Source organism: Mycobacterium timonense (genome assembly GCF_025821985.1).
GTDB lineage: Bacteria > Actinomycetota > Actinomycetes > Mycobacteriales > Mycobacteriaceae > Mycobacterium > Mycobacterium avium.
This window is the reverse complement of the sequence record NZ_JACKSY010000004.1, coordinates 1-45,488: the sequence shown is the minus strand read 5'-3', so window position 1 is coordinate 45,488 and position 45,488 is coordinate 1. Positions and strand designations below refer to the sequence as shown.

The following is a 45,488-nucleotide window of genomic DNA, read 5'->3' as shown; positions in this document are numbered from 1 at the left end:
TGAAACGCCCTGGAAATCCCGGAGGCTCCTGACCTTGGAAACGAGGATGCAGGTATGCCGAAGGAACAGTCGCCCGGGAAACCCACGACGCGTCGATACAGTGCCGAGGAGAAGGCCGCCGCGGTACGGATGGTCCGCACGCTCCGGGCGGAGCTGGGCACCGAGCAGGGCACGGTGCAGCGCGTTGCTCGCCAGCTCGGCTACGGAGTGGAATCGGTGCGCACCTGGGTCCGTCAGGCCGACATCGACGAAGGCCTGGCACCCGGGGTGACGACCGCGGAGTCGAAAAGGGTGCAGGAGCTCGAGCAGGAGAATCGAGAACTCAAGCGCGCCAACGAGATTCTGAAACGTGCAGCGAGTTTCTTCGGGGCGGAGCTCGACCGCCAACACAAGAAATAGTCGAGTTCATCGACGCCAATCGCGAGGAGTTCGGGGTCGAGCCCATCTGCACCGTCCTGCGCAGCGCAGGCCTGCAGGTGGCCCTGAGCACCTACTACGACACCAAAGCCCGGGTCCCGTCGGCGCGGGCCCTGCGGGACGCCGTCCTGGGGCCGGCGTTGTGTCAGCTCTGGAAAGACAACTACTGCGTCTATGGGGCCCGCAAGCTCTGGAAAACCGCCCGCCGCGAGGGTCATGACGTCGGCCGGGATCAGGTGGCCCGGCTGATGCGGGCCGCCGGCATCGAGGGAGTCCGGCGCGGCAAACGGGTCCGCACCACCAAACCCGACCCGGCCGCGGCCCGGCATCCGGATTTGGTGAAGCGCAACTTCACCGCGACCGCCCCGAACCAGCTCTGGGTGACCGACCTGACGTTCGTGCCGACCTGGGCCGGGGTGGCGTATGTGTGCTTCATCATCGACGCGTATTCGCGGATGATCGTGGGCTGGCGGGTAGCCTCGCATATGCGGACCTCGATGGTGCTCGACGCGTTGGAGATGGCGCGGTGGTCACGTGGAAATATGTTGCCAGGCTTGAGATGTCACTCGGATGCCGGGTCGCAATTCACCTCCATTCGCTACGGGGAAAGGCTCGCTGAGATCGGCGCAGTCCCGTCAATCGGGACCGTCGGGGACAGTTTCGATAACGCTCTCGCGGAGACGGTCAACGGCTACTACAAGGCCGAACTGATCTACGGCCCCGCCCGCACCGGGCCATGGAAAACCGTCGAAGACGTCGAGTTGGCGACGCTCAGCTGGGTCTACTGGCACAACACCAGCCGACTACACAGCTACCTCGGCGACATCCCACCTGCCGAGTTCGAAGCTGCGTTCTACGATGCATACCGGACCGACCAACCCTTGATCGGAATCCAATAGCCCGAGCCTCCGGGAAACCCAGGGCGTTTCAACACAGCTACCTCGGCGACATCCCACCTGCCGAGTTCGAAGCTGCGTTCTACGATGCATACCGGACCGACCAACCCTTGATCGGAATCCAATAGCCCGAGCCTCCGGGAAACCCAGGGCGTTTCACCGGGCCCCTTGAACTCCGATACCCTTCTGGTTATGCCACAGATCGGCCAGCTCGTCCGCTGCACCACCGGCGGCTGGATCACTTACCCACCGCAGCGCTGCCCCAACAATCACCCACTGGGACCTCGACAAGTCACTGTGGGCCACGCCGGCTGCAGCTGCGCCGGCGGGCACACCACCTGGTCATGCACCGCTTGCGGCGAAATCATATACGCGCCACCACTTTCCGTGCACTGCCGAATCCTCGACGGCCCATACCACCGCTAATAATGCCGGTTCCCCGCTCCGCCGCCGTCTCCACGTGGCTCTACTTGGTAACCGTCCGCCCATGAACCGCGAGCCGACGAGAACCCCGTAGCTGATCAACCAGTGAGGAGCCGAGGATTACTGAAGCAGACGCTGAACAGCTGGGTCGCGCCGCGTTCCTGGCCGGTCGGCCAGCATCACCACTCGCCGACGAGCGGATGTATGCCGAACTCAAAGACGCCGAGGTCGGCGAGAAAACACACCTGATGGCAGCCTTCAGTAAGGGCTGGCACGCGGAAAACATCTCCAAGCACGAGCGATAGCACACGCTATCCCACGAGGTTGACTCCATCGTGGGCGCGAGAGTGGATGTCCTCGTCGAAGGCGTCCAGTACGCGCACCGCGAAAGCTGGGGTCATCGAGGCTTTGACTTGCTCTGTAGTCATCCAACGAACTTCACGCGCTTCGGCGGTAGGGTGAGGGTCGCCGGCGGCCGGACGGCATCGGAAGACAAGGGCGGCGACGCCATGGGTGAGGTTCTTGTAGACACCGCTGAGGTGTTCCACCGTTACACGTAAACCGGTTTCCTCCAAGACTTCGCGTCGAACACCGTCTTCGAAGGATTCGTCTAGTTCTAAGACACCGCCGGGCGGCTCCCATTGGCCGTTGTCGGCTCGCTTGATCACGAGGACCCGGCCATCGGTCTTTATGACGATGCCGGCGACACTGACTGAGTGTTTCGGTGGGGTTGCCAATTCGGGGGCCTTCCGTCTCGGTTCAGCTGCGGAGTCGGCACTCGCCGGTTTGGTCAGCAGACTGCACGACTTCGGCGCGGTTGGTTGCTCATACCCCAGCAATCCTCCGGGCTCCGTGGATCCTCCGCGATACGCCGCCGCCATGCCCTCATAGAACGAGCACTTGTTGTCGTCGCTGAAGCCACGCAACGCCCGGTCGGTGATCTCCACAGTTCGGCCGTCGGGCTGGTTAAACTCCATCACCACATGATCACATCCCAATCCGAAATCTCTGGGCGATGTTAAGGGTCCTCTACTGTGCTGCGACGACGCTGTTAGCTGCCTGGGTTTACACCACCCGCACGCAAAACGTCGAGCCCTGAACGTCGCCGTGACGTTCCGTACGCTCGACCGCCCAGTCGCTCACCGTGTCAACGGACTGCAGCGCATCTTCTAGCTCCGCGCGGAGCTCACCGTCGTCGAGGCCGGCAGGTTCGCAGTAACTGAGCTGCTCCTCCACCTCGGCCCTGTCCACGTCCACCACATACATGATGGTTTCGGTCCTTATGATACGAAACGCCATCAGAGGCTCCCCCTTGTTGTTTTCCACGGGGCCAACGACTTTGACCCCAGCTTCCAAGTAGCCCAGCAACTGGCCCTACACTGGCGGCGTCGTCACAACACGTCGCCTCCTTCTCAGATCAGCGACTTAATCGCTATTTCGCCTTCCCTATAGACAGATATCGCCCGCCCCATTTCCGGACTATGCGGCCGGGCCCTGTCACGCAGTCTCGCTTGCGCGCGGCGGCCCGCAGAGCTGCAACACGCGCAGCCAGGCGCTATTCAGCTACTGCCGCACCGAGCGGACGCGATTGCTGCCCGGACGCCGTCATGACGACTTCGCGAACGCCGGCAGCGACAGGTCCGCGGGTGGCACTTGCTCACGGGGCCGATCGTGACCGAAACATCGACGTCGTCCTATCATCGCGGCCCTAATCAGCGTCCTTTGGCCCGAACCACAAACCCGGCCAGGTAGCCGTGTCACTGCCCCATTCCCGACACGGCCAGGTATCACACTCATAACTGTCATCCGAAGCAGCCACATGCTGCTGGCGATGGCCAACGCGCGCGGTGAGAACGGTACGCACTCAAGGGTTTTCCAGAGTACGCATGGGGGGAATAGGGATGACAATCAATGCCGCTGACCGCACTTCTGGCAGAGCCAGGGTCCCTGCTATCGCTGACTTTCGACACGATGGAGAGGTCTTGCTTTCATTTCAGGACTTGGGCCCAGACCAGTTTGGGCGACGTACGTTCTTTGCGTTTTGGATCGACGACAACGTGGGGCCACATCTGAACGAGCACGGTGTACGCGGCCAAGTGTTCGTCACTTGTCCAGCGGAGTTCATTGCTCGCCAGGAGACGCTGGGCGGAGCTGTTCGAATCATCGGCGGGAACACCCGATCACATGCGTCGTAACTTCTTGCACGCCCGCCTCGAGTCGCTCGGCCATTTCGATCCACAAGAGCCAATCCGATGAACCCCACACCTGGGCCGCGGTGCAACAGCAGACCTGCGCCGTCCTGAAGCCCTGCACGACACCGGCTACCACAACGAACACAGAGGGGGATGCATGGATAAATCCGAGATCGAAATGATCGAAACGGCACTAGCAAATTGGTATAAGTACGGCGACTCGGACAACGCCGACACAGCGATCGATCTTCTCGCAGAATTAGCCGGCTTCGCCATCACATACGATGATGTCCACGAGGCTGTCACATTGCACCGCAAGTGAACGATTCCTGCCGACAACAGTGAAGGCAGGCCGAACGGGACTGTCGCAATAACGGTGTAAGTGGCCTGACGGCCCCCGGTGTGTCGGGGGCGGAAAGGTCGCTTGATGACCGAGACTGTCGTGGCTGTGACGCCATCGCAGAACGCTAAGGAGCAGGCCGCTTCGGCGGCGATCGAGGTCCCCGAAGGTCGCGAGGTCGACGAGTTGGAAGTCGCCCGCGAATCGGTGCGCCAGGCCCGTGATGCTGGGGTGGCGCTGACCGGCCCCGATGGGCTGCTTAAAGCGATCACCAAGACGGTGATCGAAACCGCGCTCGACGAAGAGCTCTCCGAGCACCTGTTCGCGGGCATTCAGGGTGAGCACGTGGGGGTAGTGGCCCGGCGCTGAGGGTGAGCAGGGGGTGGGCTTGCCGTGCCCTGGTTTGTTGTTCGTGGTGCCGGGGCGGCACGGTGATCAGGTTATTGGTAGGCGACGGCCCTCCCGTCGTCTCTTGCCGGAGTGCTACGGGAGGGCCGTCTGTGCGCGCTTGGAGGCGCAGTGGTCACCGTAGAAGCAGATGTCGATCAAGTCGAGCGCAGGCTGGCGGCCGGTGAGCTGAGCTGCCCGTCCTGTGGTGGGGTGCTGGCGGGCTGGGGCCGGGCGCGGGTGCGGCAGTTGCGCGGCCCGGATGGGCCGGTGGAGCTGTGTCCGCGTCGGTCGCGGTGCACTGGTTGTCGGGTGACGCATGTGTTGTTGCCGGTAACGGCGTTGCTGCGTCGCGCCGACGCGGCAGCGGTGATCGTGTCCGCGCTGGCGACGAAGGCCACGCGCCGGGTGGGGTTTCGCCGGATCGCCGCGGATTTGGCTCGTCCGGCCGAGACGGTGCGCGGCTGGTTGCGGCGTTTCGCCGAGCGGGCCGAGGCGGTGCGCTCGGTGTTCACCGTGTGGCTGCGAGGAATCGATTTTGACCCGGTGATGCCGGATGCCGCCGGCGGCGTGTTCGCTGACGCGGTAGTGGTGATCGGCGCACTCGCGGCGGCCATCGGGCGCCGGTTTTCGCTGCCCGTGGTGTCGCTGGTCGAGACCGCGGTGGCGGTGTCGGGTGGGCGGTTGTTGGCGCCGGACTGGCCCGGCGAGCGGGTGCAACACGAGTCGACCCTGCCGTAACGGTCGATTGGGCCGTAAATCTGTGCGCTGTCGTGTGTTTCACGGACAGCAAAGGAGGCGGCCGGTGGCGGTCGGCGATGACGAGGAGAAGGTGCGGGCCGAGCGGGCCCGGGCGATCGGGCTGTTTCGGTACCAGTTGATCCGGGAGGCCGCTGATCCGGTGCACTCCACCAAGGAGCGGGGGAAGATGGTGCGCGAGCTGGCGTCACGCGAGCACACTGACCCGTTCGGGCGGCGGGTGCGCATCAGCCGGCAGACCATCGACCGCTGGATTAGGGACTGGCGGGCCGGCGGGTTTGATGTGCTGGTGCCCAGCTCGCGCCAGTGCACGCCGCGCACCCCGGCCGAGGTGCTAGAGCTGGCGGTGGCCCTGCGACGAGAGAACCCGGATCGCACCGCCGCGGCGATCCAGCGGATCTTGCGCACCCAGCTGGGCTGGGCACCCGACGAACGCACCCTGCAGCGCAACTTCCACCGACTCGGGCTCGCCGGCCCCACCGCGAAGGAATCACCGACGGTGTTCGGACGGTTCGAGGCCGCCGCGCCGAACGACCTGTGGACTGGGGATGTGTTGCACGGCATACGTATTCAGCTCCGCAAGACCTACTTGTTCGCGTTCTTAGATGATCATTCCCGGCTGTTGGCCGGCTACCGCTGGGGCCATGCCGAGGACACCGTGCGGCTGGCCGTAGCGCTGCGACCAGCACTCGCGTCACGCGGGGTGCCGCGCGCGGCGTATGTCGATAACGGATCACCGTTCGTCGATCGATGGTTGCTGCGGGCATGCGCGAAACTCGGTGTGCGCCTGATCCATTCCACCCCAAGCCGACCCGAAGGACGCGGGAAAATCGAGCGCTTCTTCCGCACCGTGCGCGATCAGTTCCTGGTCGAGATCACCGGCGAACCCGACGTCGCCGGCCGCCACCACGTCGCCGACCTCGCCGAGTTGAACCGGCTGTTCACCGCCTGGGTCGAAACCGTCTATCACCGAACCGTGCATTCGGAGACCGGGCAGACACCGCTGGACCGCTGGTGCGCCGGCGGCCCGTTTCCGTTGCCCAGCACCGAGACGCTGACCGAGGCGTTCCTATGGGAGGAGCACCGCCGTGTGACCAAGACCGCGACCGTGGCGCTGCACGGCAACTCCTATGAGGTCGACCCGTGCCTGGTCGGGCGGAAAGTGGAGCTGGTGTTCGACCCGTTCGATTTGACCCGCATCGAGGTCCGGGTCGCCGGCGCGCCGATGGGCCTGGCCATCCCGCACCACATCGGACGGCACTCACACCCGAAGGCCAAACCCGAAACCCCCACTGCGCCACCGCAACCGTCCGGCATCGACTACGCCAAGGTGATCGAGACGGCGCACGCCGCCGAACTCGCCCGCGGTGTCAACTACGCCGCCCTCACCGGGGCTGCCGACCAGATCCCCGGCCAACTCGACCTACTCACCGGCCAGGAGGCCCAACCGAAATGATGGACAAACTGATCTCCTACTACGGCTTTTCGCGCATGCCATTCGGCCGCGACCTGGCACCGAGCATGCTGCACCGCCACACCGCGCACAACGAAGCCATCGCCCGCATCAGCTGGTGTGTCGCCGACCGCCGCATCGGCGTGATCACCGGCGAGGTCGGCGCCGGTAAAACCGTCGCGGTGCGCGCCGCGCTGGCCGCCCTGGATGCCAGCCGCCACACCGTCATCTACCTGCCCGACCCCACCGTCGGCGTCCGGGGAATCCACCACCGCATCGTCGCCTCGCTCGGCGGGCAACCCCTGACCCACCACGCCACCCTCGCCCCGCAGGCCGCCGACGCGCTAGCCGCCGAACAAGCCGAGCGCGGACGCACCCCCGTCGTGGTCGTCGAGGAGGCACACCTGCTGGGCTATGACCAGTTGGAAGCGTTGCGGCTCTTGACAAATCACGACCTGGACTCCTCCAGCCCATTCGCCTGCCTGCTCATCGGCCAACCCACCCTGCGGCGGCGAATGAAACTCGGCGTGCTCGCCGCGCTCGACCAACGCATCGGGCTGCGCTACACGATGGCGCCCATGACCGACACCGAGACCGGCACCTACCTGCGTCATCACCTAAAGCTGGCCGGACGCGACGACGCCCTGTTCTCCGACGACGCCATCGGGTTGATCCACCAGACCAGCCGCGGTTATCCGCGCGCGGTCAACAACCTCGCCCTGCAAGCCCTCGTCGCCGCGTTCGCCGCCGACAAGGCCATCGTGGATGAATCCTCCACCCGCACCGCCGTTACCGAAGTCACGGCAGACTGAACACCACTCCGACACCCCGAACACCACCAACCCCGCCGGACGCCTGCCGGCGGGGTCATTTCAAGCCCACACATCCTCAACTTCAACGCCGCCAACATGCTCATCCTGAGTGCCGGTCAACAGCACCTGGGCTATGACAAGCATGACCGTGAAGGGCATGGAAGTGGCAACTCCCGCAACGGGACTCGTCCGAAGACGGTGTTGACCGATGCGTGCGGTGCCGTCGAGATCGACGTACCGCGCGATCGTGGCGGCAGCTTTGAGCCCCAGATCGTCAAGAAGCGCCAACGCCGGCTGACCGATGTCGATGAGGTGGTGTTGTCGCTGTATGCGCGCGGGTTGACCACCGGGGAGATCAGCGCCCATTTCGCCCACATCTACGGCGCCCAGGTGTCCAAGGACACCATCAGCCGGATCACCGATCGGGTGGTCGAGGAGATGACGGCTTGGCACACCCGGCCCTTGGAACGCGTTTACGCGGCGGTGTTCATCGACGCACTGCACGTCAAGATCCGCGACGGCCAGGTCGGGCCTCGGCCGATCTACGCGGCGATCGGGGTCGATCTCGCGGGCCATCGTGACGTGCTGGGCATGTGGGCCGGCGAGGGCGACGGGGAGTCAAGTATTGGCTGGCTGTCCTGACCGAGCTGCGCAACCGCGGGGTGGTCGACATCTTCTTCCTGGTCTGCGATGGGTTGAAGGGACTGCCGGCGTCGGTGAACGCGGTGTTCGCCGACACGATCGTGCAGACCTGCATCATCCATTTGATCCGGGGCACCTTCCGCTACGCCGGGCGCCAGCATCGGGATGCGATCGCCAAGGCGATCAAGCCGATCTACACCGCGGTCAACGCCGCCGCGGCCAAGGAGGCCCTGGATGCATTCGACGCCGAGTGGGGGCATCGCTACCCGGCGGCAATTGCGTTGTGGCGCAACGCCTGGGAGGAGTTCATTCCGTTTCTGGACTACGACACCGAGATAAGGAAGGTGATTTGTTCGACCAATGCGATCGAATCATTGAACGCCCGCTACCGTCGCGCCGTGCGGGTCCGCGGCCATTTCCCCACCGAGCAGGCAGCCCTCAAATGCCTATACTTGGTCACCCGGTCGCTGGACCCAACCGGGACCGGCCAAAGGCGGTGGGTTATGCGCTGGAAGCCAGCACTGAACGCCTTCGCGATCACCTTCGCCGACCGCATACCAGCCAGCGAGAACAACTAACCGAAGATGCCACTTACACCGTTAATCTGACGGACCCGGCCGAACCCGCGACGCCCCGATAGCTGGGGCGCGGGGGGTGTTCTGGTCAGACGACGTACACGTCGGGGTCTTTGTTGAGTGCCTCGGCGATCGTGTGGGCCCATGACTCGGCTTCGGTATCCGCGATGTGAACGCGGCCGGTCGCGGTGATCCCATACACTGCAGTTCCGTCAGCGATGAAACATGTGCGCATTCGTGGCTTTCCCCCTTGGTGTTAAAGAAAGGCAGGCATATCGGGTGGTGCTACACGAACCGCGATCATTGTGCTTCCTGCGCTATGGCCCCTCTGTGCCGCCGGCTATTTCAACCAAACGGTCTTGGAGCTCGCCGCGTAGCCAGTGTTTGAACGAGCACGGTTGTACGTCCGGCAGCTCGGCTTCCAGCTCTGCGACGTAGGCGTGGTACTGGTCATCGAGGTCGGCATCGTCTAGCTCTTCGCCTGTGCCGCGGTCACGGAACAACGCCACTGCCTTCCCCTTCTTGTTACGGTCCAGGCCTGGATGCGTCAGCGGTGCAGCGCACCCAGATCATCGACCCACCGCAGCGGGTAGCGGTCGGCGAGCTGGGCGATCGCCGCGTTCACGTTGGCTTCGATGCCCCCTCCGTAGCTGTAGACGAGGCGGGCGAGGTGTGTCGCTCCGAACATCGCTTCGCGAATCAGCTGCGATCCGTCATAGTCGGCTAGTACCTGCGCGCGGTAGCTCTCGTCGAGCACGCCTACCCGCAGCCACACTGGCAAGCCCTGCGATGGGACGTACCCGTGATAGTCGGTCCCCGCGGGGATCTTGAACTCCGGCGATTCTGTTGCGGCGGTGTGGAATTCAGCAGTTGCTATCCGAGCCGTTGGCGTCCCTAGCAGTGCCAGCATCTCCTCGGCCAGCTCTCGCGCCGTTATCGTCGGCGCGGAAACAAACACGCTATTGCTCGCCGTCATGTCATCCCCCGGTTCGATGGCGATCTGTTATCGGCTGTCTTTCGTTCTGGCGCTTTGCTTTCGGCGATTTCAGCCGATTTCCCACTCTGGTCGGCCGGGGAAGGCGATGCGGGTGCAGCCGAGGCCCCCGGCGCCGTAGTCGCGCAGCGGGCCAAACAAGACGCTCTCATCAGGCTCGGCATCACCGTCCCAAAACAGGGTGCCGGTGACATACAGCTCGCCGTCGTCGTCGTACATGCGGAACTCGTGGCGATGAGGGTAGCCGGTGGGCTTCCCGTCACCGTCCAGCCGCGCATCGCGCGGGCCGACCACGCCCACGCAGCTTTCCAACCCGATCCCCCACTCATCCACGCCGCTGCCCAGATGATCGCGATCGATACGCCACGCGTAAACACTCAATTGTCTTCCCCCCTTGGGGGAGCCTAAGCCGTGGTCTGGCCGTCTGAGATCCATCGACACGCCCGCCAGCCATAAACCATCAGCCAGTTTGGATTCGCCCTGCCCGAGAGCGGGCCGGTTACCGCGCTCCGTCGCCGATTGCGCTCACAACAGCGTTGTCTGCGTAGATGACGCGCATTACCAGCGCAGCCTCCGGCCCGATCACCGCCTCGAGCAGCGTCAAGTAGGTGTCAACGAACCGTGGGCCATGGTGAGCGCCGCCGCTCGTGTCGAGGTGATGGGCAATCTCGTGCAGCACAACGGTTTCCCGCAGCGCCCACAGGCTGCCGTGATCAGGTATCGCCATCACCGCCCCGCAGGGCTCGTAGTGGGCCTGGGTAGTGCCGCGCCGGGCCCGCACTGTAACGGGCCCGGGCGGGCCGAACCGCGCCACAACGGCGGGATGCGCTAACACTCGATCGATGTAGTCCTGCACGGATTGAAGTGATCCGAACCGGGCTTCCGGCGGTAGGGTCACCGTGATCCCGTTCACGGTGACTACGGGGTTGCCGCTCTCGGCGCAGTTCCGCAGCATGTTGCGCATGATTTCCTCGGCGTGGTAGACCCTGCTCTTCTGGACATCACGCTCAGCCATGGTCAGCTCGCTGCCCGTTCGATAGCCGCTGCGCGGCCGCCAATTGACGATGGGGCCGATAGTCGTGCGGCACGGCCGGCGCGGTCGCCGGCGTCACGACCCAACCGGGAGTTCACTCTCGATCGGTGCCCGCGATATGAGCCTCGCGCGGGCGAGCTGCCCTTGTAGTAGGAGTCAACGGTGGCGCGTTTCTCCGCGAGCACGATCGCGGTGCCGGCTGGCCGGTAGCAGCCGTGTCGTCGTTGTTGACCGCTTCGGCTTCGGCGGTGCGGCGAGCGGCGTGGAGGCGGCGAGCGACCTGAGACGCGAAGGCTGACTGGAATTCCAGTCGCGCGGTGACTTTGGTGACTGGTACCCGCCGCCACTCGTAGCAGTAGTAGCCGAGCACCTCATCGAAGGCCCGCACCTTGCGCCGAACTGTTTCGTTCTTGTACTCGCCGGTCGCCAGGAATGCGGTGCAGGCCATCACCATCTGGGTGAGCAAGCTGACGTAGAGAGTTTCGGTGATATCGATGTCCTCGGGGTAGCCGTAGGCGTACACCTTGGTGGCGGTGGTCTCGATGTCGACGCGCACGTCGTTGGCGGCCGCGATGCCCAGGAAAAGGTCGACGTAGGTACGCAGGCCGCGTTGGCGGCTCCTACCGATGGTGATGGTGCGTTGAACCGGGGTGGCCACGGGGTTGCGCGCGGCGGTGAAGGCGCGGGCCTTGGCCAGGTCGATCGCGTTCAGTGTCGCCAGTTGTTGTGCGCGTTCCATGTATGCGTCGCGTTCGTGTGGATTGTCAGTGTGTTCCGCCTTGTTAAGTAGGCCGGCGATGCGTTGCAGGTTCTTGTTCTCCGCGCACGTCATTTTCGACGTCTCTCCCCTTGTTGGTGTCTGGCAGCTTCCCCGCGGCTCGGGGGCGACATCGACCTTAGCATTTTTGTAGCGATACTCGCTACGTTATTGCCTCTTATTTTTGTGTCACTCTGCGCTACGATTCATCCGTGGCCTCACCCGACGAAACCAACCGCGAACTAGCCGACCAAATACAGGAAGCCGAGAAGGCGCGGCGACGCGCTCGCGCTGAAACTCACCGCGGCAACGCCGCCGGCCCGCACAGCAACGACGCCCGCGCACTGAAGCGGCCGGGCAAGGGCCATCGCCACGACTGGAAGCGAGAACTATGACCAAACACCGGCCTCCAACGCGGAAGGTGGGCAGGTGAGCCCCCGCCCCCGCGGTCGACCACCGGGCAGCATTCCCGAACCGGAGCGCTCCCGCCTGCTGTCTGCGCTACGTGCCGCTGATAAGGCCAACACCGCACTGCGCCACGCGGTCCGCGATGCACGGGCCGCTCACGGATCTGTCCGTGAAATCGCCGATCTATTAGGCAAATCGACGAACACCATCCAGCGCTGGACGCGTGATGACTACGAGAGGTGATGGCCTTACCAGGCCACCTTGGGCTGTTTGCGGCACTGTAATCATTCGTAGTCCAGCAGGCACGATATGTGCGCTCCCACAGCGCATCACGCGGCCTTTTCTAGAGCGTGCCGGCTATCTCGGTAAGGTAGTAGAACTCTGATCTGTTGGCGACGATGTCCCAATCGACTTGCAGCGCATCGCACAAATGCCGCAGGTCTCCGAGTAGGTCGCCCACGACCGTCTCTAATTCTTCGGTAAGGCTGGCTTCGTTGAGTTGCTTGGCGTACGCGATTAGCGCCCGCGCCGCCCAGCCCGCTCGAGTGTCGTTGTCCCGCTGGGCATCTTTACCTTCTCCGGTCAATGCCAGGGACCGCTTCGGTAGATCTTCGAGCAAGGAAGCCAGCTCCTTCACGCTCTCGCCCTGCAGTCCGTTAGCGAAAAATGGCTCCTGCCCCATGTAATCCCCCAATTCGACCGCCCCGGCGGCCAGCCGGGGCCGGTCACCGATACCGCGGCGAGAAATTCTGTCCCGACAAGCAGGACGCTAGCGCTCACCACCGACACTCTGGTTTGACGTGACTCCGCCATGGCCCGACCTACCGCGGTGAGCGTGTCGCACCCGACGAGCGGATGGGGAGCGTCTCTAACCTGGACTAGAGAGGCTGCACGCCCGTTGCGCCATAGACCCGTGCAGCCGCCGTGGGCATCTCTAATGCATCAGCCCTGTTCGCGGGGTAAGGAAGGGGAGGGTCGTTGAGGTTGCGACAACTCACGCTGTTGCTAGGGCTGGCCGACACGTCAGTCATCGGATTGATGCACTCGCGGCTGGAGGTAGTTCAGTGAGCGAGATGATCAGGGAGTTCGGCATCGAGTTCGTTGTTCCGGGCCGCGGCCGCGGCGTCTACGCGTCAAACTTCCGTTGCGCAACTGAGGCACAGGACTACATCGACAGCCGCATCGACAACGCGCTAGATCCGCAACTCGTTGTCCGTATGGCTACCCCTCGAACGTATGGCCACCAACCGCCTGAAGCCGCGACCGAGTGGCAGCCCTACAGGCTCGCGTTCTGCGACCTATCCGCCCCACCATGCAAAACGGTTGGTTATTGCTTCGGACACGAGCCGGTGATCGCATGACCGGCGTTACCCGGCGCGATCACCGGTGGCGGCGCGGTAGCGCAGCCCGGGCAAGGGTGGGGTGGGAGTGATGTCGGTTCCCCTTCGCTCCGCCGACGGCCGGCGGGTGCAGACAACGCCTGCCTGTGGTCGTACGGTATATCGGGTGAATCCATGGGATCCTGTGCCGTTGTCGCAGGCTGAGTTACCTGATCGAGTGACCCCGGCCTGGGTCGCCGAACAGTTCACGGGCTCCCCAGAGCGTTTCGGGCGTATCTTGCGGGCTCATCTAGTGTCATCGAAGAAAGGGGATCGCCGCTACACCCAGCAGGTGCGGATGCTGTGGCGATCGGTGGCGTTCCTGGATCGCCGGATGCGCAGCCGTGTACTCGAGATGCTCCAGAATTGGCGCGACCTCGCCGCCGCAGCGCTGGCCAACGAGGACCTCGACGACGCGACCCGCCGAACGCTCAAGCACTTCGGCAACGACGTCGGTGCTGCGATTCAACGTGTTCACCGCGAAGGCCGCGAAGCGATGGCCTGGGGCGGTAATGAGTTCATCAACTACCCGCTCAACGCGCGGATCGCGATTGAGGCCCTGGCGGTGGGAATCGACGAGCATCGCGCCGGCCGACTCGACAACGACGACTTGTACCGGCTCCTAGATGTCCTGCGCATAGATCCAGACACCGTTCCCACCGACACTGACGTTCCCGAGGACACACGCGAGCGCGTACGCGCCGCGGCGCGGTCAGGACAGGCGCTGGAAATCCCGCGCCTGCGCAACCAAGCAGACCGCTAATACATCAGGTCGTGCCGTGGCACAGCGGGCAGTGTCCGTGCCAGTAGCCGTGAGCGCAGGGGCGCGCCGACGCCGACGATGTGGCGTGCACGTTGATCGTCAATTCGGCGGCTCGGCGAGCGTTGTCAATGACCGCATACGCGGCCGCATCGGCGGGAGTCTCGAAGTGCTGCGGCATCATGGCTCCTTATGCCAGTAACTTGGGCGCGGATTGCGCGCGTCGTAATTGGGGATGCACGCCACAGGCGTTGCCTGCTGTCATGGTCGTAACCGCCTCATATCGTCGTCGTACTGGGCGTAGCGATGGGCTTCATCGACCGTGGCGAATTCCATGTACAGTCGGGCCCTTTCGCGGTTGATTGGGCATAGCGGCTCATCGGGATTCATGAAGTAGAGCTGCACCAGCTTTCCAGTGTTTAGAGTCAAGTAGATACCAGCGGTGCCATCGGCCCGCTCGCCGCCTGGCCCCTCGAACCTTCGCCATTGGAGGATCACTCATCCTCCTCGGGGATCGTGCAGTTCGTCACGCGCGGACGCGGACATTGACATTGTTGCCCCTGCTCCGTTGCCTCCCAGTGATAAGGCTCTTCTTAGTCGTCGTCGGGTCTCGTCTCGAACACAGTGCGGTCCACAACTTCGGGTTGCTTTAATGCGTCCCACTCGTCGACTGTGTCTCCGATTGACGCTTTTGCTTCTGCGTCCGCGATCGAGTCGGCCTCGACGATGTAGGTGCGCGACACCCGTTGCAGCTCCGCGGCATCCACAGTGAACCTCACGTTTGCGTCCTCCTCCATTGTTGTTCTAGCGGCTCGGCTTGAGCGGGATCCGCTGGCGCGGCCTGCCGTTACTCACCCTGGTCGCGCCAAAAGGTTATGCGCGCGAACATTTCGCCGTTATCGACCCGGTGAAAACTGCCCGTCGGGTAGGTCAGCGTATGGGTGACGTGAACGCCGTAGCGACCCCGGATAGAGCGCACTGCCTGATCAACCAACTGCTGGCTGGCGATCTTCGGGCCCCTATGGGATATGCCAGTCTCGTAGCCATCGACATCCAGCACTCGCAAGATGACGTTGTAGTTATCCGGTTTCATCGCCGGATGCCGTTGCCGCGCTCGATGTCGACTGAGATTTCGGCGTCGATCACACCGTCGAGGTCGTCGCGGTCTGTCCCGCCGTGCTCGGCCCACAGTTCCCACACTGTGTGGGCGTCCGACAAGTCGACGTCGTCAGGGACCTCGATACCGCGTTTGACATAGACCGCAGTTTCCTCAACCACGATCGTCACTAAGCGCATAACATCCTCATTTCCTCAGCGATCGCACGTTGCTGTATTCGCGGCCTTACCCTGGCCACGCCAGCGGATTGTCGACGGCTGCCACGATGCCGAACCATTCCGATGTCGACACACCCAGAGCCCCGGCCGCCGGGTTCGTGCTACCACGGCGTGGCTTCCACAAGCGCTTTCACGAACAACCATTCACCGCGAGCGGCGTCTTCACGGGTCCTGAACGTCGGCTGCTCACCGAACGGGCGAGGGTCACAAGCGATCCGCCACTTGCCGTCGGCGTAGTTGCGCGACACACAGCCGCACCCGCCGTTGGGCCACACGGTCTCTGCGACGTACCAGCCTCCGTGCCTCCACGCCTCGTATGTAAACGCTTGCGGCGGTTCGCCGGTCATGCGGTGCTTCGCCACGACAAGCGGACTTATGTACACGCCGCTGGGATGCTGATACCAGCCGCTGCGCGGCTCGCCCTTGTGTTCGACAGGAACCTGGCTCAGATCGATCTGGTAACCCACTTTCACTCCCCCTTGCCGACATCACCTGCTAACGGTCAGCGCACACTCGACGTCCTAGGCATCGACGATGGCTTCGTTCGCGATTGTTTCGATCGCGTCGGGAATCGACGAATGCGGAATACATTTGGCGATCGAATCGACCTCGGCATCGGTCAATGGCCTACGGGCCCAGCTCTCAAGCTGATCACGCGACAACGTGATTCCGTTGCGATCCATGCTGTCCCCCTTGGTGTTTCGCTCATTGCGGTGGAATTCACCCGCTGCTGTTCTACAGGCCTGCTATAAGCTGCTCGAACTCCGCTTTGTCCGCAAGAACGAGCGTCTCTAACTCTCCCGGATCCAGCCACGGCAACTGTTGGCACGCGATTGAACGGCGCGAGATATCCCTCATTAGGACGCTGGCAGCCCATTCCTCACCACGCTCTGCGAGCAACTTTCTCACGTCGGCGACAGCATCGGGATCAACAAAACGAGACCGCGAGGCAGCCATCCGCCCCTCGGTGTTTAGCCGAGCCAGTAACTCAGCCGGCAATATCGTTCGCGCCATCGTCTCCTCCGTCGCCATCGTGTCCTCCGTTTGGGTTTTATGAGCGGCTATGCAAGCCGTTGCTGATGCTGTTCTGCGGCAGGGTTTCTCTCATACGCACGGTCGCCATCGCCGGCGTCCACGCCGCCGAATTCAGGATCGTTACGTGTCTCAACCTCGCCGGAAGCCGCTGCGATGGCCTGTTGGTAGTCGTCGACCTGAACGTCGAATTTGCCGGAGCAGCACGGCGCGACATGAGACATGAACATGCTCATACCCGGGCGGTGGCACGAGCACTGGCATCCGCTAGGGGTGCATCCTTCTGTGATCATGGTTTCTCTGAGCTGAAATAGGCGTTTGTTTCCGCGGGGCGTGGCCTGCAATGCCGCCAGTCCGCCGATGCCATCAATCACAGCCTCCAAATCATCGCCGGACTCTGGAACCTTCAAACGCACAAGTAATTACGGGTCAACTCCTAGCGCGATTGGACTACCGCTTGCCAGAATTCCAACGCGGCCTCGTCTTGATCGGTGACCGTCGGCAGTCCAGTCGGAAAAGCTCGTAGCAGATCCTGGGTGACCCACTCGATTGTTTCTGAGTCCCATTCGGCAAGACTGCCCAACGTCGAAAACGCGCTCGCGACTGCCAGCTGGGCGGCCGCAGGATCGATCATTCGAGCGACAGCATGGATCGTTGCCTCCGTCATGACACACCCCCAGTTTGCCGGCGCGCCAGCCCGCGGCGCGGTCCACGACCTAGTGTGACCGGACAGCGGCGCCGCTTTATGGGAGCGACACGTCGCTCACCGACGTTCTTGCCCATCAGCCGCTGTCGGCCCCCAGCAGCGGCCTTAAGCGACGCTGGGGTGATCGGGCGCTAACGCTTACCTGCTTGCAACGGATGACCAGGAGCGGTCCGCCGGGTTGAAGAATGGCCGGTCACTGTCGAAGCGTGTGACGAGCGCCCAACCGCGGGCCGCATTGTCGGAATCTGTGGACACGACGCGGAAACCTATGCGGGCCGCTGCTTGCTCTATCACGCGTCATTGGTGATCGCTTCAGCGGTGAAGGTCTGCGCGATAACGGTGTTGGGGTCGTCGTCGTCCCAGTGCACTACCAGCTGGTGGCCGCTACGCTCGCGGTCTCGACAAACCGTCAGTATGTAATACATTCCCGGCCCCTGCATTCCGGTTGTTCTCATGAAACTGACCCGACAGTGTTCGTGCTCCGGCAACGAACCCTGGTAGTCGGTCACTTCCAGATTGCCCGATATCAGCAGCGGAATCGTGGTAGAGACACGCGATCACGCACGGAAATCGGCGGACAAAATTCGGTCGGCTTCGGGCACGGCATCTCCCCTTCCGCGCCGGCGACGCGGAAAAGCTGCCGGCACGCTCAGTTCCCCGCCCAGACCACGTCCGTCAACGTTTCGTCGGCCCCGATCCGGTCGCCTGGTCTAGCTGCCCACCATGGCTAGTTGGCGCCCACGGGCCGCCTCCACCAGGCGCCCGATTGCGTCGCTGATCAGACGTGGCCGTTCCAGCTCGAGCATGTGGCCAGCGCCGGGCACACATAGCACTTCGGCGTGAGGGAGAGCTTGAGCGATCCGCACCGAGTGACATATCGGCGTGATGTGATCGGCGTCGCCGCAGGCGACAAGTGCGGGCAGCGCCGCCAACGCAGCCAGACCGGCTGTTTCATCGTGACAGCGAAACGCCGACAGCAGGGCGGTGATCGTGACTATCGACGTCTCGGTGATCATCCGGGCACATCGCTGATTAGCCAGCGCCGCCGGACAATTCGCGACTGGAATGCCGATCAGCGGAGCCACTGAGCGGCGCGCGACCCTCCAGGCATGACCGGCGACTGTGGGCGCGCAACTCGCGGCCAAATGCAGCAATGGGACGGCCGGGGTTCGTAACGCTCGCCCGAGCCCACAGGTGTCTAGTCCGGCCGCCACGGTTGAAATCAGTCCGACCCCGCCGACGCGCTGCAAGGTCTGCGGGTAGCGGGCGGCGAACGCGAGGATTGTCATGCCTCCCATGGAGTGCCCGACGAGCACGCTGCGTTCGTGCGGCGACGTAGTTTCGGTGACCACTGAGTTCAGGTCCCCGGCCAGGGTGGGCAGCGTGTAGGTGGCTGGGTTGGCCGCGGCTGACGCTCCGTGGCCGCGGTGGTCATAGAACACGAGTTTGACGTCACTGCCGAGATCACGCACGAGGTGGCGCTGTTGCGGCGCCCAGGCATTCATGTTGAGGCAGAACCCGTGTGAGAACACGACTTTGACGGGCGCATCGTCGGGGCCGACTTCACGCACGGCGATCGCGGTGCCATCATTGGCGTGAACGATGCGCAATTTGGCTGCGCCCATGTCTATCTTCCCCCCGGCAAGACTGGTCGCGGCCGCGGTCTACGGCCTGTGTTTTCGGTGGTGAAGCGCGCCGCGCTCCCGAGCGTTATGGCGGGGACCGATGTGTGCAGCGCGACTGGTCTCGGCGCGTCCTCCGCAAGTCGACTGGCGTCGTGTGTGCACTGGAACGAATCCCCCTCCCCTATTCCTGATAGTGGCACTGCGAACACTCTGGAATGGGCCACCTGTGGGCGTGTCCCCTACTTTCTGGCCCGCCATATCGAGCTGGGCGCCCGCGATCGAGTGCTACTACAAGCAACGCGGGCAAGCGGTGTGCGCTGGCGCGCGCGTGACCACCCGGCGTAGGTCAACAGGGCCCGGGTCACAGAAATGCCGGCCCGGCGACACCGCAGAGGGGGATCAACGGTGCGACCGGGCCGGCAGCGTGCCATGAAACACGCTCTGCGCTACGAAGGTCGCGGCCCAGGGGGGAGAGGGCCGTTCCTCGAGCGCTGCTGTCAGCGTAGTCCGGACCGCACCGATTGGTGGGAGGTCCGCCGCGACGCACCGGAAATCCCGCCAAGCCGCCCCAGCCGATCAGACCATCGGGGCTGCAGAGGAAGCCCCGATGACGACGTGTCGCCGCCAATGACGGCCAGCCTCCGGGCGGTACCCTGCTCAGAGAACCAACCAGGGGGGACACTGGGGTGGCTGGACAGGCTCGAATCTACCCAAACACAGGTCATTACGACCTCGACCTCGCCAACTCTGGGGACGGCTGGTCCGGGACGTTCGCCGCCCTGGTGCGCGCTGCTGCTGACGATATCCTCGACGACGGCCCATTCGGGCCCGTTGAGGTCACGACCGGCAGCCACACGTTTACTGGCGTGTTGCTGCGCAGCGAGCCAAGCCGCCTGGTGTTGGGCCCCTTGGATGGCGGCGGTCACCACTGGTTGATCCCTACCGACAGCATTCTGCGCTTGCGGGCATGACGACTGCGCGACGACCGGCTCACCACTGCCCTCAACGGTCCTGTTCTCTGTCCCTCGCCGTCAGTCACCCATCCGCACCGACACCCGCGCCCGATAAGGAATTCTATGAGCACCCACACCAACACCGTTGTGCTGCAGTGCGAGCCCGCCAGCTCGGCAACACTCGTCACCGCCGTCCGCAACGGCGGCAGCAGTGTGGTCCTCGGGACGCCTGCGACCTGCATGACCGATGCGGACCGCGTTGCGATCGCCCGCGAATATGGCTTCCCGACGCGCGCTGAGCGCGAATACGCGAAACAGTTGTCGTTGGACTTCTTCCCTCAGTCGAGCGGCGCCGCCTTTTCGCCCTGTTGGACAGTCACATTCGACATGTCCGACTATTTCGCCGCCCTCGACGAGCTGTGACAGCAACCGCCGTGACGCGGGTTAGCGCAACCCAGGGGGACTATCGAAGATGAGGCACATTTCACCATCCACCACGATGTGTGAGCTTGCCGGGCAGCAGATCACACCGGAGCAATGGGGCGGCCAGGCCTGCGCGCAGTTCTTCACCGTTGACGTCGCGGACGCTCACGGCGCGGCTGCCGTCTGGATCGCCGATCCGCTGCGCTACCACGCCGATTTCCTTGGCGCCCACACGTGGTCTGTCATCGCCGGCGCTGACGGCTGCCTGCACCCTCAGGCGGCCAAGCTCGCTGTCGAGGTCCTCGCTGAGCGTCTCGCCGCAGAGGCTGGGATCATCACGACCGTTGTCCATGCGGTCGGATTGGAGACCTCGCCGGCCGGGCCAGCGTTCGCCGTGATCGTCCACGCACCCTACACCGCTGGCGAGTCTTTCGATCAGTGGCTGCAGCGATGTGGCTGGCCGATCATGGCTACGGTCGTCAATATCACCGACCCCGGCACCTACAACAGCCCATATCTGTACCGTGAAGTCGCACAACGCATTTCCGTGCACCAGCCAGGCTGAAACCGCGGGAGGCCACAGTCCTGCCAGTGTTCTTCAGCGCCATAAGCGCCACCCGCCACGGCATAACACCCAGATGGGCAGTGGCAAGACACGCCCGGGACAGCCGCGCAGCGATCACGATAGACTGCTGCTATTCACTGGCGTCGTTGTTTGGCCGCCTATGTTCACATCCGTTGTCAGAACCGAAACATGTTTCTCCACTGCTGATGTCACCTTCTAACGAGGCCACCGTGTTAACCACGTATCAGGGTCACTGCCCGCCATGACCAACCTCATCGCAGCGCGAGATCTCCGTCGGCTGTTGCTGGGCATGTTGGGTGATACCGCAGCGGTGTCGTCGACGGCCGATCTTCGGCGCGCTTTAGCAGATACGTTAGGTACCAACGTGGTTCATGAAGTTGTCTACCGCAACCTCAAGATCCTGGAGAAGCGGGGCCAGGTGACCCGCCACGGTGCAGTAGGCCGACACTGCTACTGGCAATTACGCGTCGACCAACCCCGTCGTGCATCAATAGCGTGACGTCCTGTCGCGGTGTGTCCACTACCGACACGCGCTCGGTTGCTGGCGCGAGCAATTGCGATCAGCAGCCGCGCGACCAATATCGGACGCCGGAGCTTTCGTAGAGCGCCTTCAGCTGGTTGTCGGACGGCAATTCGTCTGTCGCGTAGGCGAAGGTTGCGCTTTCGTCGTATAGCACTATCGATCTGCGGACGTCGAGATGTGCCCGATGAAGGAGCCCGGCGTTAATGAACGCGACCATCAGGCCGCGGTTCACCTCACGTTGCATCGGGCTCAGTTCGCTGGGATCGATTTCTATTACAGTGTCGGCCATCGCGAATCCCCCCTTTTGTCCTGCGATGGTGATGTTGGTTGCCGGCTACTGCGATCCGGGTCTGGGCTCAAGCGACGGCAATGATCTGCTCGGCCTTCAAGACAACCTGCTCCCAGCCCACACTTGCGACAGCCCAGGCGGTCTCGCCGAGAACCACAACGTCGCCGACGCTGAGACTGCGGTGCCGGTCTTCGCGGTAGCGCACTGCCCACCACGCGGTGGGATCGTCGATGTTGAGTTCGCGGAAGATCGTGTGCAGGGCCGACGCCACACCGTCTGCGGATTGGCTTAGCACCACGGCGTCGAAGTCGAACGATGCGGCTTTGGTCAATAGGTGCCCGTCTTTGTAGCCGAAGAAGTGATCTGGCGACTCATTCAGATAGACATCGGCGCGAACACTCATTCTTCATTTCCCCCTTGGTTGTGTGATCTGACAACATGTTTCGGACTGCACGCTGCTCTACCGGGCTGTCCGGGGATGGCCGCAGTCGTGCCACGGCAGCCCCTTGGTGGTGAGCCAGTTCTTGACCAGCTCGAGCCGATCGGCCGCATCGGCCACACCGTCGGTGCTCGTCATGACCACACCGTGCCAGCATTCGACGTGCGCCCATTGCACATCGCCGGCGGTGTAGTCGATGTGCACACTGGTGTCGCCGTGGCGCCAGATGTGCATGCGCCCCGGCGAGAAACCGTCGTAGTCGAGTTGCCAGCCGTGCCCGCTGACAACGCCGACTACTTGTTGGATCCCCGGCATGTCCCCCCTTGGTGCCTCAGCGCACCGATCTGGACATTAACGACCTGCAGGCTGGGTTTCTGGCTTCGCCACGGCCGCGGTGCGGATTCTTCGGGAGCCCGGGGCGGCCCGGCGTGTCCCGCGCCTGGAGAACACACCTGTCTGGGCCGCGGGCCTGGGAATACCGGGCGCCGATGTGCCCGAAGTGGCCCAATTCGAGTGGACTGACCGCCCGGCATCAGCATTGCCAGCCGTCCTGGCTTTCCTGCCAAGCCGCTATTGCGCCAGTTCGCCGCGGATCGCATCGACGAGCCTCGCGCCGGCCGCGGTCAGGCTGTCGCCGTGTCCGAGCCCGCGCACGTGCTCAATGGCGCAGCTGAGCTCGGCGCACTTCTGTTGTAGTTGTTCAACCTGTACATCGCGGATTTCGCGGAACTCGTGCAGCACAACGCTATCCACGAGCTGCAGTAGAGCAAGCGCTTCGTGCAGGACTGCACTGTGCAGTCGCTGGCGTTGCCACCGGCCGGTCACACTGCTCAGCCATGCCCGCGCATCAAGGAGCTCTCGGCGAGACGCAATGCCATCTCCTCTCGGGGGTGTGGTCATATTCGCAGGGGCTCCTCGTATTCGGCGCGCACCGCGGCGATGGCTTCGTCGACGGTACGGCCTTGCCCGCTGGCCGCGAACAGACCCTCCTCCCAGTAGCCAGTGTCGATGCGTGGATCCTGGTAGGCGCCCTCTACGACGTACTCGACTTGGATCTCACCGTTTTCCCAATGCCCGACCACGGTCCAGGTCTGCAGATCACCATTCATGAACTACCCCTTCGGTTTATCGGCTGGCACGCTATGCGGCTTCGGCGAGCAGGATTTGGCCTCCCGGGTTCTGACCGGCCTGGATCATTGCAGGTGCCCAGGAGCCGAACCAGTGTGTGTGATCTCTGCGCGGGCACGGCGCGCACTGTCGCATTGGCACGGTTCTGCGCTTCCGACGACTTCCTCACGGCTCCACACCCCCCATTCATCCCCGTTCGAGGTTTCTTCGTGGTAGGCCACCATCAGATTCCCGAAGTGGTTGTAGCTCATGAAATGACCGGTGAGCGGTGCGGATCCTGATCGAGGCACGACGAGCACGCGTTCAAGTGGTTTCAGCATCACAGGTTCCTCCAATCCACACGAAAGACGACTGTGGCCCGCGGGCATTCGGCGCCAACCGGGGCCGCTGCGGCGGGCGCGATAGTCAGGTGCGTCATCACTTGGCAACAGGCTCACGCATATCGTGGGCGCCGTCGGCGAAAAACCATCCCTGATCGGAGCTGTGCGCCGACTCGCCGCGGTAATCCATCGGCGACCCGGCCACGCGCCAGCACGCCTCATGCCACACCGTGTTATCGACTCCGACTGCGTACTCATAGCAGTCCAGACGCCCATATCCGTCGTAGCGCCCCTTGAGGATCGACCCATCTGGGGTGATCGCGACACCCCAGTTCATCCACGCGTTGACCTTGTTAGTGGCCTGAATCGACAACAACGGATGTCCACAACCAATGCAGTCAGCGCTAAAGAACCCCATCTCCCCCTCACTTCCTGGAATTTGCAACCGAACTCAGATCACGTCGACCACGGTTGGCTCGATATATTCACCCCGAGGCGTGAAGCCCACCGCAGCGGCTTCGTGCAGGGCACGCTGCACCAGGGCGACGACACCGGCCGGTGTTTCAGTCACGCGCCCGGCCACGTAACTGACCGGTTCGTAGCCGGTCGGCACATCGGCGTAGACGCCCACCAGGTAGCCGTAGCAGATGCCGTCTGCCTTGGCCGCAGCGCGCTGAGCCCACGTCGACAGGGTGTCTTGCGCGTCAGTGATCATGATCTGCGCCCCGCCCTCGAGCTCGGCGCCTAACGCCACGCATCCTCCACCCGTGCTCAACAAGTCGACGCTAACGCCGAGCAGCGACTCGACCGCGTCGATAATCGGCTGGTAGCCGCCGTATCCCGCGATGTTGGTCCGCGAGGAATCCTTCATCGCCGGGTCCTTGTTCGCACCGCGCCGATGCCGTGCAGGCCACCGCTATCCGGAGTTGCCTTGCGGCAGTGTGCATGCGTGCGCGCCCCCTGCGGCAGCGCGCGCACGCGGATCAGTCCACCCGAATGGTGGCGCGGGCGGGGCGCGTCGACTCCGTGATTATTGGACGGGTTCACGATGCGCCGGCTTGGCTGTGAGTGCGCTCGATCGCGCGGGCACGTAACCGCTCGGTGAAGGTGGCGGCATAAGAGCCTCCGAGATGCGAGACGAGGCGAGCTTCGTAGCGCTGCCACGCGTCGGTGTCGTCGACCATCCAGGCCCCGCCCAGTTCAGGATCGATGTCGCGATAGCAGCCGCGGCAGACAACGCCGGTCGCCGAGTTCGCGGATCCTTTCGCGCTCGCACCGCAGCAGCGCGTGAGGTAGTGCACCATGGCGTCGGTGACCGTGATCAATCCGCCGATGGGATCATCGGCGAGAGCGTTCGTCGACACAAGGTTGGCCATCGAGTTATCTCCTTTCACGCCACCATGTTCCGCAGGTGTACGCCTTGGCCTTACCGGAGCGTTCTTACTGCCTGGATGCGGGCTTGCAGCTGTTCGGTGGTGGCCACGGCGACGGGTGGGCCTCCGCAGATCCGGCGCAGTTCGTTGTGGATTGCTCCGTGTGAGCGCCCTGTGCGGTGGTGGGCAACCGATACCAGCGCGTTGAGCTCTTTACGCAGCGCGCGCAGTTGCCCATGTTTGGTATTCGCCGCCGCCGGGCGGGGTAGCGGGTTCGGCGTCGAGCTGGTCGGCCCGACGCCGACTCAGCAAATCGCGGATCTGGCTGTGGTCGAGCAGCCCTGGGATTCCCAGGTAGTCAGCCTCCTCGTCGCTGCCCGACGGCGAAGGCGTGCCGAACGACAACCCGTCGAAGATCACCTGGTCGAGTTCGGCTTGTGCACTGAGTGATTCGAAACCGCTGTCCAGTTCGCGGTGTTCGTCGTGGCGCTGCGATGGCAGGCCGGCATCCAGCGGGTCGCACTCACGGTGCGGCTTGCCTAGCACGTGGTCGCGCTGCGCCTCGAGCTCGCTGGCCAGCTGCAGCAGATTCGGCACCGAGGGCAAGAAGATGCTGGCTGTTTCGCCCGGGCGCCGGGAGCGCACGAACCGGCCGATCGCCTGCGCGAAGAACAGCGGGGTTGACGCGCTGGTGGCGTAGACCCCGACCGCCAACCTTGGCACGTCGACGCCCTCAGAGACCATGCGCACCGCAACCAGCCAGCGAGAATCTGATCCGGCGAACTCGGTGATGCGATCCGACGAGCCCGGGTCATCGGAGAGCACCACCGCCGGTGTTTCGCCGGTGATCGCAGCCACCAGATCGGCGTAGGCGCGCGCGGCGGTCTGATCAGACGCGATGATCATGCCGCCGGCGTCGGGCACGTGCTCGCGTAGTTGGCGCAGCCGGGTGTCGGCCGCGGCGATCACCGCGGGCATCCATTCGCCGGCTGGATTCAGTGCGGTGCGCCATGCCCGGGCTGTGCGCTCGGCAGACAGCGGCTCACCCAGCCGTGCCGCGTGTTCTTCCCCGGCGTTGTCGCGCCAGCGGGCCTCCCCCGAGTAGGCCAGAAACACCACCGGCCGCACCACGCCGTCGGCCAGCGCCTCGGCATAGCCGTAGGCGTGGTCGGCCTGCGAACGCAGGACCCCCGCGTTGTCGGGGGCGTAGGTGACGAACGGGATCGGGCACTCGTCGCTGCGAAACGGAGTCCCTGTCAAGGCCAGGCGGCGCGTCGCATCGTCGAACGCCTCCCGGATCGCCTCACCCCAGCTTTTGGCGTCACCACCGTGGTGGATTTCGTCGAAGATCACCAGCGTCCGTTGGCTTTCGGTGCGCACCCGGTGCCGGGTTGGGTGACTGGCCACCTGGGCATAGGTGACGACGACGCCGTGGTACTCCGACGACGTGTGCGCCGCGGAGTTGCTGAACCGCGGGTCCAGGGCGATGCCGGCGTGCGCTGCGGCCTGGGCCCACTGCAGCTTGAGGTGTTCGGTTGGCACGACAACGGTGACGGCGGCGACGGTGCGGTCGGCCAGCAGCTGCGCGGCGACGTGGAGTGCGAACGTCGTCTTGCCCGATCCCGGCGTCGCGACGGCGAGGAAGTCGCGCGGTTTTGTGGCCAGATACTTGACGAGCGCTCGCCGCTGCCACTGGCGCAACGTGCCACTGTGCGCGGGCGCTGACGGTGTAATGGTCTGTGTCACAGAGTATTTCCTATATTCGAGCGTCGCTGCGGCGAGGGCGCTGTCTAGCAGCCGTCGCACAACGGGTTCCTTTGTTGATGTCGGCGGCGATCGCTTCTCAGCGAGCGTCGCCGCGGTAGACGTCACCTTCGATGTAGGTCAACAGGTCGCCGGCGGGATCCTTGGCGACGAAGTAGTAAACGGCTTCGGCCCACACAATCGCCCAGCCGGCTTCCCGCAGCGCCGACATGAGCTGCCGGTCTCCTCCGGAGCCGCCGAAGAACGCAGCGCCGGAGGACGGCTCGAAGTGGCGGTTGAGGATTGAGATGACTTCCTCGACGGTGCGGGCCGTGGTGATGGCGTCGACGCATTCGTCTACGTTGGCCCAAAAGGTGTCCACTGGTGCTGTTCCCCCCTTGTGCTGCACTGGTTTTCAGTGGTGGTGGTTTACGGTTGGAGCCGGGCGCGGTGAGTGCACACGCCAAGAGCGTCCGAGATCACTAGCACACGCAGTCATGATTCCCCCCGGTTTCGTTCGTCGGGACCCAGACGGCCCTGACTGCGACGATAGGCTGCGAGCTCACGGCCGCCGCGGCAGCGACACGTCGGCGCCCCGGAATTCTGAGCCCGCGCGCCGTTGCAGCACCCGCCATGTCATGGCCTGGGCTCACCGCAGCTCGGCAGGCAGCTCGAAACCAGATGCCCCGGTGTGTCCGACCGCAATTACGGCACACATGTCCGCAATGCTGGCCAGTAGACAAGCGTCAGCGGCATCGCAACACGTGAGTGCGGGCCTGAAAGGGGAAGGGGTCGGCTACCACATGAGTGGCGAGTTGTTCTACACCGTGCCAGCGGAATTCGTCGTCGCGGGTGTATCAACTGCCGACGGGCTCGACGTCGGTGCCGTGCATTGGTGGGGCGGCCATGTAGCGATGACACTGACACTTCGTAACGGCGAGCCTTTCTTACATCCCGCTCGCCGGGGCGAATCGGAGACTCGCGTCTACCTGCCCGGCCAGCCGGTGGAACTGTGCGTCTTCGATGACACCAGCGTCGACCTTTCCGGACACCCACGGGCCGCGAACTGGCGGCGTTGGGACGGACAGGCGCGCGGCTGGAAGGACGCATCGCAAAGCGCCGACCATCTCACCAACGGGAGAACAAGTGGAAGCTAAAGCGTCTCGGCCCAGTAGTGTTCGGCGCCCCCACCTTGATCGTCGTGACCGCAGCGCTCACTACGGTTGATTGGCGGGCTGCCAACGGCGGCAAGCGCGACATGAACTCCCGGGCCCCGCGACAGCTGCCGACCATTCACGACGCACCCATATGCTGATGCCGTGCCCGATGATTCCCAATGGGAACGGTGGCTTTACGAGACCCATCGCCCGGCTGAACTACACGCGTGGGCGCGCCGTCTGCGCTACTTTCGCTTCTGCCGCGCGGTGGGCGGACACGCCAATGATGGCGATCGCCTGCTCGTCGCACTGCGCGCGGAAACCGAGCCGGCGTTGCGCGCGCTCTTAACATGCCTTGGCGTTGCCGCCAGCGCAGTCACAGCGGATGCACCGACCCGACAACGCGGCGTTGCCTACAGCAGCGCCGACTACGCTGCCCTGCCCTCCCCCATCGACCGCTTCCCCCACCTTTGTCAACCAGGCCACATCGAAATCGACGGCCACAAAGCCTTCATGTGGGTGTACGCGGACCGCGTCACCGTCTCGTTGTCCGACCCCGATGACCCATTCAGCGTCACCGCCGCCGCGATTGAGTCGGCTCTATTTCTCGAGGCGCGGATATCGCCAATTGCTGCGCAGCTGATCGACCCCCCGATTGACAGCCGCCACTGCATCTGCCCGAAGTACTACCCCGAGCTTTGGGCATGAACGTGCAAAGCAAACGTTCTGGTGCCCGCCGACGACGAAGCTTGGCATCCCTGTGTCTATTTGATGCGGTCGGTGATTGTCTGAACGATAGTGGCGGCGGGCTGGTTTGGTTGTTCAATACCGAGCACAGCGACATCGATGAGCACTGACGACTTGATGCGATAGATGACTGTCCATCCGTTGTTATTGAGGGTCACGGCCGACGGATCGCTTTTGTCCATTGCGAATTCGTAGCGTGGCAGGTGCAGTGCTGAACAAGCCGTTAGTTGTGAGACGACGCGGTCGAACGCGGTGTGGGCCGAGGCCTCGTCGGGATAGACCGCCACCGCTTGGCCAATGTCAGCCATCCCACGAACCTTCGTTGGACCATCGCCTGTGTAGGTATCTGCGAAGTACGTGGCCGTATCAAATTGCTTCCAGCCGTCGCCGAAGGCAGTTTGCTGGTCGAACACCGACTGGCACGCGAACGGAAGATCTGACTTGAAGTGCCGGGGCTGGTGCACCTCCGAATCTGGCGGGGACGCGAGGGTGTCAACCCCGGTAATGCGACGCACCTCGCCGAGGGTGACGATGAGCGAGTCGGCGGTAATCGCTGGTGTTGGTTTGCTGCTCGAGCTGACCGGTGTATTCGGGTGGCTGCACGCCGCTACCACCATTGCGGCGCTGCCGGTGATCGCGGCCGCCCTGGCGGCGGCAATCAAGGTTCTTGGAAGTTTCGACACGCGCTGTGCCTTCGATTGCTTGTTCGCCTGGGCCGACCCCACCGGTTCACCTTACGACGTCGGGAGCCAGCATCGGCAGCATTGTTCGGCCGTCGGGAAGTGTGTCTCCCCGATAACAGGAACGGTCGGATCCGTCGGGATTAGGTCTGCAGATAACGGTATTCGGCGCGGATGCCTGGCCTTGTATGTGCGTGCGCGCTGGTGGACACCGTGATCGCCGCCCTACTGCCCTGTTGCGTCGCAGACCTTCAGGGCCTCGCGTCCAGGCCGTTGGCGTCCGGCGGGATCACCCTCCGCGCCGCCTTGGATGAGGGTGAATTTGGGCTGTGGCGGGGTTGGTGGGTTGTCCTCGGGGAGTAGCGTGCGCGATGGATCAGCCGCCCATTCGTACAGTACGTCCCAATCAGTCGCGAAGTGGCGCGCCAGGACACCTCCGGTGTTGGGCGGCGGGCTTGGGCGGCCGTTGTCCTCCCACGCCTGTCGCCGCTTGTGACGCCACTCGTCCAGCGACGGGTGGGAGTGGTTGCGGCAGTATGCGATCCATCGGGTTTGCCCGGTATCGGGGTCGTAGTCGATCACCGGGTGACCGACCCCGGGCTTGCCGCACGGCTTGCCTGCGTCCGGGCCGCGTGATTTCGGGGTTTGACACTGGATCGATTCGACGGGAACTCGCGCCAATTCGTAGCGTGGAATGTCCGCGGCGATGACGCGCCGGCAGACGCCGACGGCACCGTAGCGCTTGCGTTCGAACGAATCAGGCGGGTACATCATTTCGCCGACTGCGGTCGCCCAGCTGTCGCGGTTAACGCCGCCCCGATGACCGGCTTGGCGCAGTGCGGTGAGGTGGGCAAGCAGGCAGAACGCGAACAGTTTCGCGCTGGCGTCCAGGGCCGGATCTGCGGCGATAGCGAGCATGTCGCGGCGCGCGTTGAGTGCGCCGGGCAGATCCTGGGCATGCTGAGCCATTGTTCACCTTCCTAACTTGCGCCTAAGACCCGTGCACATGAGTCCGGACGCCACCTCCTGTGGGTGTCGGGTACTTTCGCGCGGGTTCGTTACCGATGCACGGGCGGGTTTCTGCGAGCACGTCGACGCCTGACGCCGACAGGTGTCTGGGCGCCAGGTAGGACAGCTCGCGGGCTCACGCACTGAGGCTTAGGGCCGGCTCAGCGCAAACCACTGCGCTGTCGAGGCCGCCCCATTTGTCGCCGGCGATCCACTCGCCTGACGTTATCTGGTTTTCCTGTAACCAGGTCCGTAGCCACTCGGTTAGGTCAGCTGTGGCAATCTCGATCGTCGAGCGATATTCCCAGCGGCGGCCGCCGACTGGGCGTGTGAAGATTTCGACTTCTGCGGGCTCGCGCTCATCTAGTGAATTTGCAGGCATTTGTCGCACTCCCATCCTCGTTCTTGTTGTGTGCAGGTACGGCGTTGCTCACACAGCCAACAGAGTTGGTTGGCTCGGCGCACCGGAACGTTTTGTGTTGCAGCTATTTCCACCGCAATCTGCTGCGCATGTGCGCGTTGCAGGGTGGCCTGTGCAGCGGCGAGTTCTGTTTCGGTGGCTCTGCGGCCGTCGGGGTTGTGCACCATGTAGCCCTCGAAGAGCTCCTGGCAGTCTGCGCAGACGTCGCCGACCGTGGCGACGGGGTTCTTGCAGCCCTGCACGATGCACACCGGCGTGGGGTCGGTCATGTTCACGGCCCGCCTTCGGGTGCGCGACGGATGAGGTCAAGCACACGCGCTCCGTGTACATAGGCGACCTGGGCTGTGCCGAACCGTGTCTGGGGCGGCCGCGGATAGGTGTGGCCGTGCACGATCAGGCTCGGCCGATGGCGATGCACCCAATCGCGCAGTGCAGCAATGCCGACGTGAGCCGGATCGCGGTGATCGTTGACGCCCAGCGGTGGGCAGTGAGTGACCAGCACATCAGCGCCGGGCAAGTCCGCGACGATGTCGCGGTATTCGTCCTGGGTGTAGAGAATGTCGTACGGATCGTCTTTGTAGCGCACGCAGCCTTCCAGGCCCACGAACGAGATGCCCGCCACCTGCGTCCGGCGCCGGTGCAGGTTGATCATTCCTAGCTCATCGAGGTAGGTCCCGTTGCAGTGATTGCCGTAGACGCCCATGGCCAGCGGCTGTTCGCTGATCCCCTTGAGCAGACCAGCATGGAGGTCACCGACGGTGATGACGATGTCGACGTGGCGGGCTTGCACGTAGCCTGTCAGGCCGGCGGGTAGTTGCGGATCGGTGTCGGCGATCAGCAGAACACGCAGCGCCCCAACAGGTTTAGCTGCTGGGCTAGTGTTGCTGTTCATCAGCGGTGCGAGCTGCTAGCCATTCATCGAGCTGGGTGAGCGGCACGTGGTAGTCGAGGGTGCCGCCGCCCCAGGGGATGACTTTCAGCGGTAGGTTGCCGATCACGTCGTTGAGGTCGTCGTCGTCGATATCTAGCGCGAAGCTGCGTTCCAAGTCCACACGTAGAACGTCAATGTCGTTGTCGCGCATGTATTTAGCCACCAGTTGGGCGGCGCGGCGTTCGATGGCGGCGCGGTTGGCCTCGCGCGCTTTCAATAGCTCGGTGAGCTGCGTGTCTACGGTCATTTCAGTGCTGCCCGTTGTGACTGCGCGGACTCAGATGACCAGCGCGCCGGCGAGTTGGCGCAGATAGTCAGTAACGTCGCCGTTGCAAAAGTCCAGCTGCTGCAGGCGTTTTAGGATCGCTGCCTGCTCTAGTGGCGGAGAGATTTTGATGGTGTCGACAACAACGCCGAGCGGGATCACGTTAAGTCCGCTGGGGCCTTCGACTTCGAAAAGGTGCTCGCGGTCGAGTTCTTTTTCCTCAACGAAAGTGTCAAGCCAGTTACCGATATTGGCCATGCCGATGTGCCCTCCCCCTTGCTTTCGCTTATCCGAGATTACGGCCGGGCACTGACAGCTTTGAGCGGCAACACGCGCACCGGCCCACCGGCGCGCTTAGCTGCTGCGCAGCTGTGAGAGGTAGGCCACGATGCCCCGCACGACGGCGTCGGCGAGGCGCTGGCGCCCGTCAACTGTTTCCATGGCGGCGGCCTCGGTGGGGTTGCGCATGTTTCCCAGTTCCACCAGCACCGCGGGGTATTGGGCTAGGTTGAGGCCGGCCAGGTCAGCTCGGCCGTACAAGCCGCTCGAGCCAACGTAGGTCGACGGGGATAATCCCGCCGCTACCAGTTGATCACGCATGGTCGTCGCCAGTTGCAGCGCGGGACCTTTTTGGACGGCGTTAAGCGGCGGATCGGAGTAGTTGACGTGGAATCCGCTGCCTGCTGGGGGGCCGCCGTCGGCGTGGATGCTCACGATCGCGGCGGGCTGCACGGCATTGGCCATTTGGGCTCGCGCGTCGACGCATGGGCCCGCGCTGGTGTCGTCGCCGCGTGACATGGCGCTGCGCACGCCCAGTGCGGTCAGGGCCGCGCGGATCCGCAAGGTGGTGTCCCAGTTGAAGGTGTGTTCGGGGTAACCGCTGGGAGTTGAGGTGCCTGCGGTCTGGCAGTCCTTGGTGCCGCCGCGACCGGTCGGGACCTGGCGGGTGTTGCCGTCGTTGACGGCGTTGTGGCCGGGGTCGAGGAACACCACCATGCCCGCGACGTCGGTGGGCGCCGCTGATGCCGGCGGGGCGGCGCAAAGACCGAGGGTGGTCAGCAACACCGCGCACAGCAGCCTGGGCACTCGCTGCACGGCTCCCACCCCCTGTTTGCCGGTGGGTCCAGTATGCGCGCGGGTGGTGCGTCGTCATGGCTGCAACTCGGGCGGGCCGGTGGCCATCACGGCCGCCAGGTATTCATCCGTGTCGTAGGGTGACAGCGGGTCACATTGTGTCTGGTGGCCGTACTGGGGTGGAGTCACTAGGGCGGATTCTGTGTACGGGACCGCGCGGGTGTTGAGCCAGCGGCGCCATTGCTGCCGGGCGTACTGGTGGGCGGCGATCCGCGCGGCCCTGATCGCGGGGATGCCTAGCCGCGTGGCGAGTTCATCGAGACTGACACCGCCTGGTTCCAGCCGGTGATCGCGGCGGCGCAGTAAGTCGAGACGGGCCAGTTCGGCGACTGCATCGTAGGCACTGCTGCGTGAGATCCGAGCGGCCAAACGCACCTCCTCCACTGTGGCGGCAGCACCAGATTGGACCAGCTCGTACACGCGGCGGTACTGCAGGCCGACTGTTGCCCATACCGGGTGCACGTCGCACACTCGCGCCCGGTTTGGCGCGTCAGGCCGGGGGTCAGCCACGTCAGGTGTTGTCAGCGCATAACGATCGGCACGGATCCCGGTACCACGTTGCACCAGCAGCACCGGCGAGCCCGGCCAGTCGCGCAACATCCGCAATGCCGACCACACTGCGGATTCACTGACCAGGCCGGCCGCGACTGACAATGACCGACCGCCCACGGCGACAACCGGGACTCCCTTGATCACCTCTCCGGCGCGCGACGCTGAAATGGCCAGTGCTTGTAGCACCGCCGCCACCAACCACCGGGAAGGGTTGGCCCGCAGGGTGATGTCGCACCACCACAGTGCGTGGGCCAGCCAGAGCGCGTGGCGGTCGGTGCCGCCAGCCCTGCTCCCCCCTGTGTGCTTATAACTCTTGTGCGTGCCCGAGTGGACAGTTGGGAGTACGTGCTCGAGCCAGGTTCTGGCGGCGGCCCAGTCGGCTAGTAGGGCACGGTCAGTGGAAGGGCTGTAACGGCGGTAGGCGACGGCGAGGCCAGCCAGTGGTTGGTGTGGTCGGATTTGATGCCGTATTTCAGGCAGGGTGTGGCCGCGCCACATCAGGTGAACAAGAACCGAAAGCCGGGCTTCGGAACGGCTGGCCCACCTTCCATCAGCCGGTAGGGCGCCGGTTTTAGCGAAGGCGGCGACGGGCGTCGGCAGCGACGTGGTGCGCCGGTAGGGCCACCGGAGCTGTGTGGTGGGGCCACTTCCGGTGAAGTAGTGCGAATCTGCCGGTGCCGCAATGGCGGGGGTGTGGGATAGGCCCAGTAGGGACTGTAGGTCGGCCAGTAGTTCGGGCGCATTGGCGTGGGTGAGGGTCTTGACGGCGTCGGCGATGGTGCCGTGCAGGATTCGATGCCCCCCTTCCCGGCACGCTGAGCCGGGGACGCTGATACATCCCGCGGAAGTGTTCAGCATGGGGGTGAGGTCGAGGGTGGGGCAGCGTGCAGCTACCGCGGCCAGGACCGGCCGGAGGTCTTCCATCGGGGTGGCATGGGTCAGCGGGACGATGACGTGGCTGCCGCCGCTGGTGGATGAGTCGCTGATAGCGCGGCCGCCGCAGGCACGGATCCACTCGAGGATGCGCTGTCGGTCGGCCGCGACCGCAGCGCGGCCGCGGCGTTTGGCGTCGAGGTCAAACACCAACATGTGAGTGCGGCCGCGACGATAGACGGGCACGGCGGCCGGCGCAGCGGGAAGCTTCGTCGTGAGGCGGCGAACTTCGCCGAAGCGTCGTTGTGGCGACCACAGCCGCATCGTTGGCCGCGCCGCAATGAGCGGCGCGAGCGCGGCCCAGACCGGCTCGGGGTTGTCGGCGGCGGGCGAATGGTCGACGGCGACGGCGAGTGAAATGGTCACCGCGTGTCGCCGCTTTTGTACTGAACCCCTATTTGGGCGTGCGGTATCATCACAGGTGGCATGGGGCAAATCCCTTCGACAGGGCAATGCGCATGACCGTCCCGGGCCGAGCTGCAATCTCGGCTTCGGCATCAACCCTCGGTAGCCTCCGGGGGTTGAAGTCGTTTCAGGGGACAGTCAGCGTGGAAAAGGCTGCAGGACAACCTGTTTGAATGCGGCGTGGGCATCGGTCGGACATCCCGCGTGGTCTGCGACGAGCGCAGCGCGTACCGCTGTTAACAGCGGTGTGGACTCATCAGTAACCTCCCTTGACTGGTGTTTCCAGAAGGGATCGTCGCACGGCCGCGATGGTTAACCATGCACGACACGCGCATGGTTAACCACACGCGTATCAGAACACAACAGACTCGGCTAGGCCGTCAGCAGCGGTAACTGACTTTCTGCGGCCTGCTTCTCCTGGACAGCCTGCTCGATGGCGTCCTTCATGTACTCACGGATCCAGTCCTGAGCTGTCTTGAGCCCCAACTGCTTGGCTTTCCAGTCCATCGCTTTTTGGTGCTCGGATGAGACCCGCAGCCCGATCAGGCTGTCGAGGACACGGTTCTCGACGCGCCGGGGCTTGATCGATGGCGCTGCTGCACGCGCACGTCGCCGGCCGCGCTGTGCCATAGTCCGCGAGGATGCCACTGAACGCTCCTAGTGTGATCGATACTCCGCCGCCACTGGGGTCACTGTAGCGCGGAAAAATGGTCTTCGTGTCCTTAACGTCCTTCGTGTCTCATCTCAGATTTCGCACACTAAGATCACTAAGAACATTCGAGCTGGTCGGCAGCGGATAAGGGGGTACACGGTGGCCGCCGAGTTCAAATACCCCCCACCCGAGGTCGAGACAACACCAACCAGCGACAACATCGTGTCATTACGCGAAGCAGCGCGCCGCCTGCGCCGAGACCACCGCACGCTGCAGAAGATGATCGAAAAAGGCACGCTTCGCGGTGGCGCCGAGCCACAGCCGCACCGGCTGCGCTGGTATGTCTACGCTGACGAGCTGCCGCCGGCGCCGGCAGCGACTCGGGCGCAGACCCCCCGATCGCACGCGCAACCCAGCATCGGTCGAGACGACCTACCCCCCGAGGTCGCTACGCAGCTCGCCGACCAGGCCGCAAAAATCGTCACACTCGAACACACCCAACGCGTCCTGACCTCCGCGGTTGGCGATCTGCTCGAGGCGTTCGAACAGTACAAGGCGGGTACCCAGGACGCGTTGTCCGCAGCCCAGCACTTCGAAGCATCCGCTGACCGGTTCGCGTCGTCCCTGCGTCAGCACCGCGAAGCTCTCAGTCAGCACCTGACACCGGGCCACCTGGGCGACCTCGGTGACTTCTCCGGCAGCTAGTGTCCTGAGTCGTTAATTCGCTGGCAATAGTTTGCGATGCTGGCCAGTATTTGGTCGGCGGTCTTGGTCCAGACGTAGGGGCGGGGGTTGTCGTTCCAGTTCTGGATCCAGGTGCGGATGTCGGTGTTGAGTTGGCGTACCGAGGTGTGGGTACCGCGGCGCAATTTCTTGGTGGTCAGTTCGGCGAACCAGCGTTCGACGAGGTTGAGCCAGGACGAGCTGGTCGGGGTGAAGTGCAGGACGAATCGGGGATGGGCCAGTAGCCACTTCTTGACCGCGGGGGTCTTGTGGGTGGAGGCGTTGTCGAGCACGACGTGGCAGTCCAGATCCGTTGGGACCTCGGCGTCGAGCTTCTTGAGGAAGGCCAGGAATTCCTGGCTGCGGTGCCGGGCGTGCAGGGAGCCGATCACCTTCCCGGTGGCCAGATCCAGGGCGGCGTAAAGACTGGAGGTGCCGTGGCGGACGTAGTCGTGGGTGGCCCGCGCCGGGGTGCCCGGCAACATCGGGAACACCGGAGCGGTGCGGTTGAGGGCTTGGATCTGAGTCTTCTCATCCACGCACAGCACCATGGCCCGTTCGGGCGGGTCGAGGTAGAGCCCGACGATGTCTCGGACCTTGGCCACGAACAGCGGATCCTTGGACAGCTTCCATGAATCTTGTTTGTGCGGAGCCAATCCGAACGCCCGCCACACCCGCGAGACCATCGACTGCGACAGGCCAAGGTGTTCGGCCATCGACCGCGTCGACCAGTGCGTGGCACCCGGCGGCGTGCTCTCCAACGTCGCGGTGATCAACGCTTCGATCTGCTGGTCGCTGACCACCCGGGGCCGTCCTGGGCGCGGTTCGTCCAGCAGTCCATCGCAGCGCAACTCGGCGAAGCGGTTGCGCCACTTGGACACCGTGTTGCGAGCCAACTCCAACCGATCGGCGACTTCGACATTGCTGGCGCCATCAGCGCACGCCAACACGATCCTGGCCCGCAGCGCGAGGCCCGCAGCACTGTTGCGTCGGCGTACCCAGCCCTCCAGCTCATCGCGTTCGGCCTCGGTCAATACGATCTGCGCAGCAAGCGGTGACGGCATCACCCACTCTAACAAGAACGCACGAATTAATGACTCAGGACACTAGTTGGTGGTTGCCAGACCGTTACTGACGATGTTGGCCGTTGTTGGCCGTTGCCGGGGTAACGGTTGCCCGGCGTGGGTCCCCGCGTACGTTCCGATTGGGCGGGCGAGATTCGGTTCCTCGCATCCCTGACCGGCGGCGGCTACCGGTGTTCGCCCGGTGGCTGTCGGGCCCGGTCTGGTTGGTAGCTCTCACCGCGCGATCCTCTGGTCGTGTCGGTGTCACACCTTTCCGTCGCCGGGCCGGAAAGCCTTGGGCGCGACGCCCGATCACGGTGGCTGCTGCCTGGTGTCGGGTGACGTTTCGGTAGGGACGTTGCCAGTGGGCGGCGCCCCAGATGCTGCTGTAAGCGGGGTTGACCGCCAACAGTTGGATGCCGGCGGCCGCGGCCATGCCGGACAGCCGGTTACGAAACACCGCGGTCGGATCCCGGATACGGTGCGGCGGAAGCGTTTCCCCCGCGCACCGCGCCCCAGGGTTTCCCGGCCCACGGTGCGCGCGTCGGCGAAATCGAGATCCTCGACCGCAATCGTCGCGATGCCATGCCGGCGCGCGAAGCGCAGCAGTGTTGTGATGGCGTGCCGCACCTGGGCATCCCGACGTGACGCGCTGCCCGTCAGGTCGATGTCGATGCGCTGGGCGGCCCCGACCGGGTTGCCGTGAGCGTCCAGCCGGCGCACCGCGATGTGCCCGTCGTTGAGATCCACGCCCACCACCGGGCCCTCGGCGTGGACGTCGTCGCCGGCGGCGCAGTCGTCGCGCCCCACCCAGTAGGGCATCGACGGGATCGCCCACGCCGCGGTGAGATACCGCCCGACGCGGCCGGGGCGGCGGGTGATGGTGTAGGACACCGAGTTTCGTCCGCTGATCCGGTGCGCCCATTGGTCGCCGCGATGTGCGAACACCGCGCCGCCCGACAGTACGTAGCGGCCACGCGCGGCGTTGGCCAAATGTTCCAACGGTTTAGGCAACCGGATACTGACCTGTCCCGCGGGAGTGACGGTGATGGTCAGATTCCCGAATGGCTCATCCGGGGAGCCGTTCGCGGCAATCCGATACCGCGCCGCCTCCCACTGGTCGCGCCACTGCGCCGGCGTCAGGCCCGCCTTGTCGAGGTGATGGCGCGTCTTAGCCAGCCGTTTACCGCCCTCCACCACATGCACCCGGTGCGCGGCACGGTCCTTTTCAGCTCGCGCCAGATCGCCGCGCAGACGCTGCACCCGCCGCTGCTTGGCGAACCGTTCCGCCTGCGTCGCATAGCCCTTCGGCGCCTTGGCTTTGCGGCGGGCCTTACGCTCGGCGACGGTCAACGTGTCCGTGGTGGGGGCGGCCAGCCGCTTGTCGATGGTGGCGATCGCCGCGCGCAACCCCACGATGTGGCGGTACTGGGCATCGCGGGCCAGCCGGCACTGGTCGTCGTTGGCGGCGATGATCGCATTGGCCCACCGCGCCGACGACTGCCCCGTCAACGTCTTCTTCCGGGCGTTAAGCCGGCCCCGTCGCACCGTTCGGCGGTCCTCGGCGCTCAGCGTCGCGTCCAGCGGCTGCTCATGTGAGACCGCCACCAGATCCGCGCGCCGCAACCGGCCCAAATGGGCGGCAACCAGATCCAGCACCCGCTCATCCTCGGCGGTGGTGCGCAGCCGAGTGCTGATCGCCACTCCAGCAGGGGCAGCGACCGGCTTCACCCCACGCCATTCACGCAACCTGCGGTCGGTCATACCCACAGTCTCCTAGACAGGGCCGACAAATCCGCTCATCCAACGCTGGCCAACAAAACTGCCAGCTGTTCTCAACCCGCGTTGACTACTTCAGCACCCTGTCGACCTGCTAGCGAAGCATGCTGCGGTTTTCAACAACTCCGGCAGCCGGCCGGCTGACTAACCATATCCAGTGCGATTCGTGCGCGCGAGACGATGCCGCGACGCAGTGGCAACACTGGCTAACCGCAAGGGCGATGGCGCCCCTATTCAGCCAGGTAACCATGTATCACGCGGACTGTCGCCGGGCAGTCCGCGGGCCGTGTTTGATTGAGAAATACTCCCAGGATTCATCCGTGCCACGGAGGCCACGGCAACCCACAGGTTTCTGCTCCGACCGCTCCGGTAATAACCGTTGCGCTGCTATGGTCATGTATGTTTTGATATGTAGCACCAACAGCGCGGCCAAGACGGGGGCGCCGGGGAGAAAAGGGCAGCGTGAAATGACCACAGCTTTGGTCACCGACACGGGACCACACATCACCACCGACAACGTGGCCGTGCATGCTGAGCTAGCGGTCGAGCTGTACCAAGAAACGACTGACGGGCCATTCACCGCCATCTTGGTGCGCCACGAGACCCGCTGGTGGGACGACGACCCAGACCCGGACTACGTCGACACGATCGTGTCCAGGTCCGAATTTGCGACGTCGCTGCCCGAGGTCTTCGCCGCAGTCGACGCGTGGCTAGTGACCGGTCACCGGTTACGGGTCCAGCCGCACACGTGGCGACCAAGCGACAGCGGCCCCGACGTTGGCGCGGTGCTCATTCTTGAAGGCCGTACCGTCCCCACGCATCCCATCGCCGGCGGCCCGCTCGGCTGCTGGGCCGCATAAACGCCGCCGATGGCTAACGTGCGCCACATGACGATCGTGAAGCGAGTGCTGCTAACAGCTCTGCTTACGGTACTGGGCTTCTGCGCGGGAACAGCGCCCTACATTCTCGTGGTTCTCGCGTCGGTGGTGGCGGCGCATTCGTTGTACGCGGTCTATCCCGCGACCATTTGCTCGTTGGTGATTGCGGCGGCCGGCGCTGCGACGGTCTGCCTGTACGCGTGGCTGCGCCGTCCGCGGTCGCTGTGGATGGTGCTCCCCTTCACGGCCGGGATTCTCATTTTCCACATCACCGCACTGGTGCGCTTGTAGCCGAGATGGCATTGCCGCACAGACGAACTGGCCGAGGATGGGAGCCCGCAGTTTCGACTGCCCTGGCCTATCGTCCGTCACGTTGGGTGTGGGGTCGGCACGATTTCACTTCAGTGGCGGCGTGTAACTAGTTTCCGCCCAACGTTGTTCGTCGCTGCGCCTCCTGCGGATGACTGGAACGCCATGCGGCCGCCCACGCCTTAACTTCCGACTCGGTTATTTCCCAGCCCTCGTCCCGAGGTAATCCGGCGATCCTGTCGAACTTGAACTGCTGATACATGGCCGGGCTCGGCTCGGTATATCCGCCGTCGCACCACCAACAGCCGTGACCGCCGCATTCGTCGCAGTCGGGGGCTAGTTCAAGTGCGTGGATGAGCACGCAGCGGGCGAGTTCAGCGGGTCCCGACCCGGCATAGCCCCAGGAGAATCCGGACGGTGAATGCTTGACTACGTGCGGCAGCACGGAGATGAACCGGTTACCGTCCCAGACGGTGACCATCCGGCCTCCGGCATGGTTCTCCGGCGCATAGCCGCGATAAATGATGCTCATCTACTGGCCTTTCACGGTTACAGCTGGATAGGGTCGAATCTCCGCCGAGGAGACGATGGATTTGCATTCGATTTCCGTGGTTCCGGTGATCGCTCGCCGCGTCATTGGGGCAGCACTCGGAACGGATCGTGGGGCAGAAGGATAAGGCGGCTGCCGTTGTCCCATCTGACGCCGATCTGTTTGGTGAGTTCGTCGGTCCATTGACCAAGCCAATCGACGGTGCCGGTTGTGCCGACAGGTAGCGGGTCCGGGTCGTCCATTTGGCCGGTGATTTCCAGGCGGTCACCGATGTTGGGTTTCACTGCTTGCTTTCTCCTTGTGATGCGGTGGGATTCCTCCGCGGCGCCGCGAAACCCTTCGATCCCTTGCAATGTGGCGCTGCAGTCGGGGCGGCGGTAGTTACTGATCTTGTCGCCGCGGCGCACGCGGACGTTGAGCGTCTTCTGACACGGCTGGCAACTGGCGTTCACGTCACGACAGCACCGCCTCGGCGAGGTGGCCGGTTTCCGGGTAGTTATCCCAGGTGCGGCCGTCCAACATCCGGCCGCCGGCCTTGGCTGTTACGCCACCGACCTGCTTGAAGAAGAAGGGGATCCGCTGCTCAACGCAGCGGTCGCGGATGTCGCGGACCCAGCTCAACTGCAGCGGCCGGTGGCGGGGCCCGCTCTCGCCGCCGACGATCACCCAATCGATTTGGGTGAGGTCGAGGCTCGGTAACCGCCCCAGCAGCGGCTCCAGCGAAAGGAAGCGGACAGCAGCGGGAGCCGCCCGCAAAACATCAGCGCGCCAGCAATATTCGTCCGATTCGATCGATGTCCCGAGCCATACGTTCGGCAATGGCCACGGAGGAGACCACACCGCGTGTTCACCGGTCCCAGTCCTGGTCCAGCCTCCGCCGATCCGCCGATCGCCGGCGATTCGATGTCCGCCCACGTCGAGTCGCCAGCGCCCAAGGTGTGCCGGTGTGCTGCCGATGATGTCTGATGCCTCCCGGGCCACCGCGCCGACGAATTCCGTATGCGACAGAATCTGCGCGAGTCGACGCGGCCGCTTCGTGAGTATTTGGTACTGGTGCCGTGTCGTCAGGGCCATCACCGCCCAAATCCTGGCCAAGGCGGAACGGCCAATACGGGCGTGGCCAAGATCGGACATCGAGTTGACGAACACTTTTCGCGGTACGCGCCAGCTGAGTGGCTCGTCGATCACGCTTGGGTGCACCGTGACACCGAAACCTGGTCCGCTCGTTCGGGGATCACCGTCGGCCTGATACTTCGGTGAGCCCATCGCCTTGAGCCGCTTGGCTAAGGCCAACGCATAGCAGTTATCGCATCCGGGCGAGACACGGTCACACCCAGTCGTCGGATTCCACGTAACCTCGGTCCATTCGATCCGCGACGCGGTCACGGTGCACCTCCTGGAGCGGTAAAGTCCTCACGAAGACCAACACTGAGCGCGAGGATGTGGTGGTGGTGCGCGACACTGTCGCGGCGGGCCAGTCTGGTCAGCGTCAGGTCCGGGCCGAAGTGGGGAAATCCGTCAAAGGCCAGTCCCGCCAACGCTGCCCGGTCGAACTGCAAGACGAACGGCATACGGCAGGCAGCCGAGAACACACCCAGATGGGTTTCGATTTGACTGCGTGCCGCGAGTCCTGCAATCAGGATCAGCACACGTTCCTCGGCGTCGAATCGCGACGTCCGGTAGAGGGCCTCCATGATCTTGGCGGCCGCGGTCATCCGTGACGTTTCGGACCGAAGATCCGCCACGGCTATCGCGACGCGGCGCCCACCGTGCAGCGTCATCGCGGCGTAGCCGCTGTCGACACCTCCGGTCAGCTCCAACTGGCGGGCCGCGGTCGCGGTACCGCCGGGCGCAGTCGCTATCACATACCGGTAGGTGTCGGCGGTGAGCAGATGCGATCGGTCCGCGGCGAATTCGGTGTCGTCGAACCGTCCTAGTCCGTCAACAACACGCTGCCAGTCAATCACCGAGCTTTCGGCGGCAGAGACCTGAGCCCGCGCCGGCGCTGCGTCGACGACATCGACAACCAGCTCTGAGCGCCAATCCACGCTCATGTGGTCGAGGTCGATAATGCTGCGCAGCTGCTCGATCTCACCATTGGCCAACCTGGCATCGGTCAGTTCCCATAGGTTGTGCCGGCCAGGAACAGTCCCAGCGGCCGACCGCACCAGCCCGTTGCGCGCCAACGCTTTCAAATGAGCGTGGAGCTCAAAGCTTTGCGGCCGCCGATCAACCGTATGGATCGCACCGGTGCAACGCAGCACCCGCACACACAAGCCGGGCCGCGGTTCATCCTCTGGTAAACCGTCGCACCGCCAGTGGTTTGGATGTGGCGATGGCTGGTCTCTGCGGATCCACGGCATGTGCTTCACTAACTCGCCCGAACTCATCGGCCGGCCTTGGGCGCGCAGAGCCACGATCAGTGCGTCACGGATCATTTGGGTAGGGTGTGAAACGGTCCGAGTCATGACGACACCGCCAGATCACCGTCCGCTGTGTTGGTCGATGTACTCATGCCCACCCTTTCCCTGAAGGTGCTGTCGAACTTCCCCGCGACCGCCGGAACCTGTAACTAGAGGTGATCCACATGAGCAACGAAGTCTGTAGCTGCTCGTTCCTGCCGAGGGTCTTTCACAGGCCGCGACGCCCTGCTCAACGCCGTTGCTCTCTCACGCTCCGACGCCACTGCGAGTATGTCTGTCGCCATCGGTCACAGTTGCGGTGCGGGAATCGTTGCGCGCCACACGGACACGTCGACCACGACCTCCACACCCCTGCCCGCCCCGAGAACACCGTGATGAAAGATCCACGCGGACGCCGGTTCACGCCAGCCGGCCATCTCCAGCACCGACTGCGGCGTCGTGGGAGATGGCTGGCCGCTGAACTGCATGGCCCCACCGTCACTTAGATGGAAGCGGCCCCCGGCGCAGGTTTGAACACCGTCAGGCCACACGTGAGCGATGCGCCGCCGCGCACCGTCAGCGAAGACGACCCAGTCCCCGACAAGGAATCCGGTCAACGACTCGCGGGAGCGTGTGGCCGCAGCTACGATCTGCCGGTCGCGTTCATCGAGGCTGAACTCCCCCATGTCAGGTTCCCGACAACAGGCCCGGCAGCAGTGGTTGCCAGCCAGCGGCGGCAGCGCGTTGCATCCTAGCCACGAACTCCGCGACGGTGCCCGCCTCGTCGGGCCCGCTGACGCACCCAAGCCGGCTCGGCCGCCACTCATCGATGGTGATGCCATCGAGATCCATTTCATGCCAGCCGTGGTCGTTGACGCCAGGAAACATACGAGACTCCTCCGCGCCGCAGTGGGTCAGCCCGACCTGCAGGGGCGCATAGAGTGCGCCATCGACAAGTGCTGCGCGCAGCGCCCCAACCTGTTGTGGGGTGATTGCGCCCTCGAGCCGGATATCTCCGTGCCATCGGTAATCTGCGTAGTCGCGGTAGCAGACAGGAATTGTCGTATAAGCCATGGAAATTCCCCTCGTTCAAAGTGTTTGGTGGTCTTAGGCGGCTCTGCAGCCACCGGCACCGCATTCGGAACATCCGCCGGTGGATTCATGGCGCCCGTGTCGGGGCGGTGTGGGTCGAGTCGGGCCCGGCCTGGACCGGGCGACGGAGCTAGCGCGCAACTCGCGGGCCAGCTGGTTCACCGTGTGCCGCCCCAGTGTGCGTCGACCGCGGCGGCCAGGGTTGCTCGTGAGGTGGTATACACCGCAGCCGCACAGGTAGGCGTACTGGCGGTAGGTGGCCGCTGCGCGAAAAGCCGTCCCCCGGTACGGGTAAGCCACCTTCTGCGGCGTGGGGCAGGCCACGATCGCACGGTCCAGCAGCTTCGTGCGATGCTCGCGTTGTTTGGTGCGATGCCCTGCGCTGCAGTACAGCTGCCCAGGCAAGTCTGAGCGGTTTAACGTCCTTCCACACCACAGACAGTGCTTGCCGTCGATAGCCATCATCGTGTTTCGTAACCCCCTGACAATGTGCGGTGAACTGCGCTGTGCCCCAACCACTCCCGCTGCGCCGCGAGAAGACCGACCGGGACCATTCACTCCTGTTGCACCACGACTGGGTAGCCCGCGTCGAGCTCGTAGCTCACTGACTTTCTGTCCCCTTCGATGAAGGTGCCGGCGATCCGGATATGCCCGCCGGGCAGCTCGCTGACGGTGGTCACGCGCAGCTGCGCCCACCGGTCGGGTGCATCTATTCGCCAGCCCGGCTGTACCCCCGCCGCCGTTGCTCTACAGGCAGTCCTCACCGCGGTATTCCCCCCGAAAACCGGCCCCGTCCGAACTGGTCGCGGGCGGGTGCCGCCCCTGGTTCCTATCGTGCCTTGTACCCACCCGCGGTTTTGGCGGCGACACGTCGACGAGCGCCCATTACACCGCCCGCTGGTTCTGATCGCGACCGCGACTACTCGTCCGCGGTGGTCGAACGCAGGGCCGTAGCAGACTCGATGACGCGGCGAACGCGTTGGTCACGTCCCGTGGAGTGGTGTAAGAGCGGTCGCGTGTCCGCGTGTGGCTCTGTGGTAGCCACTATGCCGTGAGAGCGGCTGTGGGGGCAATGGTTTCGGCACTTTGGTCACTGACGTCGAG

64 protein-coding genes, 3 pseudogenes and 1 other annotated feature are annotated in these 45,488 nt (G+C 64.2%); of the genes and pseudogenes, 19 read left to right on the top strand and 48 right to left on the bottom strand.

The genetic code is table 11. The annotated features are described in order from the left end of the window. Positions 1–54 precede the first annotated feature (54 nt). Positions 55–1,316 (top strand): IS3 family transposase gene (locus H7I87_RS00615; RefSeq protein WP_085989543.1). Its coding sequence is split into 2 segments (ribosomal slippage): positions 55–358 and positions 358–1,316, totalling 1,263 coding nucleotides; the frame shifts between segments, so codons are not numbered across the junction. Continuing rightward, positions 354–485: a sequence feature (AL1L pseudoknot), on the top strand. It overlaps the preceding gene by 132 nt. Before the next feature lie 731 nt (positions 1,317–2,047). On the opposite strand, the gene H7I87_RS00610 is transcribed toward H7I87_RS00615, so the two are convergent. Both H7I87_RS00610 and H7I87_RS00605 read right to left on the bottom strand, forming a co-directional pair. Then, positions 2,048–2,473: an NUDIX hydrolase gene (locus tag H7I87_RS00610; RefSeq protein ID WP_083071507.1), complete on the bottom strand. Its 426-nt coding sequence runs from the start codon at positions 2,471–2,473 to the stop codon at positions 2,048–2,050. A 328-nt stretch (positions 2,474–2,801) separates the two neighbouring features. After that, a complete protein-coding gene (locus H7I87_RS00605; protein ID WP_083071461.1) occupies positions 2,802–3,104 on the bottom strand; it encodes a hypothetical protein in 303 nt (100 codons plus the stop codon). A gap of 981 nt (positions 3,105–4,085) precedes the next feature. Here H7I87_RS00605 and H7I87_RS00600 point away from each other — a divergent pair. The 6 genes and pseudogenes from H7I87_RS00600 (at position 4,086) to H7I87_RS00575 (ending at position 8,899) form a co-directional block, all read left to right on the top strand. Next, positions 4,086–4,250: a hypothetical protein gene (locus H7I87_RS00600; protein WP_158084988.1), complete on the top strand. Its 165-nt coding sequence runs from the start codon at positions 4,086–4,088 to the stop codon at positions 4,248–4,250. Between the two features lie 102 nt (positions 4,251–4,352). Continuing rightward, positions 4,353–4,589 (top strand): annotated as a pseudogene (locus H7I87_RS00595) (IS256 family transposase); the annotation flags it as partial. Positions 4,590–4,787: 198 nt separating this feature from the next. Then, positions 4,788–5,396, top strand: coding sequence for a hypothetical protein (locus H7I87_RS00590; RefSeq protein ID WP_083071462.1), 609 nt, complete (start codon positions 4,788–4,790; stop codon positions 5,394–5,396). A gap of 64 nt (positions 5,397–5,460) precedes the next feature. After that, positions 5,461–6,870 carry a DDE-type integrase/transposase/recombinase gene (locus tag H7I87_RS00585; RefSeq protein WP_083071463.1) on the top strand — a complete coding sequence of 470 codons (1,410 nt, stop codon included), beginning with the start codon at positions 5,461–5,463 and terminating at the stop codon, positions 6,868–6,870. Then, complete coding sequence (locus H7I87_RS00580) at positions 6,867–7,679, top strand: ExeA family protein (RefSeq protein ID WP_083071464.1); 813 nt, start codon at positions 6,867–6,869, stop codon at positions 7,677–7,679. The genes H7I87_RS00585 and H7I87_RS00580 overlap by 4 nt, the downstream gene beginning before the upstream one ends. Positions 7,680–7,775: 96 nt before the next feature. Beyond that, positions 7,776–8,899: pseudogene (locus tag H7I87_RS00575) on the top strand (IS256 family transposase). Between the two features lie 314 nt (positions 8,900–9,213). On the opposite strand, the gene H7I87_RS00570 reads toward H7I87_RS00575, so the two are convergent. The 5 genes from H7I87_RS00570 to H7I87_RS00550 form a co-directional block, all read right to left on the bottom strand. Next, positions 9,214–9,405, bottom strand: a complete 192-nt coding sequence (locus H7I87_RS00570; protein ID WP_083071465.1) for a hypothetical protein — start codon at positions 9,403–9,405, stop codon at positions 9,214–9,216. A 38-nt stretch (positions 9,406–9,443) separates the two neighbouring features. Then, entirely contained in the window at positions 9,444–9,872 is a 429-nt protein-coding gene (locus H7I87_RS00565; RefSeq protein ID WP_139800115.1) for a hypothetical protein, read from the bottom strand. Positions 9,873–9,941: 69 nt separating this feature from the next. Continuing rightward, the gene (locus tag H7I87_RS00560) at positions 9,942–10,271 is read right to left on the bottom strand and encodes a hypothetical protein (protein ID WP_244179120.1); all 330 of its coding nucleotides are present in this window, start codon (positions 10,269–10,271) and stop codon (positions 9,942–9,944) included. Between the two features lie 118 nt (positions 10,272–10,389). Beyond that, positions 10,390–10,905 (bottom strand): TIGR04338 family metallohydrolase, encoded by a 516-nt coding sequence (locus H7I87_RS00555; protein ID WP_083071468.1) that lies wholly within the window; start codon positions 10,903–10,905, stop codon positions 10,390–10,392. Between the two features lie 112 nt (positions 10,906–11,017). Further along, the gene (locus H7I87_RS00550) at positions 11,018–11,755 is read right to left on the bottom strand and encodes a DUF2786 domain-containing protein (RefSeq protein WP_417568528.1); all 738 of its coding nucleotides are present in this window, start codon (positions 11,753–11,755) and stop codon (positions 11,018–11,020) included. Between the two features lie 137 nt (positions 11,756–11,892). Here H7I87_RS00550 and H7I87_RS00545 point away from each other — a divergent pair, with 137 nt between their 5' ends. After that, entirely contained in the window at positions 11,893–12,075 is a 183-nt protein-coding gene (locus tag H7I87_RS00545) for a hypothetical protein (protein WP_083071469.1), read from the top strand. 356 nt (positions 12,076–12,431) lie between these two features. Here the strand turns inward: H7I87_RS00545 and H7I87_RS00540 are convergent, their stop codons facing one another. Continuing rightward, positions 12,432–12,725, bottom strand: a complete 294-nt coding sequence (locus H7I87_RS00540; protein ID WP_244179122.1) for a hypothetical protein — start codon at positions 12,723–12,725, stop codon at positions 12,432–12,434. Positions 12,726–13,152: 427 nt separating this feature from the next. On the opposite strand from H7I87_RS00540, the gene H7I87_RS00535 reads away from it, so the two are divergent. Together H7I87_RS00535 and H7I87_RS00530 are read left to right on the top strand one after the other, a co-directional pair. Beyond that, positions 13,153–13,449, top strand: a complete 297-nt coding sequence (locus H7I87_RS00535) for a hypothetical protein (RefSeq protein ID WP_083071471.1) — start codon at positions 13,153–13,155, stop codon at positions 13,447–13,449. A gap of 271 nt (positions 13,450–13,720) precedes the next feature. Then, positions 13,721–14,230: a hypothetical protein gene (locus tag H7I87_RS00530; protein ID WP_139800116.1), complete on the top strand. Its 510-nt coding sequence runs from the start codon at positions 13,721–13,723 to the stop codon at positions 14,228–14,230. A 4-nt stretch (positions 14,231–14,234) separates the two neighbouring features. Here H7I87_RS00530 and H7I87_RS00525 read toward each other — a convergent pair whose 3' ends face one another. From H7I87_RS00525 to H7I87_RS00470, 12 genes are all read right to left on the bottom strand, one after another. Then, positions 14,235–14,408, bottom strand: a complete 174-nt coding sequence (locus tag H7I87_RS00525) for a hypothetical protein (RefSeq protein ID WP_158085024.1) — start codon at positions 14,406–14,408, stop codon at positions 14,235–14,237. Between the two features lie 80 nt (positions 14,409–14,488). Further along, the gene (locus tag H7I87_RS00520) at positions 14,489–14,725 is read right to left on the bottom strand and encodes a hypothetical protein (RefSeq protein ID WP_139800117.1); all 237 of its coding nucleotides are present in this window, start codon (positions 14,723–14,725) and stop codon (positions 14,489–14,491) included. 95 nt (positions 14,726–14,820) lie between these two features. After that, the gene (locus H7I87_RS00515) at positions 14,821–15,006 is read right to left on the bottom strand and encodes a hypothetical protein (RefSeq protein WP_139800118.1); all 186 of its coding nucleotides are present in this window, start codon (positions 15,004–15,006) and stop codon (positions 14,821–14,823) included. A gap of 68 nt (positions 15,007–15,074) precedes the next feature. Next, a complete protein-coding gene (locus H7I87_RS00510; protein WP_083071474.1) occupies positions 15,075–15,320 on the bottom strand; it encodes a hypothetical protein in 246 nt (81 codons plus the stop codon). After that, entirely contained in the window at positions 15,317–15,514 is a 198-nt protein-coding gene (locus H7I87_RS00505) for a hypothetical protein (protein ID WP_083071475.1), read from the bottom strand. Before H7I87_RS00505 ends, H7I87_RS00510 begins: the two co-directional genes overlap by 4 nt. 149 nt (positions 15,515–15,663) lie before the next feature. Next, entirely contained in the window at positions 15,664–16,029 is a 366-nt protein-coding gene (locus H7I87_RS00500) for a hypothetical protein (protein ID WP_244179124.1), read from the bottom strand. Between the two features lie 54 nt (positions 16,030–16,083). Then, complete coding sequence (locus tag H7I87_RS00495; protein ID WP_167380289.1) at positions 16,084–16,245, bottom strand: hypothetical protein; 162 nt, start codon at positions 16,243–16,245, stop codon at positions 16,084–16,086. 52 nt (positions 16,246–16,297) lie between these two features. Beyond that, a complete protein-coding gene (locus H7I87_RS00490) occupies positions 16,298–16,594 on the bottom strand; it encodes a hypothetical protein (RefSeq protein ID WP_083071476.1) in 297 nt (98 codons plus the stop codon). Between the two features lie 29 nt (positions 16,595–16,623). After that, on the bottom strand, positions 16,624–16,830 hold the full coding sequence (locus H7I87_RS00485; protein WP_139800119.1) for a hypothetical protein: 207 nt from the start codon (positions 16,828–16,830) through the stop codon (positions 16,624–16,626). Between the two features lie 200 nt (positions 16,831–17,030). Then, the gene (locus H7I87_RS00480; RefSeq protein WP_139800120.1) at positions 17,031–17,261 is read right to left on the bottom strand and encodes a hypothetical protein; all 231 of its coding nucleotides are present in this window, start codon (positions 17,259–17,261) and stop codon (positions 17,031–17,033) included. A 329-nt stretch (positions 17,262–17,590) separates the two neighbouring features. Further along, the gene (locus tag H7I87_RS00475) at positions 17,591–17,809 is read right to left on the bottom strand and encodes a hypothetical protein (protein ID WP_083071477.1); all 219 of its coding nucleotides are present in this window, start codon (positions 17,807–17,809) and stop codon (positions 17,591–17,593) included. Positions 17,810–18,010: 201 nt separating this feature from the next. Next, entirely contained in the window at positions 18,011–18,925 is a 915-nt protein-coding gene (locus H7I87_RS00470) for an alpha/beta fold hydrolase (RefSeq protein WP_083071478.1), read from the bottom strand. 686 nt (positions 18,926–19,611) lie between these two features. Here H7I87_RS00470 and H7I87_RS00465 point away from each other — a divergent pair. The 4 genes from H7I87_RS00465 (at position 19,612) to H7I87_RS00450 (ending at position 21,386) form a co-directional block, all read left to right on the top strand. Next, the gene (locus H7I87_RS00465) at positions 19,612–19,896 is read left to right on the top strand and encodes a hypothetical protein (RefSeq protein WP_083071479.1); all 285 of its coding nucleotides are present in this window, start codon (positions 19,612–19,614) and stop codon (positions 19,894–19,896) included. Between the two features lie 105 nt (positions 19,897–20,001). Then, positions 20,002–20,301, top strand: coding sequence for a hypothetical protein (locus tag H7I87_RS00460; protein ID WP_083071480.1), 300 nt, complete (start codon positions 20,002–20,004; stop codon positions 20,299–20,301). A 76-nt stretch (positions 20,302–20,377) separates the two neighbouring features. After that, positions 20,378–20,866, top strand: a complete 489-nt coding sequence (locus H7I87_RS00455; RefSeq protein WP_083071481.1) for a hypothetical protein — start codon at positions 20,378–20,380, stop codon at positions 20,864–20,866. A gap of 262 nt (positions 20,867–21,128) precedes the next feature. Continuing rightward, on the top strand, positions 21,129–21,386 hold the full coding sequence (locus H7I87_RS00450; protein WP_139800121.1) for a Fur family transcriptional regulator: 258 nt from the start codon (positions 21,129–21,131) through the stop codon (positions 21,384–21,386). A 61-nt stretch (positions 21,387–21,447) separates the two neighbouring features. On the opposite strand, the gene H7I87_RS00445 is transcribed toward H7I87_RS00450, so the two are convergent. The 10 genes and pseudogenes from H7I87_RS00445 to H7I87_RS00400 form a co-directional block, all read right to left on the bottom strand. Then, complete coding sequence (locus H7I87_RS00445) at positions 21,448–21,699, bottom strand: hypothetical protein (protein WP_083071482.1); 252 nt, start codon at positions 21,697–21,699, stop codon at positions 21,448–21,450. A 67-nt stretch (positions 21,700–21,766) separates the two neighbouring features. Continuing rightward, on the bottom strand, positions 21,767–22,102 hold the full coding sequence (locus H7I87_RS00440) for a hypothetical protein (RefSeq protein WP_083071483.1): 336 nt from the start codon (positions 22,100–22,102) through the stop codon (positions 21,767–21,769). A gap of 57 nt (positions 22,103–22,159) precedes the next feature. Then, positions 22,160–22,453 carry a hypothetical protein gene (locus H7I87_RS00435; protein WP_083071484.1) on the bottom strand — a complete coding sequence of 98 codons (294 nt, stop codon included), beginning with the start codon at positions 22,451–22,453 and terminating at the stop codon, positions 22,160–22,162. Between the two features lie 255 nt (positions 22,454–22,708). Further along, positions 22,709–22,879 carry a hypothetical protein gene (locus H7I87_RS00430; RefSeq protein ID WP_158084989.1) on the bottom strand — a complete coding sequence of 57 codons (171 nt, stop codon included), beginning with the start codon at positions 22,877–22,879 and terminating at the stop codon, positions 22,709–22,711. Between the two features lie 155 nt (positions 22,880–23,034). After that, complete coding sequence (locus H7I87_RS00425) at positions 23,035–23,247, bottom strand: hypothetical protein (protein WP_083071486.1); 213 nt, start codon at positions 23,245–23,247, stop codon at positions 23,035–23,037. Positions 23,248–23,683: 436 nt separating this feature from the next. Beyond that, a complete protein-coding gene (locus H7I87_RS00420) occupies positions 23,684–24,004 on the bottom strand; it encodes a hypothetical protein (protein WP_083071487.1) in 321 nt (106 codons plus the stop codon). A 33-nt stretch (positions 24,005–24,037) separates the two neighbouring features. After that, entirely contained in the window at positions 24,038–24,457 is a 420-nt protein-coding gene (locus tag H7I87_RS00415) for a hypothetical protein (RefSeq protein WP_083071488.1), read from the bottom strand. 172 nt (positions 24,458–24,629) lie between these two features. Next, complete coding sequence (locus H7I87_RS00410) at positions 24,630–24,962, bottom strand: hypothetical protein (RefSeq protein WP_083071489.1); 333 nt, start codon at positions 24,960–24,962, stop codon at positions 24,630–24,632. A 50-nt stretch (positions 24,963–25,012) separates the two neighbouring features. Beyond that, positions 25,013–26,693 (bottom strand): annotated as a pseudogene (locus H7I87_RS00405) (DEAD/DEAH box helicase). A 109-nt stretch (positions 26,694–26,802) separates the two neighbouring features. Beyond that, positions 26,803–27,084 carry a hypothetical protein gene (locus tag H7I87_RS00400; protein WP_244179126.1) on the bottom strand — a complete coding sequence of 94 codons (282 nt, stop codon included), beginning with the start codon at positions 27,082–27,084 and terminating at the stop codon, positions 26,803–26,805. A 421-nt stretch (positions 27,085–27,505) separates the two neighbouring features. Here H7I87_RS00400 and H7I87_RS00395 point away from each other — a divergent pair, with 421 nt between their 5' ends. Together H7I87_RS00395 and H7I87_RS00390 are read left to right on the top strand one after the other, a co-directional pair. After that, the gene (locus tag H7I87_RS00395; protein ID WP_139800122.1) at positions 27,506–27,859 is read left to right on the top strand and encodes a hypothetical protein; all 354 of its coding nucleotides are present in this window, start codon (positions 27,506–27,508) and stop codon (positions 27,857–27,859) included. A gap of 162 nt (positions 27,860–28,021) precedes the next feature. Continuing rightward, on the top strand, positions 28,022–28,567 hold the full coding sequence (locus H7I87_RS00390) for a hypothetical protein (RefSeq protein ID WP_139800123.1): 546 nt from the start codon (positions 28,022–28,024) through the stop codon (positions 28,565–28,567). A 56-nt stretch (positions 28,568–28,623) separates the two neighbouring features. On the opposite strand, the gene H7I87_RS00385 is transcribed toward H7I87_RS00390, so the two are convergent. The 9 genes from H7I87_RS00385 to H7I87_RS00345 form a co-directional block, all read right to left on the bottom strand. Then, positions 28,624–29,331 carry a sensor domain-containing protein gene (locus H7I87_RS00385; protein WP_139800124.1) on the bottom strand — a complete coding sequence of 236 codons (708 nt, stop codon included), beginning with the start codon at positions 29,329–29,331 and terminating at the stop codon, positions 28,624–28,626. Between the two features lie 180 nt (positions 29,332–29,511). Next, positions 29,512–30,255 carry a hypothetical protein gene (locus H7I87_RS00380; protein ID WP_083071493.1) on the bottom strand — a complete coding sequence of 248 codons (744 nt, stop codon included), beginning with the start codon at positions 30,253–30,255 and terminating at the stop codon, positions 29,512–29,514. Positions 30,256–30,657: 402 nt separating this feature from the next. Continuing rightward, complete coding sequence (locus H7I87_RS00375; protein ID WP_083187811.1) at positions 30,658–30,984, bottom strand: hypothetical protein; 327 nt, start codon at positions 30,982–30,984, stop codon at positions 30,658–30,660. 2 nt (positions 30,985–30,986) lie between these two features. After that, complete coding sequence (locus tag H7I87_RS00370; protein WP_244179127.1) at positions 30,987–31,607, bottom strand: metallophosphoesterase family protein; 621 nt, start codon at positions 31,605–31,607, stop codon at positions 30,987–30,989. After that, the gene (locus H7I87_RS00365) at positions 31,591–31,893 is read right to left on the bottom strand and encodes a hypothetical protein (protein ID WP_083071495.1); all 303 of its coding nucleotides are present in this window, start codon (positions 31,891–31,893) and stop codon (positions 31,591–31,593) included. The genes H7I87_RS00370 and H7I87_RS00365 overlap by 17 nt, the downstream gene beginning before the upstream one ends. A 30-nt stretch (positions 31,894–31,923) precedes the next feature. Beyond that, positions 31,924–32,169 (bottom strand): hypothetical protein, encoded by a 246-nt coding sequence (locus H7I87_RS00360; protein WP_083071496.1) that lies wholly within the window; start codon positions 32,167–32,169, stop codon positions 31,924–31,926. 96 nt (positions 32,170–32,265) lie between these two features. Further along, entirely contained in the window at positions 32,266–32,997 is a 732-nt protein-coding gene (locus H7I87_RS00355; RefSeq protein WP_208618397.1) for an Rv3717 family N-acetylmuramoyl-L-alanine amidase, read from the bottom strand. Positions 32,998–33,060: 63 nt separating this feature from the next. Next, the gene (locus tag H7I87_RS00350) at positions 33,061–34,896 is read right to left on the bottom strand and encodes a hypothetical protein (RefSeq protein ID WP_139800125.1); all 1,836 of its coding nucleotides are present in this window, start codon (positions 34,894–34,896) and stop codon (positions 33,061–33,063) included. 411 nt (positions 34,897–35,307) lie between these two features. Next, complete coding sequence (locus tag H7I87_RS00345) at positions 35,308–35,565, bottom strand: hypothetical protein (protein WP_139800126.1); 258 nt, start codon at positions 35,563–35,565, stop codon at positions 35,308–35,310. Between the two features lie 181 nt (positions 35,566–35,746). Here H7I87_RS00345 and H7I87_RS00340 point away from each other — a divergent pair, with 181 nt between their 5' ends. Continuing rightward, positions 35,747–36,292 (top strand): hypothetical protein, encoded by a 546-nt coding sequence (locus tag H7I87_RS00340; RefSeq protein ID WP_083071498.1) that lies wholly within the window; start codon positions 35,747–35,749, stop codon positions 36,290–36,292. On the opposite strand, the gene H7I87_RS00335 is transcribed toward H7I87_RS00340, so the two are convergent. Both H7I87_RS00335 and H7I87_RS00330 read right to left on the bottom strand, forming a co-directional pair. Next, on the bottom strand, positions 36,289–37,374 hold the full coding sequence (locus H7I87_RS00335; RefSeq protein WP_062894431.1) for an IS630 family transposase: 1,086 nt from the start codon (positions 37,372–37,374) through the stop codon (positions 36,289–36,291). The two genes, H7I87_RS00340 and H7I87_RS00335, sit on opposite strands and share 4 nt — an antisense overlap. A gap of 312 nt (positions 37,375–37,686) precedes the next feature. After that, positions 37,687–39,138: a transposase gene (locus H7I87_RS00330; protein WP_139800127.1), complete on the bottom strand. Its 1,452-nt coding sequence runs from the start codon at positions 39,136–39,138 to the stop codon at positions 37,687–37,689. 494 nt (positions 39,139–39,632) lie between these two features. Here H7I87_RS00330 and H7I87_RS00325 point away from each other — a divergent pair, with 494 nt between their 5' ends. Then, positions 39,633–40,013, top strand: coding sequence for a hypothetical protein (locus tag H7I87_RS00325; protein WP_139800128.1), 381 nt, complete (start codon positions 39,633–39,635; stop codon positions 40,011–40,013). A 27-nt stretch (positions 40,014–40,040) separates the two neighbouring features. After that, a complete protein-coding gene (locus H7I87_RS00320; protein ID WP_083071501.1) occupies positions 40,041–40,322 on the top strand; it encodes a hypothetical protein in 282 nt (93 codons plus the stop codon). 127 nt (positions 40,323–40,449) lie between these two features. Here H7I87_RS00320 and H7I87_RS00315 read toward each other — a convergent pair whose 3' ends face one another. From H7I87_RS00315 to H7I87_RS00285, 7 genes are all read right to left on the bottom strand, one after another. Further along, a complete protein-coding gene (locus tag H7I87_RS00315; protein ID WP_139800129.1) occupies positions 40,450–40,872 on the bottom strand; it encodes a DUF6166 domain-containing protein in 423 nt (140 codons plus the stop codon). Between the two features lie 101 nt (positions 40,873–40,973). After that, the gene (locus H7I87_RS00310; protein ID WP_083071502.1) at positions 40,974–41,342 is read right to left on the bottom strand and encodes a DUF4314 domain-containing protein; all 369 of its coding nucleotides are present in this window, start codon (positions 41,340–41,342) and stop codon (positions 40,974–40,976) included. Position 41,343: 1 nt separating this feature from the next. Further along, positions 41,344–42,276 carry a DUF5131 family protein gene (locus tag H7I87_RS00305; protein WP_083071503.1) on the bottom strand — a complete coding sequence of 311 codons (933 nt, stop codon included), beginning with the start codon at positions 42,274–42,276 and terminating at the stop codon, positions 41,344–41,346. After that, a complete protein-coding gene (locus tag H7I87_RS00300) occupies positions 42,273–43,328 on the bottom strand; it encodes a hypothetical protein (protein WP_139800130.1) in 1,056 nt (351 codons plus the stop codon). The genes H7I87_RS00305 and H7I87_RS00300 overlap by 4 nt, the downstream gene beginning before the upstream one ends. A 272-nt stretch (positions 43,329–43,600) precedes the next feature. Next, the gene (locus H7I87_RS00295; RefSeq protein WP_083071505.1) at positions 43,601–43,978 is read right to left on the bottom strand and encodes a hypothetical protein; all 378 of its coding nucleotides are present in this window, start codon (positions 43,976–43,978) and stop codon (positions 43,601–43,603) included. Between the two features lies 1 nt (position 43,979). Beyond that, a complete protein-coding gene (locus H7I87_RS00290; RefSeq protein WP_083071506.1) occupies positions 43,980–44,366 on the bottom strand; it encodes a hypothetical protein in 387 nt (128 codons plus the stop codon). A 572-nt stretch (positions 44,367–44,938) separates the two neighbouring features. Continuing rightward, positions 44,939–45,064, bottom strand: coding sequence for a hypothetical protein (locus H7I87_RS00285; protein ID WP_264002500.1), 126 nt, complete (start codon positions 45,062–45,064; stop codon positions 44,939–44,941). Positions 45,065–45,488 lie beyond the last annotated feature (424 nt).

What these genes read in the sequence shown, in the direction of transcription:
- H7I87_RS00600 (WP_158084988.1), top strand. Translation starts at nt 4,086, where the DNA reads ATGGATAAATCCGAGATCGAAATGATCGAAACGGCACTAGCAAATTGG.
- H7I87_RS00580 (WP_083071464.1), top strand. Translation starts at nt 6,867, where the DNA reads ATGATGGACAAACTGATCTCCTACTACGGCTTTTCGCGCATGCCATTC.
- H7I87_RS00565 (WP_139800115.1), bottom strand. Translation starts at nt 9,872, where the DNA reads ATGACGGCGAGCAATAGCGTGTTTGTTTCCGCGCCGACGATAACGGCG.
- H7I87_RS00555 (WP_083071468.1), bottom strand. Translation starts at nt 10,905, where the DNA reads ATGGCTGAGCGTGATGTCCAGAAGAGCAGGGTCTACCACGCCGAGGAA.
- H7I87_RS00550 (WP_417568528.1), bottom strand. Translation starts at nt 11,755, where the DNA reads ATGACGTGCGCGGAGAACAAGAACCTGCAACGCATCGCCGGCCTACTT.
- H7I87_RS00525 (WP_158085024.1), bottom strand. Translation starts at nt 14,408, where the DNA reads ATGCCGCAGCACTTCGAGACTCCCGCCGATGCGGCCGCGTATGCGGTC.
- H7I87_RS00510 (WP_083071474.1), bottom strand. Translation starts at nt 15,320, where the DNA reads ATGAAACCGGATAACTACAACGTCATCTTGCGAGTGCTGGATGTCGAT.
- H7I87_RS00495 (WP_167380289.1), bottom strand. Translation starts at nt 16,245, where the DNA reads ATGGATCGCAACGGAATCACGTTGTCGCGTGATCAGCTTGAGAGCTGG.
- H7I87_RS00490 (WP_083071476.1), bottom strand. Translation starts at nt 16,594, where the DNA reads ATGGCGACGGAGGAGACGATGGCGCGAACGATATTGCCGGCTGAGTTA.
- H7I87_RS00485 (WP_139800119.1), bottom strand. Translation starts at nt 16,830, where the DNA reads ATGAGCATGTTCATGTCTCATGTCGCGCCGTGCTGCTCCGGCAAATTC.
- H7I87_RS00480 (WP_139800120.1), bottom strand. Translation starts at nt 17,261, where the DNA reads ATGACGGAGGCAACGATCCATGCTGTCGCTCGAATGATCGATCCTGCG.
- H7I87_RS00470 (WP_083071478.1), bottom strand. Translation starts at nt 18,925, where the DNA reads ATGGGCGCAGCCAAATTGCGCATCGTTCACGCCAATGATGGCACCGCG.
- H7I87_RS00460 (WP_083071480.1), top strand. Translation starts at nt 20,002, where the DNA reads ATGAGCACCCACACCAACACCGTTGTGCTGCAGTGCGAGCCCGCCAGC.
- H7I87_RS00455 (WP_083071481.1), top strand. Translation starts at nt 20,378, where the DNA reads ATGTGTGAGCTTGCCGGGCAGCAGATCACACCGGAGCAATGGGGCGGC.
- H7I87_RS00450 (WP_139800121.1), top strand. Translation starts at nt 21,129, where the DNA reads ATGACCAACCTCATCGCAGCGCGAGATCTCCGTCGGCTGTTGCTGGGC.
- H7I87_RS00445 (WP_083071482.1), bottom strand. Translation starts at nt 21,699, where the DNA reads ATGGCCGACACTGTAATAGAAATCGATCCCAGCGAACTGAGCCCGATG.
- H7I87_RS00440 (WP_083071483.1), bottom strand. Translation starts at nt 22,102, where the DNA reads ATGAGTGTTCGCGCCGATGTCTATCTGAATGAGTCGCCAGATCACTTC.
- H7I87_RS00435 (WP_083071484.1), bottom strand. Translation starts at nt 22,453, where the DNA reads ATGCCGGGGATCCAACAAGTAGTCGGCGTTGTCAGCGGGCACGGCTGG.
- H7I87_RS00425 (WP_083071486.1), bottom strand. Translation starts at nt 23,247, where the DNA reads ATGAATGGTGATCTGCAGACCTGGACCGTGGTCGGGCATTGGGAAAAC.
- H7I87_RS00420 (WP_083071487.1), bottom strand. Translation starts at nt 24,004, where the DNA reads ATGGGGTTCTTTAGCGCTGACTGCATTGGTTGTGGACATCCGTTGTTG.
- H7I87_RS00415 (WP_083071488.1), bottom strand. Translation starts at nt 24,457, where the DNA reads ATGAAGGATTCCTCGCGGACCAACATCGCGGGATACGGCGGCTACCAG.
- H7I87_RS00410 (WP_083071489.1), bottom strand. Translation starts at nt 24,962, where the DNA reads ATGGCCAACCTTGTGTCGACGAACGCTCTCGCCGATGATCCCATCGGC.
- H7I87_RS00395 (WP_139800122.1), top strand. Translation starts at nt 27,506, where the DNA reads ATGAGTGGCGAGTTGTTCTACACCGTGCCAGCGGAATTCGTCGTCGCG.
- H7I87_RS00380 (WP_083071493.1), bottom strand. Translation starts at nt 30,255, where the DNA reads ATGGCTCAGCATGCCCAGGATCTGCCCGGCGCACTCAACGCGCGCCGC.
- H7I87_RS00375 (WP_083187811.1), bottom strand. Translation starts at nt 30,984, where the DNA reads ATGACCGACCCCACGCCGGTGTGCATCGTGCAGGGCTGCAAGAACCCC.
- H7I87_RS00370 (WP_244179127.1), bottom strand. Translation starts at nt 31,607, where the DNA reads ATGAACAGCAACACTAGCCCAGCAGCTAAACCTGTTGGGGCGCTGCGT.
- H7I87_RS00365 (WP_083071495.1), bottom strand. Translation starts at nt 31,893, where the DNA reads ATGACCGTAGACACGCAGCTCACCGAGCTATTGAAAGCGCGCGAGGCC.
- H7I87_RS00360 (WP_083071496.1), bottom strand. Translation starts at nt 32,169, where the DNA reads ATGGCCAATATCGGTAACTGGCTTGACACTTTCGTTGAGGAAAAAGAA.
- H7I87_RS00345 (WP_139800126.1), bottom strand. Translation starts at nt 35,565, where the DNA reads ATGGCACAGCGCGGCCGGCGACGTGCGCGTGCAGCAGCGCCATCGATC.
- H7I87_RS00335 (WP_062894431.1), bottom strand. Translation starts at nt 37,374, where the DNA reads ATGCCGTCACCGCTTGCTGCGCAGATCGTATTGACCGAGGCCGAACGC.
- H7I87_RS00330 (WP_139800127.1), bottom strand. Translation starts at nt 39,138, where the DNA reads ATGACCGACCGCAGGTTGCGTGAATGGCGTGGGGTGAAGCCGGTCGCT.
- H7I87_RS00320 (WP_083071501.1), top strand. Translation starts at nt 40,041, where the DNA reads ATGACGATCGTGAAGCGAGTGCTGCTAACAGCTCTGCTTACGGTACTG.
- H7I87_RS00315 (WP_139800129.1), bottom strand. Translation starts at nt 40,872, where the DNA reads ATGAGCATCATTTATCGCGGCTATGCGCCGGAGAACCATGCCGGAGGC.
- H7I87_RS00300 (WP_139800130.1), bottom strand. Translation starts at nt 43,328, where the DNA reads ATGATCCGTGACGCACTGATCGTGGCTCTGCGCGCCCAAGGCCGGCCG.
- H7I87_RS00295 (WP_083071505.1), bottom strand. Translation starts at nt 43,978, where the DNA reads ATGGGGGAGTTCAGCCTCGATGAACGCGACCGGCAGATCGTAGCTGCG.
- H7I87_RS00290 (WP_083071506.1), bottom strand. Translation starts at nt 44,366, where the DNA reads ATGGCTTATACGACAATTCCTGTCTGCTACCGCGACTACGCAGATTAC.